The 56483-nt window shown below is 59.3% G+C and carries 47 protein-coding genes; 32 read left to right on the plus strand and 15 right to left on the minus strand.

Going from position 1 to position 56483, the window contains the following annotated elements; all coding sequences use genetic code 11:
* Positions 1-268: 268 nt before the first annotated feature.
* The 3 genes from ABWP92_RS01870 to ABWP92_RS01880 all read right to left on the minus strand — a co-directional run bounded on the left by ABWP92_RS01870 (position 269) and on the right by ABWP92_RS01880 (position 3250).
* A complete protein-coding gene (locus ABWP92_RS01870) occupies positions 269-559 on the minus strand; it encodes a co-chaperone GroES (protein ID WP_353233640.1) in 291 nt (96 codons plus the stop codon).
* A gap of 295 nt (positions 560-854) precedes the next feature.
* Positions 855-1745: an NAD(P)-dependent oxidoreductase gene (locus ABWP92_RS01875; RefSeq protein WP_353233641.1), complete on the minus strand. Its 891-nt coding sequence runs from the start codon at positions 1743-1745 to the stop codon at positions 855-857.
* A 38-nt stretch (positions 1746-1783) separates the two neighbouring features.
* Positions 1784-3250: an aldehyde dehydrogenase gene (locus tag ABWP92_RS01880; RefSeq protein ID WP_353233642.1), complete on the minus strand. Its 1467-nt coding sequence runs from the start codon at positions 3248-3250 to the stop codon at positions 1784-1786.
* Between the two features lie 133 nt (positions 3251-3383).
* On the opposite strand from ABWP92_RS01880, the gene ABWP92_RS01885 reads away from it, so the two are divergent.
* From ABWP92_RS01885 to ABWP92_RS01960, 16 genes are all read left to right on the plus strand, one after another.
* Positions 3384-4121, plus strand: a complete 738-nt coding sequence (locus tag ABWP92_RS01885) for an IclR family transcriptional regulator (RefSeq protein WP_353233643.1) — start codon at positions 3384-3386, stop codon at positions 4119-4121.
* Between the two features lie 112 nt (positions 4122-4233).
* Positions 4234-5478 carry an exonuclease subunit SbcD gene (sbcD, locus tag ABWP92_RS01890; RefSeq protein ID WP_353233644.1) on the plus strand — a complete coding sequence of 415 codons (1245 nt, stop codon included), beginning with the start codon at positions 4234-4236 and terminating at the stop codon, positions 5476-5478.
* Positions 5475-8981, plus strand: coding sequence for an AAA family ATPase (locus ABWP92_RS01895; RefSeq protein ID WP_353233645.1), 3507 nt, complete (start codon positions 5475-5477; stop codon positions 8979-8981). Before sbcD ends, ABWP92_RS01895 begins: the two co-directional genes overlap by 4 nt.
* 386 nt (positions 8982-9367) lie before the next feature.
* On the plus strand, positions 9368-9748 hold the full coding sequence (locus ABWP92_RS01900) for a DUF2304 domain-containing protein (protein ID WP_353233646.1): 381 nt from the start codon (positions 9368-9370) through the stop codon (positions 9746-9748).
* On the plus strand, positions 9741-11210 hold the full coding sequence (locus ABWP92_RS01905; RefSeq protein ID WP_353233647.1) for a mannose-1-phosphate guanylyltransferase/mannose-6-phosphate isomerase: 1470 nt from the start codon (positions 9741-9743) through the stop codon (positions 11208-11210). The genes ABWP92_RS01900 and ABWP92_RS01905 overlap by 8 nt, the downstream gene beginning before the upstream one ends.
* Before the next feature lie 6 nt (positions 11211-11216).
* Positions 11217-12020 carry an ABC transporter permease gene (locus ABWP92_RS01910; RefSeq protein ID WP_353233648.1) on the plus strand — a complete coding sequence of 268 codons (804 nt, stop codon included), beginning with the start codon at positions 11217-11219 and terminating at the stop codon, positions 12018-12020.
* A complete protein-coding gene (locus ABWP92_RS01915; RefSeq protein ID WP_353233649.1) occupies positions 12020-13234 on the plus strand; it encodes an ABC transporter ATP-binding protein in 1215 nt (404 codons plus the stop codon). Before ABWP92_RS01910 ends, ABWP92_RS01915 begins: the two co-directional genes overlap by 1 nt.
* Complete coding sequence (locus ABWP92_RS01920; RefSeq protein WP_353233650.1) at positions 13231-14844, plus strand: methyltransferase domain-containing protein; 1614 nt, start codon at positions 13231-13233, stop codon at positions 14842-14844. The genes ABWP92_RS01915 and ABWP92_RS01920 overlap by 4 nt, the downstream gene beginning before the upstream one ends.
* On the plus strand, positions 14841-17075 hold the full coding sequence (locus ABWP92_RS01925; RefSeq protein ID WP_353233651.1) for a glycosyltransferase family 4 protein: 2235 nt from the start codon (positions 14841-14843) through the stop codon (positions 17073-17075). The genes ABWP92_RS01920 and ABWP92_RS01925 overlap by 4 nt, the downstream gene beginning before the upstream one ends.
* 35 nt (positions 17076-17110) lie before the next feature.
* Complete coding sequence (locus ABWP92_RS01930; protein ID WP_353233652.1) at positions 17111-18346, plus strand: putative hexosyltransferase; 1236 nt, start codon at positions 17111-17113, stop codon at positions 18344-18346.
* Positions 18343-18849 (plus strand): hypothetical protein, encoded by a 507-nt coding sequence (locus ABWP92_RS01935; protein WP_353233653.1) that lies wholly within the window; start codon positions 18343-18345, stop codon positions 18847-18849. Before ABWP92_RS01930 ends, ABWP92_RS01935 begins: the two co-directional genes overlap by 4 nt.
* 80 nt (positions 18850-18929) lie before the next feature.
* Positions 18930-19856 carry a glycosyltransferase family 2 protein gene (locus ABWP92_RS01940; protein WP_353233654.1) on the plus strand — a complete coding sequence of 309 codons (927 nt, stop codon included), beginning with the start codon at positions 18930-18932 and terminating at the stop codon, positions 19854-19856.
* Complete coding sequence (locus ABWP92_RS01945) at positions 19846-20523, plus strand: GNAT family N-acetyltransferase (RefSeq protein ID WP_353233655.1); 678 nt, start codon at positions 19846-19848, stop codon at positions 20521-20523. The genes ABWP92_RS01940 and ABWP92_RS01945 overlap by 11 nt, the downstream gene beginning before the upstream one ends.
* A 40-nt stretch (positions 20524-20563) precedes the next feature.
* Positions 20564-20980 carry a GtrA family protein gene (locus ABWP92_RS01950; RefSeq protein ID WP_353233686.1) on the plus strand — a complete coding sequence of 139 codons (417 nt, stop codon included), beginning with the start codon at positions 20564-20566 and terminating at the stop codon, positions 20978-20980.
* On the plus strand, positions 20961-22097 hold the full coding sequence (rffA, locus tag ABWP92_RS01955) for a dTDP-4-amino-4,6-dideoxygalactose transaminase (RefSeq protein ID WP_353233656.1): 1137 nt from the start codon (positions 20961-20963) through the stop codon (positions 22095-22097). The genes ABWP92_RS01950 and rffA overlap by 20 nt, the downstream gene beginning before the upstream one ends.
* A gap of 83 nt (positions 22098-22180) precedes the next feature.
* Entirely contained in the window at positions 22181-23362 is a 1182-nt protein-coding gene (locus ABWP92_RS01960) for a glycosyltransferase family 4 protein (RefSeq protein WP_353233657.1), read from the plus strand.
* Here ABWP92_RS01960 and ABWP92_RS01965 read toward each other — a convergent pair.
* From ABWP92_RS01965 to metK, 8 genes are all read right to left on the minus strand, one after another.
* Positions 23355-25196: a glycosyltransferase gene (locus ABWP92_RS01965; protein WP_353233658.1), complete on the minus strand. Its 1842-nt coding sequence runs from the start codon at positions 25194-25196 to the stop codon at positions 23355-23357. The two genes, ABWP92_RS01960 and ABWP92_RS01965, sit on opposite strands and share 8 nt — an antisense overlap.
* 26 nt (positions 25197-25222) lie before the next feature.
* Positions 25223-27232, minus strand: a complete 2010-nt coding sequence (locus ABWP92_RS01970) for a tetratricopeptide repeat protein (RefSeq protein WP_353233659.1) — start codon at positions 27230-27232, stop codon at positions 25223-25225.
* Positions 27233-27472: 240 nt separating this feature from the next.
* Positions 27473-28522, minus strand: coding sequence for a bifunctional nicotinamide-nucleotide adenylyltransferase/Nudix hydroxylase (locus ABWP92_RS01975; RefSeq protein ID WP_353233660.1), 1050 nt, complete (start codon positions 28520-28522; stop codon positions 27473-27475).
* A 69-nt stretch (positions 28523-28591) separates the two neighbouring features.
* Positions 28592-30292, minus strand: a complete 1701-nt coding sequence (locus ABWP92_RS01980) for an NAD+ synthase (RefSeq protein ID WP_353233661.1) — start codon at positions 30290-30292, stop codon at positions 28592-28594.
* 3 nt (positions 30293-30295) lie between these two features.
* The gene (gene pncB, locus ABWP92_RS01985) at positions 30296-31519 is read right to left on the minus strand and encodes a nicotinate phosphoribosyltransferase (RefSeq protein WP_353233662.1); all 1224 of its coding nucleotides are present in this window, start codon (positions 31517-31519) and stop codon (positions 30296-30298) included.
* A gap of 64 nt (positions 31520-31583) precedes the next feature.
* Positions 31584-32453: a cysteine hydrolase family protein gene (locus ABWP92_RS01990; protein ID WP_353233663.1), complete on the minus strand. Its 870-nt coding sequence runs from the start codon at positions 32451-32453 to the stop codon at positions 31584-31586.
* A gap of 82 nt (positions 32454-32535) precedes the next feature.
* Positions 32536-32709, minus strand: a complete 174-nt coding sequence (locus ABWP92_RS01995) for a DUF1328 domain-containing protein (protein WP_353233664.1) — start codon at positions 32707-32709, stop codon at positions 32536-32538.
* Between the two features lie 231 nt (positions 32710-32940).
* Positions 32941-34125, minus strand: coding sequence for a methionine adenosyltransferase (metK, locus tag ABWP92_RS02000; RefSeq protein WP_353233665.1), 1185 nt, complete (start codon positions 34123-34125; stop codon positions 32941-32943).
* Between the two features lie 129 nt (positions 34126-34254).
* Here metK and ABWP92_RS02005 point away from each other — a divergent pair, with 129 nt between their 5' ends.
* Positions 34255-35124: a lysophospholipid acyltransferase family protein gene (locus tag ABWP92_RS02005; protein ID WP_353233666.1), complete on the plus strand. Its 870-nt coding sequence runs from the start codon at positions 34255-34257 to the stop codon at positions 35122-35124.
* Positions 35121-36002 carry a lysophospholipid acyltransferase family protein gene (locus tag ABWP92_RS02010; RefSeq protein WP_353233667.1) on the plus strand — a complete coding sequence of 294 codons (882 nt, stop codon included), beginning with the start codon at positions 35121-35123 and terminating at the stop codon, positions 36000-36002. Before ABWP92_RS02005 ends, ABWP92_RS02010 begins: the two co-directional genes overlap by 4 nt.
* A 22-nt stretch (positions 36003-36024) precedes the next feature.
* Here ABWP92_RS02010 and yihA read toward each other — a convergent pair whose 3' ends face one another.
* Positions 36025-36777 (minus strand): ribosome biogenesis GTP-binding protein YihA/YsxC, encoded by a 753-nt coding sequence (gene yihA / locus ABWP92_RS02015; protein ID WP_502907432.1) that lies wholly within the window; start codon positions 36775-36777, stop codon positions 36025-36027.
* 84 nt (positions 36778-36861) lie between these two features.
* Here yihA and ABWP92_RS02020 point away from each other — a divergent pair, with 84 nt between their 5' ends.
* The 5 genes from ABWP92_RS02020 (at position 36862) to msrQ (ending at position 42958) form a co-directional block, all read left to right on the plus strand.
* Positions 36862-37491, plus strand: a complete 630-nt coding sequence (locus ABWP92_RS02020; protein ID WP_353233669.1) for a c-type cytochrome — start codon at positions 36862-36864, stop codon at positions 37489-37491.
* Between the two features lie 131 nt (positions 37492-37622).
* Positions 37623-39773 (plus strand): cytochrome c biogenesis protein ResB, encoded by a 2151-nt coding sequence (locus ABWP92_RS02025; protein ID WP_353233670.1) that lies wholly within the window; start codon positions 37623-37625, stop codon positions 39771-39773.
* Positions 39770-41107, plus strand: coding sequence for a c-type cytochrome biogenesis protein CcsB (gene ccsB, locus ABWP92_RS02030; RefSeq protein WP_353233671.1), 1338 nt, complete (start codon positions 39770-39772; stop codon positions 41105-41107). Before ABWP92_RS02025 ends, ccsB begins: the two co-directional genes overlap by 4 nt.
* A gap of 81 nt (positions 41108-41188) precedes the next feature.
* The gene (gene msrP / locus ABWP92_RS02035) at positions 41189-42208 is read left to right on the plus strand and encodes a protein-methionine-sulfoxide reductase catalytic subunit MsrP (RefSeq protein ID WP_353233672.1); all 1020 of its coding nucleotides are present in this window, start codon (positions 41189-41191) and stop codon (positions 42206-42208) included.
* 108 nt (positions 42209-42316) lie between these two features.
* Positions 42317-42958 carry a protein-methionine-sulfoxide reductase heme-binding subunit MsrQ gene (gene msrQ, locus ABWP92_RS02040; RefSeq protein WP_353233673.1) on the plus strand — a complete coding sequence of 214 codons (642 nt, stop codon included), beginning with the start codon at positions 42317-42319 and terminating at the stop codon, positions 42956-42958.
* 43 nt (positions 42959-43001) lie between these two features.
* Here msrQ and ABWP92_RS02045 read toward each other — a convergent pair whose 3' ends face one another.
* Both ABWP92_RS02045 and lptM read right to left on the minus strand, forming a co-directional pair.
* Positions 43002-43817 carry an oxygen-binding di-iron domain-containing protein gene (locus ABWP92_RS02045; protein WP_353233674.1) on the minus strand — a complete coding sequence of 272 codons (816 nt, stop codon included), beginning with the start codon at positions 43815-43817 and terminating at the stop codon, positions 43002-43004.
* Positions 43818-43967: 150 nt separating this feature from the next.
* Positions 43968-44198 carry an LPS translocon maturation chaperone LptM gene (lptM, locus tag ABWP92_RS02050; RefSeq protein WP_353233675.1) on the minus strand — a complete coding sequence of 77 codons (231 nt, stop codon included), beginning with the start codon at positions 44196-44198 and terminating at the stop codon, positions 43968-43970.
* Positions 44199-44210: 12 nt separating this feature from the next.
* Here lptM and cyaY point away from each other — a divergent pair, with 12 nt between their 5' ends.
* Complete coding sequence (gene cyaY / locus ABWP92_RS02055; RefSeq protein WP_353233676.1) at positions 44211-44540, plus strand: iron donor protein CyaY; 330 nt, start codon at positions 44211-44213, stop codon at positions 44538-44540.
* Positions 44541-44569: 29 nt separating this feature from the next.
* On the opposite strand, the gene ABWP92_RS02060 is transcribed toward cyaY, so the two are convergent.
* On the minus strand, positions 44570-46954 hold the full coding sequence (locus ABWP92_RS02060; RefSeq protein ID WP_353233677.1) for a penicillin-binding protein 1A: 2385 nt from the start codon (positions 46952-46954) through the stop codon (positions 44570-44572).
* A gap of 242 nt (positions 46955-47196) precedes the next feature.
* Between ABWP92_RS02060 and ABWP92_RS02065 the strand changes: the two genes are divergently transcribed.
* From ABWP92_RS02065 to ABWP92_RS02100, 8 genes are all read left to right on the plus strand, one after another.
* The gene (locus tag ABWP92_RS02065) at positions 47197-48276 is read left to right on the plus strand and encodes a pilus assembly protein PilM (RefSeq protein WP_353233678.1); all 1080 of its coding nucleotides are present in this window, start codon (positions 47197-47199) and stop codon (positions 48274-48276) included.
* Positions 48273-48926: a PilN domain-containing protein gene (locus tag ABWP92_RS02070; protein ID WP_353233679.1), complete on the plus strand. Its 654-nt coding sequence runs from the start codon at positions 48273-48275 to the stop codon at positions 48924-48926. Before ABWP92_RS02065 ends, ABWP92_RS02070 begins: the two co-directional genes overlap by 4 nt.
* Entirely contained in the window at positions 48919-49605 is a 687-nt protein-coding gene (locus ABWP92_RS02075) for a type IV pilus inner membrane component PilO (RefSeq protein WP_353233680.1), read from the plus strand. The genes ABWP92_RS02070 and ABWP92_RS02075 overlap by 8 nt, the downstream gene beginning before the upstream one ends.
* Positions 49602-50156 (plus strand): pilus assembly protein PilP, encoded by a 555-nt coding sequence (locus ABWP92_RS02080; RefSeq protein ID WP_353233681.1) that lies wholly within the window; start codon positions 49602-49604, stop codon positions 50154-50156. Before ABWP92_RS02075 ends, ABWP92_RS02080 begins: the two co-directional genes overlap by 4 nt.
* Positions 50153-52306 carry a type IV pilus secretin PilQ gene (locus ABWP92_RS02085; RefSeq protein ID WP_353233682.1) on the plus strand — a complete coding sequence of 718 codons (2154 nt, stop codon included), beginning with the start codon at positions 50153-50155 and terminating at the stop codon, positions 52304-52306. Before ABWP92_RS02080 ends, ABWP92_RS02085 begins: the two co-directional genes overlap by 4 nt.
* Positions 52307-52323: 17 nt before the next feature.
* The gene (locus tag ABWP92_RS02090; RefSeq protein WP_353233683.1) at positions 52324-53871 is read left to right on the plus strand and encodes an Ig domain-containing protein; all 1548 of its coding nucleotides are present in this window, start codon (positions 52324-52326) and stop codon (positions 53869-53871) included.
* A 194-nt stretch (positions 53872-54065) separates the two neighbouring features.
* On the plus strand, positions 54066-55163 hold the full coding sequence (aroB, locus tag ABWP92_RS02095) for a 3-dehydroquinate synthase (RefSeq protein WP_353233684.1): 1098 nt from the start codon (positions 54066-54068) through the stop codon (positions 55161-55163).
* A 78-nt stretch (positions 55164-55241) separates the two neighbouring features.
* Entirely contained in the window at positions 55242-56420 is a 1179-nt protein-coding gene (locus ABWP92_RS02100) for a deoxyguanosinetriphosphate triphosphohydrolase (RefSeq protein WP_353233685.1), read from the plus strand.
* The last annotated feature ends 63 nt before the right edge of the window (positions 56421-56483 follow it).

The following is a 56483-nucleotide window of genomic DNA, read 5'->3' on the forward strand; positions in this document are numbered from 1 at the left end:
CGGTGGGGGCGCCGAACGAACGCTCGAGCACCACGTTGCGGCCCTTGGGGCCCAGAGTTACCTTGACGGCGTTGGCGAGAATGTTCACGCCTTCAACCATGCGGGCGCGCGCTTCGCCGCCGAAAACTACGTCTTTTGCTGCCATTTGAGGCTCCTGAAAGAAATTCTTGAAATTGAGATCAAAAAGGGGATGACCCTTGCTGGAAAAAGAAAGCGTGGCGGGCGGCGGCCTGTCCGGGATCGGCGCAATGGCGGCCGCGCGGCGGCTTTATTTCTCGACAACAGCGAACAGGTCGTCTTCCTTCATCACCAGCAGTTCGTCGCCAGCCACCTTGACGGATTGGCCGGAGTACTTGCCGAACAGAACGCGGTCGCCGACCTTCACGTTCAGGGCGATCAGGGCGCCCTTGTCGTCACGCTTGCCGGGGCCGACGGCCACGACTTCGCCCTGGTCAGGCTTCTCGGCGGCGCTGTCGGGGATCACGATGCCCGAAGCTGTCTTGGTTTCGTTCTCGAGGCGCTTGACGATCACGCGATCGTGCAGGGGACGCAGATTCATACCTACTCCTGATATTTCAACTGGATTGAGAGAAGAAGCCGGCCTGGATGACCCGGACCGGCATTGCAACTGTGTGCCTTTGGTGTTTGTTAGCACTCAAGGGCATCGAGTGCTAATAATAAGGCATTTCTTTGGCATTTCAAGAGGTCTGTACATCTTGAAAGGTGATTGGATGCTCTCCGCCGGAAGGCTGCATGCTGGCCGCTGCGGTGGAAAACAAAAACGAGGGAACCCTCCACGGATTCCCTCGCTGTCAAGAAAGAAGAAAGGCTTCGGCAAACGCCGCCAAAGGGCGTCACGCCTTCCCGTGGGTCATCAGGGTGCTGATGACGGGGTGGTAGTTCTCGCCCTTGCCCGCCGCGATCGCCTCGTTGAACCAGCCGTCCACCACCTTGGCGCCGCGTGCGTCGACGCCGGTCTGCTGCGCGAGCTGCAGTGCGTAGTGAAGGTCTTTCTGGGCGTAGCGCACGGAGAATGCGCGCTCGGGGAATGCGCCCGGCAGCACGGCCTTCATTCCGTGGTTGCGCAGCGCAAAGCTGTCGGCCGAGCCCATCGACAGGGTGTTGAAGAGGACGTCGGGGTCCACCCCGGCGCGCTCGCCGATGGCCTTGGCTTCGCTGACGGCGACCACGGTCTCGAACAGCACCATGTTGTTGAGGATCTTGAGCACCTGGCCGCAGCCGACGGGGCCGCACAGGGCGATGTCGGATGCGAAGGTGGCGATCAGCGGCTCCACGCGGCTGAAGAGTTCCGGGCTGGCGCCGACCATCACGGCGAGCGTGCCCGCTTCGGCGGCGGCGCGGGTGCGCGCGACCGGCGCGTCCACCAGATGGGCCTGGCGCGCCGCGAACTCGGCGGCGAGCGCGCGGGTGGTATCGACCGCCGAGGTGCTGAGGTCGACCACGATCTGGCCGGCGCTGGCGTGCTCGAGCAGTCCGCCGGCATCGCGTGCCAGCTTGGCGACCACTTCACCGGAAGGCAGCGACAGGAAAATGACGTCGCACTGCTGCATGACCTGGGCGGGCGAGGCGGCGATCGTGGCCCCTTCGCTTGCCAGGCGCTCGAGCGGCCCGGCGTTCAGGTCGAAGGCCAGCACCGGCACGCCGGCCTTGCGGGTGAGGTTGCGGCACATGGGCTCGCCCATCACTCCCAGGCCGATGAAACCGATTTTTTGAATTTTGCGCATTGTGGATTGCCTTTGGAATATCGTGGATGCGGACGGCCTCAGGCGAGGGCGCCCATGCCGAAATAAATGCCCTTGGGCTGCTGGTACAGGCGCATGCCGTTGATGCCTTTTTCACGGCCGATGCCACTGTCCTTGAAGCCGCCGAACGGGGTGGCGATGGAAAGCTGCTTGTAGGTATTGATCCAGACCGTGCCTGCCTCCAGCGCACGGGCGACGCGCCAGGCGCGCTGGTAGTCGCGTGTCCAGACGCCGGATGCCAGTCCGAAGGCGGTGTCGTTGGCCTGGGCGATCAGGTCGTCCTCGTCGTCGAAGGGGATCAGGCACAGCACCGGGCCGAAGATTTCCTGCCGGGCGATGGCCGCCTGGTTGTCGATGCCGGCGACCACGGTCGGCAGGTAGTACGCGCCAGCGGCCAGGCGGGCGGCGTCGGGGCGCTGTCCGCCCACCAGGATGTCCGCGCCCGCCCGGCGGGCGGAATCGACCATGCCGGCGACCTTGTCCCGATGCGCGAACGTTGCCAGCGGGCCCATTTCCGCGCCCGGCGCATCGGGCAGATCCACCTTCAGCGCGCGGGCGGTGGCCACCAGCTTTGCGGCCACTTCGTCATATACGCCGCGCTGCACGAAGGCGCGCGAACCAGCTACGCAGGACTGGCCGCTGCCTTCGAAAATACCGCCCGCGAGCGCCGCCACGGCAGCATCCAGCGGGGCATCGTTGAAGACGATGTGCGGAGACTTGCCGCCCAACTCGAGCGCCACGGGCATCAGCTTGCGCGCGGCGGTTTCGGCAATGCGGCGACCGCTTTCCGTGCCTCCGGTGAAAGATACCATGCGCACCTTGGGGTGCTCCACCAGGGCAGCTCCCACCTGCGCCCCCGTACCCGCGAGGACATTGAGGATGCCGTCGGGCAGTCCGGCCTCGGTGGCGATCTCCGCCAGCAGCAACGCGGCGGACGGCGTGATCTCCGAGGGCTTGAGCACCACGGCATTGCCGGCGGCCAGGGCCGGGGCGACCTTCTGCGCCTCCATGGTCATGGGGGAGTTCCAGGGCGTGATGGCGGCGACCACGCCATACGGCTCATAGACCGACATCGACAGATAGTCCCCGCGCGAGGGCGTGACCTCGGAGCCGGTGGTCTCGCACACCGCCGCGTAGTAGCGGAACGTGGCGGCGGCGCTTTTCACCTGGGACTGGCATTCGCGCCAGACCTTGCCGTTCTCCAGCATCTGCAACTGCGCCAGCGCTTCGCTGCGGCGCTCCATGCCGTCGGCGATGCGCGACAGGATGGCGGCGCGCTGCGGCGGGAGCATCTGGCGCCAGGCTTTGCCGCGCGCCGCATCGTCGGCATTGCGCACGGCCGCGTCGGCAAGAGCCGCGCCCGCGGCAGCCACTTCGTAGTTGACGGCGCCGGTGGCCGGATTGATCGATACCAGTGGGGCGACGGCAGCCTCGCCGTCAACGGCCTGGCCGCCGATCCAGAGTTTCTTGGGAGTATGGGTGGTCATATTTACGGATGGGTTGTAGTTCTGTCAAACAGAATCTAAGTTCTGATTTTTAACATTCTAGGGTGTGGATTGGTTTGAAGTTCCTAGGGTTTTCATTAGCATCGCTGAAATTCTGTCTGTCAGAATGGAGCCAATGACAGCCCTCGATGCAAGCAAAAAAACTCTCTCCGCCGGCCACGCAGCCAACATGAGCGGCGTGGCGGCGGTGGAACGCGCCCTGGCCATCGCGGAGGCCCTGGTAAACGCGCGCCGTCCCTTGAATCTGACCGAACTGGCCGAGAGCACGGATCTTTACAAAAGCACCATCCTGCGCCTGCTGGTGAGCCTGGAGAGCTGCGGGCTGGTGGTGCGGCGCTCGGACCAGCGCTTTACCCTGGGGCCGTTCGCCATCCGCCTGGGGAAGGCCTACGACGCCTGCACGCCGCTGGAGGCGCTGCTGCAGCCTTTGATGGAGCAACTGGTGCGCGAGGGCATGGAAAGCCCTTCGTTTCACGTGCCCAACGACGCCAATACCCGGCTGTGCCTGCTGCGGGTCGACTCCCTGCATTCGACCCTGGACCGGGTGCGCGTGGGAGACCGGCTGCCGCTGCGCGCCGGAGCGCCGGGCAAGGTGCTCATGGGCGCCGCGCCCGATCCCCACGTTCGCGACATCAGCCCCTTGCTGCAGGTGTCCTTCGGCGAGCGGGACCCCAATTGCGCAGCCATCGCCGGCCCGGTGTATGGCCCCGGCCAGGTGCTCCTGGGGGCGCTGTCGTTCTCGGGGCCGCTGGACAGGTTCAACGCCGCATCGGTGAAGGTGATGGGGCCGCCGCTGCTGGCCGCCTGCCGGCAGGCGACGGCGCAGTTGGGAGGCCAGTGGCCCGAGGATTGAACGGCGCCGCCGGCGACCACATCCGGCCACCTCCGACAGTCGGGGGGCATCGACAGACAAGACTCTTCGGGAACAGGCAGCATGCCGCCCTGGCGGCGCGGCCTCATGAGCAATGCGAATCCTTCACACATCCGACTGGCATCTGGGCCAGAACTTCATGGGCAAGAGCCGGCAGGCCGAACATGCCGCGCTCATCGCATGGCTGCTGCGGCAGGTCGACGAGCATGGCGTGGACGCCGTGCTGATCGCGGGGGACATCTTCGACACCGGCGCGCCGCCCAGCCATGCGCGCGAGCTCTACAGCGAACTGATCGTGCGCCTGCATGCGGCGGGCGTGCAGCTTCTGCTCCTGGGCGGCAACCACGATTCCGTCGCCACGCTGCGCGAGAGCAGCGCGCTGGTGGAGCTGCTTCGCGCGTCGGTCGTGCCGTCGGCGGATGCGCCCGCTGAGCAGGCGCGGGTGCTGAACCTGCGCGGCTCGGGGCGCGCGGGCTGCATTGTCTGCGCGGTGCCCTTCATCCGGGCGCGGGATGTGCTCAAGACCGAATTCGGCCAAAGCGCCGAGGACCGGCAGCAGCAGCTTCTCACCGCGATCGAGCAGTTCTACGCGGCCACCTACGCGGCGGCCTGCGCGCTGCGTGAGCGCCTGATGGAGGAAGGCGGCGAGCGGCTTCCCATCATTGCGACCGGCCATCTGACGACCGTGGGCGCGAGCAGTTCGGAATCGGTTCGGGAAATCTACGTGGGGACGCTGGATGCGTTTCCCACGACCGCATTCCCGCCGGTGGACTATCTCGCGCTCGGGCACATCCACAAGCCGCAGAAGGTCGGCGGCAGGGAGCACATCCGCTACAGCGGCTCGCCGATCGCGCTGAGCTTTGACGAATGCATGCAGCAAAAGCAGATGCTGCTGGTCGATCTGGACGCCTCGGGGCTCACGTCCGTCAAGAGTCTCGAGGTGCCGGTGTTCCAGCGGATGCAGTCCGTGCGCGGCGATCTTGAAACGCTCGCCGGGGCGCTCGCGCGCATGGCCCAGGAAACCCCGCAAGGCAGCACCACCTGGCTGGAGATCACCGTCTCCTCGGACGACTACCTGCCCGATCTCCCCGCGCGCCTGCAGGCCATGGCGCAGGGGCTTCCACTGGAACTGCTGCGCATACGGCGCGAGCGCGCATCGGCCGCCGCGCAATTGTTCGACGTGGGCGGCGCGACGCTGGAGGAGCTCGATCCGCAAGAGGTTTTCACGCGGCGCCTCGAGGCCGAGCCCGACATGACGCCGCAGCTCAGGGAGCAGCTTGCCATGCGCTACGGGCAGGTGATCGCGGGCATGCGGGATGAAGAAGGCGGGCAGGCATGAAGATCCGCAGGCTGCACCTGAAGAACCTCAACTCGCTCAAGGGCGAATTCGACATCGACTTCACCCGGCCGCCATTTGCCGGGAACGGGCTGTTCGCCATCACCGGGCCGACGGGCGCGGGCAAATCCACCTTGCTCGACGCCATCTGCCTGGCGCTCTATCACGAGACTCCGCGCCTGAAATCCATTTCAGCGTCCAGCAACGAAATCATGACGCGCCACACCGCGGAATGCAGCGCCGAGCTGGAGTTCGAAGTGCGCGGCGAAATCTTTCGCGCATCGTGGAGCCAGCGCCGCGCGCGCGGCAAGGCTGATGGCGCGCTGCAGCCGCCCAAGGTCGAGCTGGCCAGGGGCGACGGCACGGTCATCACCACGCACGTCAATGACAAACTCAGGCGCGTCACCGACATCACGCGGCTGGATTTTCCGCGCTTCACGCGCTCCATGCTGCTGGCGCAAGGCGGTTTTGCCGCATTTCTCAATGCGTCGGCCAACGAGCGCGCCGAGCTGCTGGAGGAACTGACGGGCACCGAGATCTACGGCGAAATTTCCCGGCGCGTATATGAACGCGCCCAGGCCGAAGCCGCCGCCCTGGACAAGCTGCAATCGCGCGCGGACGGCATGGAGCTGCTCGCTGACGAACAACGCGAGGCGCTGGCCACGGAAATCGCCGAACTGGAGCGGCAGCAGGCGGCTGTCGCCGCGCAGGTACGGCAGCAACGCGAGCATCAGCAATGGCGCGCGAATGTCGAAGATACGCGCGGAGCCATGCATGCCGCCGTGGACAGAAGCGAACGCGCCGATGCCGCGCTGCGCGCGCTGGCCGAGGACATTCAGCGCCTGGAGCGCAGCGAGCCGGCGCAGGCCCTGCAGCCCGCGCATGCCGCGCTGAAGACGGCGCAACTCGCCCTGGCCGCGACGAGCGGGCAATCGGATCAGCGGCGGCGGGAACTGAAGCAGCGCGCGGAAGACGATGTGCGCGAGCATGTCGCGGCCCGGATGCTCGCCGCCCGGCTGGCCGCGCGGGCGCAGCGGCGCGCGGAGCTTCTCGCGCTCGAGCAGCATGAGGCGCGGGAATGGAGCGCCCGCCATGCGCACCATGCGGTTCTGGCCGAGCGCATCGGCGCTTGGCGCGAGCAATTCACGCACGTGCGCAAGCTGTGCGACGAGATTCGGGAACGGGAGCGCGCGGTGGCGGACATGGCCCGGCAGGAAATACAGGCGCGCGCCGAGCTCGATCGCCATGCCGGGGAACTGGCGAAGGCGCAAGGCGCGCTGGATCAGGGCCAGGCGAACCTGCTGGCATGTCAGGCCGCACAGGCCGGGGCGTTGGGCGAGCATACGCTGCCCGAACTGCGCCAGCAGTGGCAGGGCGCGGAGCAGCAGACGGCCATCATCGAGCGCCTGCGGAACATCGCGCAGCGCCGCCGCGACATCGCGTCCGAGCGCGAGGCCCTGGTGATCCAGTATCGCGGGCATTCCTCGCACATCGCGCAGCTCGAACCCCGCCTCCTGGAGCTGGACGCCACGCGCAGCCGCCTGGCGGGCCGGATCGAAGACAAGCAGCAACTGCTGGAGCAGGAGCGCGTGATCCGCAGCCTGTCCGAGCACCGCCAGCACCTGAAGCCCGGCGAAGCATGCCCGCTGTGCGGCGCGACCGAGCATCCGGCGATCGCCGGCTATCAGGCGCTGGATTCCTCGGCGACCCAGTCCGCCCTGCTTGCGCTCAAGCAGGAACTGGCGGATGCGGACCAGCAGCGGCAGGCCGCCTCCGCGCAACTGGCCGGTGTGCGCGAAAAAGCACAGCAATGCGTGGCGCGCGGCCAGCAGTTGAATGCCCAGGCGCAACAATGCCAGAACCAATGGGACGAGCAGCGCCCCTCGCTTTGCGATGCCGATGCCTTGGATGCAGAAGGCTGGCAACAGACGGATGCGCTGGACCGCGCCCAGGCCCGGGCCATCGCGCGGGCCGAGGCATCGCTGCATACCCTGCAATCGGCGGAACACGGCGAGCAACAACTGCAGCAGGCCAGGCAACGGCAGGCGGCGCTGGCCGACGCGCTCCATGCAGCCCGCGAAGGGCAGATCCGGGCCGAGCAGCGCGTGCAGTCGCTGCTCGACACCATGCGGGAGAGCGCGCAGCAACTCGCGCGCCTGAAGGCCAGCCTCGGCGAAGCGCAATCGCAGTTCATGTCCTCCGTTCGATCCGCGGGCTTCGCCGATCTGGCGGAGTTTCCCGAAGACGCGAGCCTGTGGCTGGATGAACGCGAGGCAGAGCGCGCTGCCTGGCAAGCCGCGCAGCAACGCCAACAGACGCTGGCGCAGGAGCTCGCGCTCCAGCAGTCGGTATGCGAGCAGGCAACGGCCCAGCTTGCGCAATGGACCGGTCGGCTGCAGGCGCTCGCGCCGGATACCGTCGACGGCCTGCCGCAAGATGCGCCGGCCGAAGTCGTGGATGAAGCCGTGGACGAAGACGATAGCGAAGATGGCATCGGAACAGATCTTGCCCAGGCGCTGGAGCAAACCAGCGCGCGCATCCAATCGCTTGCCGCGCAGCGCGCCCAATTGCAGGGCAGCATCGCGGAACTGGAGGCCGCGCTGGCGCAGCAGCAAGGCGCATGCGGGCAAGCCGACAGCCATTGGCGGGAGAGCCTGCGCTCAAGCCCCTTCAGTGATGAACAGGCCTATCTCGACGCGCTGCTTCCTTGCGATGAGCGCGAACGCCTGCAGCGCACCAGGCAAACCGCCGAGCAGGAGCAAAAAGTAGCCACGGAACTGCTGGCCGCACAAACAGCAAGGCTGGGCGCGCTCGAAGCCAAGCAGCTGACGGCATCTTCGGCCCAGGAGCTCGCGCAATCCATCGCCGCGCTGGAAGAGTCGGCAAGGCTTTTCAGCGAGCAACTGGGCAGCAGGCGGGCGCTGATCGAGCGCGACCGCCAGTTGCGCGAAAACCAGCGCGAGCTGACGGGCCAGATCCAGGCGCAGGAAAAAGAACTCGAAATCTGGCGCCGCCTGGACGGCCTCATCGGCTCAGCCAAGGGCGACAAATACCGCCGCTTCGCGCAGGGGCTCACGCTGGATCATCTGCTCGCCCTGGCCAATCGCCAGTTGGCGCGCCTGCACGGCCGATACCTGCTGCGGCGCAAGGGACTGGGCGAGCTGGAGCTGGAGATCGTCGACCAATGGCAGGCCGACGCGACCCGCGACACACGCACGCTCTCCGGCGGCGAGAGCTTCCTGGTCAGCCTCGCGCTCGCGCTGGCCCTGTCCGACCTGGTCAGCCACAAGACATCGATCGACTCGCTGTTCCTCGACGAAGGATTCGGCACCCTGGACGCCGAAACGCTCGACGTGGCCCTCAACGCCCTCGACACCCTCAACGCCTCGGGAAAGATGGTCGGCATCATCAGCCACGTGGAAGGATTGAAGGAACGGATACCGACGCAGATCCGGGTGGAGAAGGGGAGCGGAATGGGCTGCTCGCGGTTGAGTATTTCGTCCTGATGGCGTGATGTGATTTCGTGACAGCCTGTTCAGGCTTGCGTTGACGCGTGCTGCTTCATCGCTCTTTCATGGCGGTGGCACGCGCGGTTATGGAAGAGCGCATAGGCGTGTGATTAATATTCAATCGGTAAATATTCTTAAAAAATGTTATTTTCTGACTGATAGATATTTACTATTGCGCTTTTTTGATTCGGCTCAGTTAAGCCTTCGGCCTACAATAAACGATTTAGTTCAATCCGGAAGCGGGTTCAATAGGATACGTAGAAGAAGTTTCGCATTGACTACTTCTTGTGTGGCTGGCTCAAGTTCGGTGCGCAAGGGCGCTTGCGGTCATCGCGGGACTTCATCTGTAGCGCGATCCTCTTCCGCTGGAACCAAAGGCTGATATGGCGTCTTTGCAAACCACCACCATGCTTCTTGGCGTGGGGTTGGCGATTCTGATTTTGTACCTGATTCGCCGCGATCACCTTTACTTGATGCACGGCCTGTTCTGGGGTGCCGTGGCGATCGCGGCAGCCGTGCTCGGTTCCTGGCCCGGTTTGATCGACAAGCTCGCCCATGTCGTGGGAATCTTTTATCCACCGACGCTTGTGTTGCTTTTCGCTTGCATTGTCCTGTTCATCAAGGCACTTCATGCCGACATGATGAATACGCGCATTGAACGTGATGTGCGGCGCCTGAATCAACGTTTGGCCATGCTGGAATCCGATATGGAAAATCTTTCAGAGACCAAGGCTTCATTTCCCCAATCCCGTTTTCATGACTGATCATTTATTACCCGTCATTTTGTGCGGCGGCGCAGGGACGCGCCTTTGGCCGTTGTCGCGTGAAACTTTCCCAAAGCAATTTCATGCGCTGGCAGGAGAAGCAAGCATGCTTCAGGATACGGCCACGAGACTGAAGGATTTCAACTGCGATTTTCCGATAGCAGCGGCACCCATGCTCGTTTGTAATGTGGAACATCGTTTCCTGGCAGCAAGTCAGTTACAGGAAATCGGAATAGACCATGCACGGATCCTCCTGGAACCCATGGGGCGCAATACCGCGCCGGCACTGACCATTGCCGCTTTGCAAATTATTGCGGATGGAGCTGATCCCGTCATGCTTGTGATGCCTGCGGATCATGTGATTGCTGACCTGCACGCATTCCAGTCCGCCGTAAAGATAGCCCATACGGCAGCACTTGACGGCGATATCGTGACCTTCGGCATTGTCGCTGACAGACCCGAGACAGGGTACGGCTATATCCGGCACGGCGAGGAGAGCAGGGCTGGCGCATATGAGGTAAAGAGCTTTGTGGAAAAACCGGATGCCGAGCGCGCAAGCCAGTATCTCGCGGCGGGCAACTATCTCTGGAATAGCGGCCTCTTTGTTGTTCGCGCCAGTGTGTGGCTTGAGGCAATGAGGCATTTCAGAGCGGACATTCTCAGCGCCTGTGAGCAGGCAATGGCATGCGCCCAATGCGATATGGACTTTGTGCGTCCGGATACGCAAACGTTCGAGTCCAGCCCTTCTGACTCGATCGACTATGCCGTGATGGAAAAACTACCTCAGTCTCCAGCGTTGGGCATTCACGCCCGAGTGGTGCCTCTGAATGCAGGATGGTCAGACCTTGGTGCATGGGATGCCTTGTGGAGCGTGCGTGAGCGCGATGAAAAGGGCAATGCGCTCATCGGCAACACCGTTCAGCATGGGTGTCGCGATTCGTTGCTGCTCTCCAGTAGCCGCATGGTGGCTGGCGTAGGCCTCGAGCACATTGCCGTAATAGAGACCCCCGATGCGATTCTTGTTGCGGATATGCGCCGAACCCAGGAGGTCAAGCAGATCGTTGCCCATCTGCAGAAATATGGGCAAAGCCTGGCGCACTCGCATCGCAAAGTGCATCGCCCTTGGGGTTGGTATGACAGCCTCGACTACGGTGACAGGTTTCAGGTGAAGCGCATCGTTGTGAATCCCGGTGCAAGTCTGAGCCTGCAAATGCATCACCATAGGGCGGAACACTGGGTCGTGGTGCGTGGCACGGCCGAAGTCACCAATGGCGAGAATGTGACGCTGCTTGGTGAGAACGAATCGACGTTCATCCCGTTGGGGCATGTGCATCGGCTAAGGAATCCCGGAAAGATGCCGCTCGAAATCGTGGAAGTGCAATCAGGCAGCTACCTGGGTGAAGACGACATCGTCCGTTTCGAAGACACCTACGGCCGCTCCGTGGAACCCGCAGGGGCTTGACGACAGATGCCAGATTTAGCCATGTTTCGCGCCCTATGGGCCTACCGCGGATTTATCTGGAGCAGCGTAATGCGCGAGTTCCATGGCAAATACCGAGAATCATTGTTGGGGGCCTTCTGGTCGGTGGCCAACCCCCTGACCATGATCGTTATCTATACGGTTGTTTTTGGACAACTCATGCGATCCACGCTGCCCGGACACGAAAGCACCCCATTCGCGTTCAGTATCTATTTATGCGCTGGCATCAGCAGCTGGAATCTTTTTTCGGAAATGCTTGGCCGGTTGAACAGCGTGTTCATACAGAACGCCAATCTTATCAAGAAAGCCAACTTCCCGCGTATCTGTCTGCCGGCCATCGTTGTATTGTCCGCGATGATCAACTATGGAATCTTATTGGCGCTGTATCTGATATTTCTTGCGATTATTGGTCACTGGCCGGGGGTAGCGTTGCTGGCGCTGGTGCCGCTGTTGATACTGCAAATCCTCTTTACCCTGGGGCTGGGTGTTTTCCTGGGAACACTGAATGTCTTCTTTCGAGACATAGGGCAACTTACCAGTGTGGCATTGCAGTTCTGGTTCTGGCTGACACCCATCGTCTACACCATTCCCGCCGCCTCGTCAAAGGCACGAATACTTCTAGAGTTCAATCCTCTGCAGCCATTGATCGCGGCTTATCAACAGATATTCCTGGATAGAACAGTACCGGCAATGGGTCCGCTTTTACCATTAATACTTCTCACCATCATATTCTTGTTGCTTGGTGCGGGATTCTTTCTGGCTCGAGTGGGTGAAATGGTGGACGAATTGTGATGAGAGCATTGACTGTCGCCGGTATTAGCAAGGCTTACAAACGCTATCCAAGTAAATGGGCGAGAGCTTGGGAATGGGTGAGCCGTCGAGTCACCCACGAGAAAACCTGGGTTCTGCGTGATATCAGTTTCACTGTTGAGCCTGGAGAAGCAGTTGGGATCATCGGCGTCAACGGAGCTGGAAAAAGCACTCTACTCAAGATCATCACGGGAACTACCCAGCCTACCAGTGGCAAGGTGCTCAAACATGGCCGTATTGCTGCATTGCTGGAGTTGGGCATGGGCTTTCATCCTGCATTTACCGGGCGGCAGAACGTATTCATGGCAGGGCAATTGTTGGGGCTCAAGCAAGACGAAATAGCTGCTTGCATGCCTGCGATCGAAGCTTTCGCAGAGATAGGGGACTATATCGACCGCCCGGTGCGCATGTATTCCAGTGGCATGCAGGTGCGTTTGGCATTCAGTGTGGCGACTGCGGTACGGCCTGATCTGCTGATTGTTGATGAAGCATTATCCGTTGGTGACGCCTACTTTCGGCATAAAAGCTTCAGCAAGATTCGCGAGTTCAGGGAGCAGGGGACATCCTTGCTGATCGTTTCCCATGATCGTGCTTCAATTCAAAGCCTGTGCGATCGTGCAATTCTGCTTGAGCGCGGTTTTGCCATCAAGGATGGTAGTCCGGAAGAAGTGATGGATTATTACAACGCGCTGATTGCAGAGCGCAAGAACTCCACAGTGCGGGTCAAGCAACTCGAGAGCGGGCGAAAGCAAACAATTTCCGGCACGGGGGAGGCTCGCGTTTTGTCTGCGGAACTGCTTAACGGCACGGATGAGCCCGTTGAGTGCATCAATGTAGGCGAGTCAATTCGACTCAAGATCCAGATCGAATTACATGCTGATCTGCCGGAATTGGTATGTGGATACATGATCAAGGATCGGCTTGGGCAAACAGTATTTGGCACCAACACCCATTTGATGGAGATACCCATTACGGATGTAAAACAGGGTGAAATACTAACGATTGTATTTTCATTTGATGCAAATATAGGTGTCGGATCCTACTCCATCAGTACAGCTTTGCATGTAAGTGACAACCATATCGCCGCAAATTACGAATGGCGTGATCTTGCACTCATATTCAATGTTGTAAATATGAATCGCAGGCGATTCACTGGTGGAAACTGGCTTCCGCCTCAAATTGAATTTCAAAGATGACATCAAGAGGATTTTACCGGGCATTTGAGGAGAGATATAGAGGGTCGCGCGAGCTCATTCGTAAACGCCTCACAGCCTATCTTCCATTCATAACGCCGCTACGTGATCTTTATCCTGATGCTCAGGTTATTGATCTGGGGTGCGGACGTGGCGAGTGGATTGAATTGCTTCGTGACAATGGTTTTGACGCAAAAGGTGTCGATCTCGATCGTGAGATGCTGGCGGCCTGTGATGAGCGAGGTCTCTCGGTAGTTGAAGGCGACGCCATTGCATGCCTGCAATCCCTCCCTGATTCATCTCAGTGCATTGTGTCTGGCTTTCACATTGCAGAACACATTGCTTTTAACGATCTGGAAAACCTTGTCATCCATGCTCTTCGTGTCTTGAAGCCTGGCGGGGTTTTGATCATGGAAACTCCCAATCCGGAAAACCTGGTGGTTGGGACGAATAACTTCTACCTTGATCCGACGCACATACGACCCATTCCTCCACTGTTATTGTCATTCATCCCTGAATATCACGGGTTTGACAGAGTTTGCACGGTTCGTCTGCAAGAGCGCTCAGAACTCAGAGAAAAACACAATATCAGTCTGATGGATGTGTTGAACGGCGTGAGCCCTGATTTCGGCATCGTTGCACAGAAGACGGCATCAGAAGATATGCGTAAGCTATTTGATGCTGATTTTTCAAAGGCATATGGTATCAAACTTGCGGACTTGGCAAATCGATACGACAAGAGAACGGAGGAACGACTAGGAATGCTTGATAGCCGCCTATCCAAGATCGAAGAGTCAGGCAAAATGCTCATGATGGTTTCTGAGCTACAGGATGAGATATTTAAAAAAACAGAAGAGCTGGTAGAGAAAAAGCACAAGATAGACAAACTGGAGAAAAAAATACGTGAGGGCAACCATGCTCGCCAGGTGGCACTTACTCGTGAAAAGGAGATGGCAACCCGGCTCAGAGATGCCAACATACGCCTTCAGGCTATAGATAAAAGTATTTCCTGGCGAATCACTGCACCTCTCCGTTGGGGCGGGAATGTATTGCACCCCGCAAGTATCCGTGATGTGATGCGCTCTGCAATATTCTATGTATTGGCAAGACCCGCATTGGCAGAAAAAATTAATAATATTGTTATACGACTGCCCTGGCTTCACGAGAGATTGAAATCAATCGCTGTATCTGAGTATGTATCTAAATCCTCGAAAAATAATTCTTTTGATGATTTTGTTCGGGATAAATTGATATTCCAATTAAAACCAGTGAGCGAGTTTCATTCTGTTGAGCGGGAAAGATTGAAGATATATACCAACGTGATGGAGGAGGTCATTGGCTCCTCAGGGATGAAGGTAAATATTGATTTGCTGCATGCCATTCGTAGTGGAGAGTCGATCGATCAAAAAGCAAGTCTCACTGAAGCAGATAGAGTGAATGCTGAAATTTTGGTGAGGCATATCTACATCGGTTTGTTGAGGCGATACCCAAACAAAGGTAATGAGCGTGCTTATGCGGCGCAAATGATTGCCGGTAAAACAGTGAAGTCGGTGATTGACAGGGTGCGATCCTCCGATGAATACAAGCTCAAGAACATCCAGCCGCAGATATGATTTACATTAATATAACGAATAGTTTCAACACCAGAAAATGGACTGGTATTCAGCGCGTGGTGAGGGAGGTGAGCCGTCATCTTCGTGCGCTACGCGAGGATGTAGCGCTCGTTATATTTAATAGTAGTGGCATGCACGTGCTCAATTCTATTGAGTCAATAAATGATTACTTCAAAGGCGTGCAATCTGAAGCCACATGCTCATTGAGCATTGAGGAAATAAATCCGGGTGACTTCATGCTGGACATGGACTCCACATGGGGTGATTATATTGACTATGCACCAATCATTTCAAAATTAAAAAAAAGAGGACTGGTGTACGTTAAGCTGCATCATGATGCAGTGCCTCTGCTTTTCCCTCAATACTGTGATAAGAATACGATTCTTAATTTCACCAATGATTTCTATACCGGGTTGAGGTATGCGGATCATTGGATATGTACTACACAGATAGTTAGGGCCGATCTGCAGAGGATTTTCCAAAAGATGAATTATGGAGAACCGCCTACCAGCATTGTTCCTCTAGGATCTGATATTGACTGTGGCGGTGTGGACGAGGGCGAAGGCGGTAGGTTCGACTTCTTGCGCGATCGGAAAGTAGTGCTGGCGGTCGGCACTATAGAACCTCGTAAAAACTACGACTTGGTGCTTGACTCGTTCGAACTCTATCAACAACAGCCACACGCAGATGGGACAGCATGCCTGGTGATGGTGGGGAAATCCGGCTGGAATAATGAAAAGATTAGACAACGCATAGCAGCTCATCCACGCCTCAACAAAGACATATTCTGGATTTCTGATGCAACGGATTCCGATCTGAATAATTTGTATGGCAATGCCTGGGCTTGTCTGTGCCTTTCTCACTATGAAGGGTTTGGCCTGCCTGCAGTTGAGGCACTTTCTCGACATGTGCCGGTGATCTGCATTGAGGGAAGTGCGATGCAGGAGGTGACCAAAGGATTGGGTTACCCTGTTGAGAAAAATGCAGATGCTGTCGCCGAAGCGCTTCATACTTACCTAAGCCCGAAAGAACCATCTCATATCAACAATTACGAAGCAACCACATGGGCTCAAACCGCTGAAGGGGTCAACGCTGTCTTTGAAAAATTGGCATTTCGAGATATAGGGTTTGAAGATGAGCCAACCCAGGTTGTCTATATATCGATCAGGCCAGAGAAAATAAAAAGATCGCTGGAGTCTGTAGCTCTTAGAATGAAATTCATTGATGAGGCTGTCGTTCTCACCTCTGATTCAGCTTATGCTGAAATGGGAGAGGCATTGCAATCCGTCAATATCAAGACTACCCTGCTGAAGGAGTCTGAAATAGGGCTTGCGCATCTTCCCGATGATCATGTGGAACGAAACATGCTGCTGCGCAAGGTGCTTTATTCTCAAGAGCAGATACGCAGCAATTTCATCGCCTTTGATGATGACTACGTGGCAATTGCCGAAATAGGTCTTGATATTTTCATGGAGAATGGAAAACACAAGGCCTATTACTTTTGGGAAAATGGATTCGAATGGCAAGGCGCCTTCCCCAAGCCGACGAGCTTCGATAAAGGAGTATGGCGGACGGTCGCCTATCTTGATGAGTCAGGGTACGATGTAAAACTATATAGCTCACATCAGCCGCAAATTATTAATAAAGGGCTGGCGAAATATATATACGACAAAACTAGCGGACTTGGCCTGGATGAGTGGAGTAGTTATTTTAATATAGCCAAGCATTTGAAATATGATAGATTTTTGAGCCATGAATACATCACTGCCGGATGGTCTGGAGACCACAACTCTTGGGTAGGTGATTTGGTTCCTTCACGTTGCTTATTTTACAACGATCCCTCCCTTGATGGTTCAATAGAGTCGTTCGAATTACAAGCATATAACTGGGTAAATTCCGCTGAAACTGCCTTGAGCTTAAAGAAAAAACAGAAGAAAAATGTTTTAGCAATCTCTATACATTCGAATCAGATTGTTTCTGATTCGAATTCGATGATTTGCACCGAGATTGATCGTATAAAAATACCCATAAGAGTTTATTCTGTTCTTTATAGCCTGGAATGGGAATTCCTGGGTAGGAAATTTACATTTGATTTTGAAAAATTACCCTCATTTATTTTTATTCCTGCGGGCGATTTGCGTGAAAATGGCGTTAGGAAATTTAATCTGAAAGTATCTGCTAAAAATCTTCATTGTCAAAATATGACAGCTAATTTAGATATCAATCTATAAGAACTAAGGGTGTATATCTATTTTCAGGTGGTTGTATGACTGAGCTAATTGTGAATAACAGCAGAAAAAGATTTATTTCAACAGCTCTTGTTGTTGTCATTCTACCTGTACTTTATTTTTGTATTTTATGGGTTTTTGTCGGCTCTACTCCCCTGAGATGGGATGCTGGGTGGTATAGGAATATTGCAGAGAACGGGTATAGATTTAATGGAGATATATGGACGCAAAATAGCGTGGCTTTCCTGCCTGGCGCATCCATGTTTCTTTGGCTAATAAGGATAGTATTTCAATTAAATTATGAACACGCTCAAATATTATCGTCGATAATTACATATGCTATCGGCTCAGTATGTTTTCTGATTTATCTTGAAGGCAAGATGAGAGTTGAAGCAGCCGGGATGACAATTATTTTTCTAACTTTTAGTCCTTTTGGCATCTATTTATTTAACGGGTACTCTGAATCATTGTTTTATTGTATTGTGGGTGCATTCATTGTATTTTTAGAGAAAAGGAAATTTATTATATGCTCCCTGTTGGTCGGATTTGGAATAATAACCAGACCTCATGGGATTATATTGCTTCCTATATTGTGGGCTTGGTGGGCATATCCGTTGATTAGTAGAGGGAGTAGGGCGCTTAATATATGTAGAAGCTTGCTCAGCTCTATGTTTCATGGATTGCCATTGATGCTGTTGGCGTTGATGATTCCGATGGCATTGACGGTTTATTACTATGTGTTTTTTGGTGATTCATTGATTTATGCCAATGCGCTTACTGCATGGCATGGCAGTAAGAGTAGCTTGCCGTTTTTCTTTGAGAGGCTTTTTGATTGGGGTTCTGCACCAATTTCAAAGACCCACTTGATAAAGCGAATGGATAATTATCTTAATTATTCGGTTGAGCCTGTGAAATTAGCCTGTACGCTTTTTTTGATTAATTGTATTACATTAATTATTTTTTCAAAGAAGCTTATTAAGAATAACTTGTCTATTCTTTTTTCTTTTCAGCTCGGCATAATATTTTTTTCCATATTGACAGGCTCATTTCCGAATTTTGGACGCCATACGATATTTTTATTTCCAATGGCGATTGTTGCAGCGCTATTGCTGAATGATTTGTATTCTTGGTGCATTGCGGGAAATTTTTCTAATAAAATTAATTCTGCGGGTGGTATTGCTGTCTTTGTTTTGATAGTGAGTGTATTTTTATTGTCTTTTTCGTTATTCGTGCAATATGGGCTTATGCAGTTGAATGGGATTTGGGTGTCATGAAGCCTGTTTTTTCTCTTTTGATAATATTAATTTGGGTATTTTTTGTTGCAGAAACGGGAAAAAAACCAATTGAATATTTCGAAGAAAAATCCACTGTATTGATGCCTAATGAAATTGTTGACTGGATGAATAAGGATCGAAAATTATACATGGCTGGCTTTTCTCGGGCGGAGCCAAATTTCCGCTGGAGCAAAGATGAGGAACAGCATATATGTTTCAAGCCAGTAGAAAATATCCATCAGAAAAATAATGTCAAAATTTCAATGAGTATTTTGATGCCTAATATATCGATTGGTAAGGACTTCTATGTGGGTGAAAAAGGGAAGCTAGAGCAAAGAGCTTGCTCGTCTGTTGCATGCTCTGTTGAATTTGATGTTCCTGTATCTGGGAGTGACGGACGAATTTTATGTGCTTATATAAATGCGCCTTCTATTCTTAAAGTAAATGGTGATTATAGAAATTTGGGTTATAAATTAATATCTTTTAAATACTCAATTGAATAATTAATGAATTAGTTTTGATAAGTGCTGAGCAATATTTAATGTCCTCGGTGTTATTTTAGGGTTATCATAATTTATTAATCATGCCTCATATATCGGTGGTTGTTCCTGTTTATAAAGCAGATGAGTGTTTGGATGAATTGTGCTCGAGGCTGAGTACTGTTTTGGAGAGAATCGCCGATGATTTCGAGGTCATATTAGTAGAGGATTGCGGTGGTGACAAATCTTGGGATCTAATTCTTGATATTTCAAGGAAAGATCCTCGTTTTAAAGGAATTCAATTCAGCAGGAATTTCGGTCAACACTATGGTATTACTGCGGGATTGGATCACTGTGATGGCGACTGGGTGGTCGTCATGGATTGTGACTTGCAAGATAGGCCTGAAGAGATTGAGCGTTTGTATCGCAAGGCTCAAGAAGGGTTTGATATCGTACTTGCCCGAAGGGGGGACCGGCAGGACCCTCTCTTGAAGAAGCTGACCTCTGAGATCTTTTATAAAATATTCAGTTATTTGGCTGACATGGAGTACGATGGCCAGACAGGGAATTTTAGAATTATTTCTAGAAAAGTTGTAAATAGCTTTAAAGCCATGAGAGAACAACTAAGGTTCTTTGGAGGGCTGGTCACATGGATGGGTTTCAAAACAGCAAGTATCGATGTTCAACATGATGAACGCTTTGCTGGGACTACAAGCTACACTTTTGCAAAGTTATGGCGGTTGGCTTGGCACACCATTATTGCTTATTCCGATAAACCTCTTCGATTGGCTATTCGGTTTGGATTCACTCTGAGTGGACTTGCTTTCTTGTATGGCGGGTACGTAGTGGTCCGGGCATTGATGTATGGATCACCAATTATGGGCTGGAGTAGCGTTATCGCATCAATGTATTTTCTCGGAGGGATTATTATTGGAATCCTCGGGATAATTGGTGTTTATTTGGGTAAGGCATTTGATGAGGCCAAGAAGCGTCCTTTGTATATCATAGATAGGACAACCCATGAAAAATGAATTTCATGAGTTCATTTTCACTCCATGGGATTCTGCCGTATTTGGCGTGCCTACTTTCGAGATCGGAGAGTTATCTCATGATCTTTTGCTACGAGCATCGAAAGAGACAGGACACTACACAATAAAGGTTGACCCACTCACGCCCAAGGAATTGCTGCATGAGTTTGGATTTTACTATTGCGATACTCTGATAGAGCCGGTTTGTGAAATTCAGAGTTTTGTCTCTTATCCTAATGATCATGTTGAGATCAGGTCGAACGTGGCATTGGAGGATTTGTTGTCCATCTGTGATGGTGCATTTCAGCATGGGAGATTTCATCGAGATTTCAATTTGAAATCGTCGTGTGCCGATGCTCGATATAATAATTGGCTTTGCCAGCTACATAAATCAGGCAAGGTTTATGGCTTGTTTTACGAGCATGAGCTTTCTGGGTTTATCGCGGTTGAAAATGGGAAATTATTGCTTCATGCGGTATCCATTAATCAAAGAGGACGCGGGTTGGCTAAGTATTTATGGAGTCCAGTTTGTGAGATGCTCTTCAATCAGGGAATCAACAGGATAACCAGCTCTGTATCCACTACCAATCTGGCGGTTGTTAATCTGTATTCCCGAATTGGATTTACCTTTCGACACCCTCTAGATGTCTATCACCGGATGACGAGATAGTTTTGATATACCCCTCATAAGAATTTGAGATTTGGATTGGATGAATGGTGTGACCCGGCAGTTTTTTAAATATGTATTGGTTGGGTTGTTGTCCAATTTGGTATGCTACGCCATATATTTGATTCTAACTATGTTTGGGATGGGGCATAAATTTTCCATGACAATGGTTTATATGCTTGGGGTTTCTCAGACCTTTGTTGTGAATAAAAGATGGACATTTAACTATAAGGGTCGGGGCGACTGGATTTTTTACAGATATTGTTTTGCCTACGGTGCCGGCTATGTACTGAATCTTTTAGGACTCACTTTTTTTGTGGATATGGGCGGATTTCGGCATGATGTTGTTCAGGCGTGCATGATTTTTGTGGTGGCCATTTTTCTTTTCTTGTTGCAGAAATTTTGGATATTTCGCAATAAAAATACGAACATGGAAGTAAATGATGAGAATTCCTTTTAATAAGCCGTACATGGTTGGTAAAGAACTGTGGTATATCGCTCAAGCACATGCCAATGGCCATTTGGCTGGCGATGGAAGATTTACTCGTCAATGCTCCCAATGGCTGGAACATAACTCTGGAACAGAGAAAGCATTGCTGACGCACTCCTGTACGGCAGCACTGGAAATGGCCGCAATGCTGGCTGATTTGAAGAGTGGTGATGAAGTTATAATGCCTTCTTATACCTTTGTCTCAACAGCAAATGCTTTTGTCCTCAGGGGAGCGGTGCCTGTTTTTGTTGATATTCGGGCAGATACATTGAATATCGATGAGAAGCTAATTGAGGATGCAATAACTCCGCGTACTCGCGCCATCGTTCCTGTTCATTATGCAGGAGTGGCCTGCGAGATGGACACAATAATGGATATTGCGCGCAGGCATAATCTCGTTGTTATAGAGGATGCTGCCCAAGGCATCATGTCAACCTATAAGGGGAGGCCGTTGGGATCCATTGGTCATATGGGTTGTCTCAGCTTCCATGAGACAAAAAATATCATTTCCGGAGAGGGTGGTGCGCTGCTTATCAATGACGCTGAGTATGTACAACGGGCTGAAGTAATCAGGGAAAAGGGAACGAACCGTAGTCAGTTTTTTCGAGGGCAGGTTGATAAGTACACATGGTGTGATCTTGGGTCCAGTTTTCTCCCCGGTGAATTGATCGCGGCTTTTTTATGGGCACAAATGGAAGATGCTCACAATATTACAGCGCAGCGTATGGCATTGTGGAATCAATATCATCATGCGTTTGCTGCCCTGGAGCAGGATCAATTGATTCGGCGTCCTGTTATTCCTGATCATTGCCGGCATAACGCTCATATGTATTATTTGCTATTGCCGGATTTGAAGGGGCGCACTTCTTTTATTGAGTCTTTAAAAGGTCGTGGAATATCCTCTGTATTTCATTATGTTCCACTCCATTCTGCTCCCGCGGGCAGGGCGTTTGGTCGTGCGCATGGTGATATGGCTGTGACAAATGATCACTCTGAAAGACTTGTGCGCTTACCTCTCTGGATTGGACTGGAGGGGGAGATTGAGAATGTGATTTCATCCGTTGGGGATACCCTTGCCCTCTGTTGATTAATATTGAAATTGTTGATGAGTATGCTTGGGGTGGATATGAGTTTTTCCCCTCGCTTGGTTAGGGATGGAATAACTTCGAAATGCTTGATTTGATCCTCTTGGTGGATTCGCTGCATCCGCCCTTGACCGGAATCGGACGCTATACCTACGAGTTGACTCGTCGGTTACAAGGTTGCGATGAAATCACGCTTATGCGTTATTTCTCTATGGGCAGGTGGATACAGGACCCGTTGTCGGAGTTGACAGTCAAATTGCGTAATTCTGCGAATACGAGAGGAGCTAATGATACGGTTTCTTTTCGTAGCCGGATGGCAAGAAATCGGATGATTGTCAGAGCATATAGTACGATCAGTCCTGCTTTGTTTGGGTGGCAATTGCGAGGGAATAGAAAATCAATTCTGCACTCCCCGAATTTTTCATTGCCTCCATTTAGTGGGAAAAGCGTGAGTACTGTACATGACTTGTCGCATATTATTTACCCTCAGTTCCATCCAGCAGCGCGAGTGGATTTCTTAAATATTAGTTTGGGGCCAAGCCTGGCTCGGGCTGATCACGTCATCACTGTTTCAGAAACGGTTCGGCACGAGATGATTGAGCGTGGATTGATGCCTCCAGATCGGGTGAGCGCAATCCATCTGGCAGCAGATTCGGTTTATCAGCCGCATTCAGACGATATGTTGCAGCCTGCAATGGAGGCGCTGGGGTTGACGGCGGGGGGATATTGCCTGTTTGTGGGCACCGTTGAGCCACGCAAGAATGTGGAGCGTCTGATCAGGGCCTATGGGCATCTGCCTGCGGAGTTGCGCCGAAGATGGCCGTTGGTCGTGGCGGGCGGCAAGGGGTGGAATTCCGATGCCACTCATGCGCTCATGGCGCGCGGGCAAGAGGAAGGGTGGTTGCGTTATCTGTCATTTGTGGATCAGCAATGGCTTCCTGCCTTGTATGCGGGCGCCCGGCTGATGGCGTACCCATCGTTGTATGAAGGCTTTGGGCTGCCTATCGTTGAGGCCATGGCGAGCGGTACGCCTGTGTTGACTTCCAGCGTGTCATGCATGCCTGAGGTGGCTGGCGGAGCCGCGAGGCTGGTCAACCCCCTGGATCTGGATGAAATGGCCTATGCGCTGCAGGATTGTCTTGCCAATGAAATATGGCGGACGGAGGCCCGTGCGCGAGGGCTTGCGCGTGCTGCTGCGCTTTCTTGGGATCGTTGCGCCGAGCAGACTGTGGATGTCTATAAGCGCGTGCAGGACAGTGCTATTTGATGCGCCTGTAGGCAAGGCCCATCAGTGATGACGTGACCATGTATCGGAATGCCTGCGCCCAGGACCGGAAAATGCCTGAGCGGTCGATCTTTAGGGTGTGCATTTCCAACTCGACTTCACTGATCGGAAGATTGTTGCGCCGGGCGAGCATGAGGGTGCCGACGTCCTGGTAGTCAAGCAGCATGGCCTCGGTGGATATGGCTATGTCGATCGCTTTACCCCGATAGACCCGGAAGCTTGAGACGAAGTCGCGCAGCGGCAGCCCGGTGAGCAGCCGATACCATTTCCATGCAAGGCGGCGTGCCATGCTGTGTTTCGAAGAAAAGTAGCCTACGGTGATTCCCGCGCTAAGGGCTGGTGTGCCGCGTGCTAGCAATTTCGGCAGTTCCTCGACTTCATACCATGTGTCCATGTCGATGGTGACCACGGTCTGAAACCCATGGGCTTTGGCGTAGCGGAGTCCTGTCTGCAGCGTTCCCCACGATGTCATTGCAAGCAGCGGCCGCAGGAGACGGGCGCCAGCTTGTTCTGCTCGATTGGCAGTGCCATCGGTGCTGCGATTGTCAACCACAAGAACTTGCGCGCCTGGCAACAGAGCCAGTGCTCGGCGCACGACATGCGCGATTTGATCTTGCTGGTCGCGGGCGCTGATGACGAGCATTGTGTCCCTGCGGGGAGCGACTGGCACCGATTCGGGCGCAAGCGCACGATAGTGGCGTGCCACCATGCGTTCGCAAGGCGTTATGTTGAAGTACCGGTGCAAGGCACGCAGGCCTGCTTCGCCGTAGCGCGTGCGCAATTGAGGGCTGTGCTGCATGCGCGCAATGGCGCTGCGCCAGGCTGGTATGTCTTCGAACGGCACCAGTAAACCGTTTTTGGCCTTTGATACGACCCATGGCATTCCGGAGCCGGGCAAGTCCGTCACGATGCATGGTTTTGCATGCTGCATGGCTTCCAGGAGGACTATGCCGAAAGCTTCCGTGCGTTCGCGCGATGCCAGGCAGAAGACGTCGCAGCTTTGCAGCATGGCATGTTTTTGCTCCTCGCTGACGGGGCCGGTAAGCCGCACTTTGGGCCTTGCGCCTGTGGAACAGGTGGAATGGATCAGCTGCTGCAATGATTCATGCAGCTCGCCTTCGCCAGCAATCAACAGCTCCACATTCGACATGGCCGCCACTGCGTTGATCAATGTTTCGAAGCCTTTGTAGTATGTCAGGCGGCCAATCGAAAGCAGCCTCAGTTGTGTGCCTTCGCTCCATCCAAGCTGTGGGGGCGGCTCATGAAGTATTGGAGAGGCTGTCAGGTTGATGCCCAACGGGATGACTTGGCATTTGTTACGCCAATTCTGCAGGGCCCGGCTGGCCTCGAGATATTTGGGGGACGTGACGAACACTTCCTGAGAACGTTCCAGCAATGCCTGTTCGAACGGGCGATAAAGAGCGTAGGCCAGTGCGAGCGAAAGTCGGATGTTGGAGACGACCACGTCGGAGTGCCAGTGAATGACCCATGGAACACGCCGCGCGATAGGCAAGGTCAGCGCCCAGAGCGCCGAGTTGTTGGGCAGATGCAGGTGCAGGACGTCGGGGCGGATGCGTTCGATTGCTTTGCCCAGGGCCGCCCGGAAGCCTGCGGCCATCGGCGCATACACCAGGCTGAATTGCACGGGGATGCGTTCGATCCAGGGCGGGTCGCCGGGCTCGGGGTCGCCGTGGACCAGGGCATGGGCGTCGATTCCCTGTTGGCGTTGTTCGTGGATCAGGTCGGAGAGGAACACCTCCATGCCGCCGCGGTACGGAGGGTAGTACTTGCCGATGTGGAGTACGCGCAGTGCCATGCCGTGAGGTTCCGTCCGGCGCGTCGTCAGGGCTTGCCGGAGGGCATGCGGGCGATCTGCGCCTTGGCCATGGCGTAGCGCTGGGCGTTGGCGGGGTCGGCCTTTGCGGCCAGGTCGAGGTCTTTCAGGGCGCTGTCCTTGTCGTTCATGCCGAGCTCGGCCATCGCGCGCGCATAGTACGCGGGGCCGCTTGGCGCTTTGGCGATGAGGGTGTCCATTTGCGTCTTGGCCTGGGCCGCGTGGCCCTTGCCGGTCAGGGCCATCGCCAGGCCGACCATGGCGCGGGAGTTCTGCGGCGATGTCTTGAGAACGGCTTCGTAGTCGTTGACTGCGTCGTCGTATCTGCGGATGGCCATGCCCGTTTCAGCACGGCGCAGGTGCACTTGCTCGATGAGCTGTCTGGCTCCTTCGCCGTCGTTCACGTCGGAGCGGCCTGTCTTGAGCGCCTCTCCATAGGCGTCGAAGGCTTCCTTGGGGTGGCCAAGCGCCGCGTAGGCTTCGGCGCGCTGATACCACAGCGTCTGGCCCTTGTAGCCTTCGTCCTGCGCGGCCTTGAAGGAGCGGATGGCGTCGGCGTACTTCTTTTGCTGCAACTGGGCCACGCCGATGCTGAAGCGGGCGTTGCCGTTCAGGTCGTTGAGCGCTTCGGCGGTCATGAAATCGCGTTCGGCCTGCGCGAAACGGCCGCGCGACATGCGTTCGGTGCCGAGGTTCAGATAAGGCCGGTGGCGGCCTACGGCGTTGGCCGGGGCCTTCAGGTCCACCTTGCTGGCTGCGTCCTCCCAAATGGTTTCAGGCGACTCCATGGACATCACGCGTTCGATCGCCAGGCCGCCGAAGACGAGGGCCAGTACCATGCCGATGAGGTAGATGGTGCGGGGCCTGAAGCCGGTCAGCACGATGGCGATGAGGCCTGGTATGCCGACGGCCCAGAGGTAGCTGCGATAGAGCACCAGCGGGTCCTGCAGCCATACGGTGGCGAATTCGGTGAAGAACCACAGCAGCGGGAACAGCAGGCACAGGGCGGCAAGGCGCAGCACGCCGTCCTTGCGCAGCACGGCCCAGATGGATGCGGCCAGCAGGACGACATAGGCCAGTGCGCCAAGCAGGGGCAGGGCGGAGCCGTAGGAGAGGGGGAACGCCGGGCGCATGTCGACGGACATGGCGCCGACGTAGGGGATGATCCAGAGGGAGCCGTAGACGAAGAAGAGCGCTGCCTGATTCAGGATGCTCAGGCCGTAGATCTTGCCGCCCACGTCCGGGCTGATGGCCTGCAATTGCTTGAGATAGGCGGCCGACTGGCTGTCGATGAGATGGCCGACCAGATTGCCGTAGATGCTCAGGACCGCGCCCACGGCCAGGGCGAGCACCACGGCCGTGGCGGCTGAAACCAGGGCGATCTTTTTCAGCGAAGGGCGGCACACATAGACATAGAGCGGCGCGGCCATGGCGACCGTGAGCGCGGCCTGTTCCTTGGAGAGCGCCGCGGCGATGTAGCAGGCGGCGGCGCCGATGAACCAGGCGACACGCCCGCTTTCCAGGCCGCGAACGTAGGTGAAGCAGGCCAGCACGGCAAACAGCGTTGCCATCAGGATCGAGCGCTGGATCAGGTAGCCGACGGTGTAGACCGCGACGGGATTGAGCGCGAACACGATGAGCCCCACGCGCAGCGCGGCATCGCGCGACGACTGGAAGTGCTCCTGGTTCTCTATGTCGTGTGGGAACCGCGCAAGGGCCATCAGCCGCCTGAACAGCGCATACAGGGCTCCCACCGTCAGGATGTGCAGGACGATGTTGACGATGCGCTGTTTCCACCAGCCTTCGCCGAAGAGGTCCTGTATCCAGACGAAGCTGCCGTAGGACAGCATGCGCTGCTTGAACTGCAGCAGGCTGCCGTATTTCCCGAAGACGTTGCCTTCCTGGAGACGCAGATCGTCAAAAAAAAGCTGGTTGCTCAGGCCCGGGAGGTAAACGCACAAGATGGCTGCGACCAGCAGGATCGCGAACAGGACGGAAGTCTTGGATATTTTTGCCATTGGTGTGGGTGTGACAGGGCCTTGCATCGGTGAGCGATGAGTCTATCAAACCAGGGGAGGCAAATCGCATGAATGTATCTACATGTAAATCCGCATCGGAGCATGACACGACGAAGCCTGGATTTCAGGAAACCTTTTCTCTGAAAACGCCGGTGGTTGTTTTGAACACGTTCTTACAACAAATCGTGAGGACGCACAAAAACAGGCACGGTTAAAGAGCGTAGGCACCGGCGAACCCCATCACGGATCGACGGTCGTGATCCGCTCCTGCAGGAAATGGCAAAGGATCTGGAAATGGTCCTCGAAGAATCCTGCTTCGCTGGCTGCTATGTCCGCGATGGGCATCCACATGGCCTGTGCGGCATCGTCGTCGGCGCGCACGTCGGGCAGCGGGTCGTTCATGCCGAGGTCGAAATAGTGGGCGTGGGTGATGGTTCTGCCGCGCTGGCTGCGGTCGGGATGGTCGAAGACGTGGACCTCGCGCAATGCCTGCTCCAGGCGCTGCGCCGGAACGTCGCAATGGGTTTCCTCCGCCAGCTCGCGCAGGCACGATTGCCAGATGCTTTCGCGCTGCTCGATGAAGCCGCCGGGCAGGGCGAGCAGGCCGCGCCCGGGCGCATGGGCGCGGCGGATCAGCAGGACGTGATCTCGGCAGCGCAGCAGCGCATCCACGGTGACGAACACCGGCGCGTAGGGCGCGCTTGCCCAGGCCTCGCGATAGCCGCGCAGCATGCGCCATTCGTTTTGCAGCTCGGCGAATTCAGGCTGGCTGGCGAATCGTTCGAGCAACTGGCGGGTGGAGGGCGGGAGGACGTCGTGGAACGGGGACAGCGTGATCGGGATGGTCTGCGCCGTGGCGCCGAAATAGGCGTTGCGGATCATGGTGGCGTCGATTTCGCCCTGGCGCGGCAAGGGGATGAGTTCCCAGCCGGGAAAGGAGCCCAGGTAGCTGCTGCTGGAGTCCTTGAAGTGGCCGACCAGGCCGATCCGCGAGGCGGGTTGCGTCCGCTTGCCCACGGCTTTGCGCACTGCGCATACCCAACGGGCTTCGTCATAGTAGTCACGTACCGGCACGACGTCGATGCGCGCGCGGTCGCCTTCGTGCAGGCTGCCGAGCAGCATTTCGGCGCGCTCCTCCCAGGTGAAGGGGTTCTTGGGCGAGCGTGCCTGGAAGGCCGATCCGATGATGACGATGACGCGCCCGGCGGCCTGGAGCGCATGGGCAAGGAGCGCAAGATGCCCCGTGTGAACCGGCTCGAAGCGGCCGATGAGGATGGCGGTGTCGTACATGTGTCGGAACTGGTGCGGTGAGCCCCGCCCGCGCGGCGGGCGGCGGGGCAATGAAGAGTCTTGGAACGTTCAAATGTAGCGCGCGGCAATCGGCATCTGGCGGCCCGAGCCGAATGCCTTGGCGCGCACGCGGATGATGGGTGGCGCCTGGCGGCGCTTGTATTCGCTGCGCGCGACCATCAGGCGCACGCGCTGGATCAGTTCGCGCCCCTTCTTGCTGGTCTGCTGGCGCTGCATGAAATCGCGCGCGCGGTCATATTCGCTGGCCGACAGGCCATCGCCTTCGATGAGGATCTTGAGGATCTCGTCGAGCACCGGGTAGGGCGGCAGGCTGTCCGCGTCGCGCTGGCCGGGGGCGAGCTCGGCGGAGGGCTCCTTTTGGATGATTGCCTGCGGGATGATCTCGCGGCCCGCGCTTTCGTTGATGTGCTGCGAGAGCGCGAATACCTCGGTCTTGTACAGGTCGCCGATCAATCCGAGGCCGCCGTTGGTGTCTCCATAGAGCGTGCAGTAGCCCACGGAGAGCTCGGACTTGTTGCCCGTGGTGAGCAGCAGGTTTCCAAACGCGTTGGAGTATTCCATGAGGATGGTGCCGCGCACGCGCGCCTGCAGGTTCTCCAGCGCAAGGCCCTCGAGCGGCTGGCCGAACGCCTGCAGGAACTGCCGCTCGTACTGGCGCACCAGGTCCGCGATCGGGTGTGTGTGCAGTGGGATGCCGAGGTTGCCGCACAGCGCCCGGGAATCATCGACCGAGCCCGTGCTTGAAAAGTGCGATGGCATGGTCACCGCGGCGACGTTCTGCGCGCCCATGGCCTGCACCGCCAGCGCCAGAGTGAGCGCGCTGTCGATCCCGCCGGAGCTTCCCACCAGCACCTGGCGGAATCCGCAGCGCCGCGCATAGTCGCGCAGGCCGAGCACGATCTGCTCACGGTAGAACGCCATCGTGGGCAGCCCTTCGGTGGGCACCGAGGGCAGCGCCTCGTTGCCGTTCAGGGAGAAGTGGCCGTCGCTCAGTTGCAGCGTGCGCACGTCTTCCACGAAGCGCTGCGCCTCGAACACGACGCCGCGCTCGGGCTCCACGGCGAAGGATGCGCCGTCATAGACGATCTGGTCCTGTCCGCCGATCTGGTTCACATACAGGATCGTCAGGTTGTGGCGCCTTGCCGCATCGGCAAACACCTGGTGGCGCTGCTCGCGCTTGCCCACGTTGCTGGGGCTGGCGTTGATGCTCACCACCACTTCGGGCGCGGCGTCCGCCATGCGCATGAAGGGGTTGGCCGCGTAGTCGGCGCCCTTGTCGTTCCAGCCGTCCTCGCAGATCAGGAAGCCGACCTGCGTGCCCGCGATGCGCAGCACCCTGGCCACGTCCGCGCCGGGCTCGAAATGGCGGCGCTCGTCGAAGATGTTGTACGTGGGCAGCAGTTGCTTGTCGTACCGCAGGCGCACCTCGCCGTCTTGCACGACCAGCAGGCTGTTGTGCAGATGTTTGCCCGGGCCTTCGCTGCGCGTGGGGGCGCCGATCACCCAGTGCAGCCCGGGCAGCGTGGCGGAGGCGCGCTTGAGTGTGGCGATGCCTTCCTCGATACGGCCGATAAAGTGCCTGTCGTCCAGCATGTCGCCGGGGTAGTAGGCGCACAGCGCGAGCTCGGTGAACACGATCATGTCCGAGTTGTCCCGCGCTGCCTTGCGCGCCGCGGCGATCATCATTTCCACATTGCCCTCGATGTCGCCGACGGTGAGGTTCAATTGCGCGAACGTGATGCGTAGCATGGCTTAGTTCTCCAGGCCCCGGGTCTGGGGATCGGGCACGTTGAAGACCTGCCGCAGATAAGCAAGGAAGGTTTCGTCGTCGCACATGGTTTTTCCGGGGCTGTCCGAGAGTTTCGCCACGGGCTGGCCATTGGCGTGGACGATCTTCATGACGATGTTCAGCGGCTCGAGTCCCATGCCGTTGGTGAGCTGCGTGCCGATACCGAAGCCCAGTTGCACGCGATCACCGAAATGGTGATAGAGCGCGAGCGCGCTGTCCACATCCAGCCCGTCGGAGAACACGAAGCGCTTGGTGTTGGCATCGATGCGAAGCCGCTGATAGTGCGCGAGCGCCTTCTCGCCCCATGCGTAGGGATCGCCCGAGTCGTGCCGCAGGCCGTCGAACAGCTTGGCGAAGTAGAGATCGAAGTCCGCGAGGAACGCATCCATGCCGACGGTATCGGTGAGCGCGATGCCCAGGTCGCCTCGGTATTCCTGTACCCATTCCTCGAGCGCCAGTTTCTGGAAATCGCGCAGCCGCACTCCGAGTGCCTGGTAAGTCTGGAGATACTCGTGCGCCATGGTGCCGATCGGAACCAGGCCGAGGTCGCGCGCCAGCAGCACATTGCTCGTGCCCTTGAACCACTGCGGCGTCTGCTCGGCCAGGGACTGGACGACCTCGCGCTGCCACTGTGCGCTGAATCTGCGGCGCACGCCGAAATCGAACATCTCGAACGGATGGCGCCGCCCGGTCTCCCCGGCAAGCGCCTGGATATGCGCGATTTTCCGCGCGAGCTGCCTGCGCCCTTCGGCCAGCGCGGCCTGCTCGTCAAAGCGGCGGAAATAGAGCTCGTTGACGATGGCCAGCACGAAGATCTCGAACGCCATCACATGAACCTGCGGCCCGGCGGCGACGATGTGCAGTGTCTCGCCTTCGGCATATGCGCGGATGAACGAGCGCTGGAACTGGAAGATGCGCAGGAAGTCGATGAAGTCGCTCTTCATGAACCGCAGCGAGCCGATGTAGTCCAGCTCGTCCGGCTGGAAGCGCAGCGCGCACAGCGCATCCAGTTCCGCGTCGATTTCGCCGAGCAGTTCGGTCAGCGGATAGGCGGGTTTGTTGCGGCAGACGAACCGGTATTCCACCTGCACCTGGGGATGCCGGTGCAAGAGCGCCTGCCACATCGTGAACTTGTACAGGTCGGTGTCCAGCAGGCTGGTGATGATGGGCTTGCCCTGGTTTTGCATGGTGTCCTACTTGGCTCTATGCGCTTGCGCCTTGGCGGCGCCGATGCGGGATCGTCCGGTGGCGTCAGAGCGTCAACGTGGCCGATTGCGCCAACCGCACCCGCAGAGTGTGCATGGATTCGAGAAAGGCCGCATGCTCGCGCTCGAATCCGCCCACGGGGCTCATGCAGTCGGCCAGCAGCGTGATGCGTTCGGGCGTCCAGCCCGGCACAAGCCGTGGCAACAGTTCGATGATGTGTTCGGTGGTGGCGCGCACGCAATGGCTACTGGCCTCGCCCGCGATGACGAGGTGCTCGGCCTGTCCGAGCGCGCGCAGCAGGGATGTGTTGGCCTGTGTCTGCGCATCGGCAGGGTCGGGTACCTCCGCCTGGATGGCGCTGTAGTGTTCGGTCCAGGGATTCATTCCCTTGAATACGTTTCGCACCGCCTTGTGCCGCGCGAGCTGCCAGGCGCCGCAGGCGGCCAGCACGTCGGCATGCACGCCATGGCCCCAGCTGCCGATCTCGCAGTGCACGGGCCAGATCATCAACGTGTAGCGGCCCCGGGATTCCAGCGCATCCATGTAGCCCAGCACGCATTCGGCCGCGCTGGAGTCTCGCGGCGTGAATTCGCCGCTTCGCACCTGGGCCGCCGCGATCGGCGTGAAGGCAGGCACGTCCCCACCGTCGCCCCTGCGCCAGAAGCCTGGGTGCGCGACGTCGTGGCGCTGGTGCGAATCCAGCGTCACCGTGATTTCCGAGATGCGCGGCGCGTTGCGCTCGATGAAGCGCGCCAGCCTTTGCATGTCCGCATGCGCGCCTTGGACCGGCAGCGCGGGCGACGTGCTGCGGCCATTGCCTGGATGGGCGCCGTGCCAGCTCTCGGGCAGATCGCAGAAGTCGTTTTGCGGATCGATGATGAGCAGCTGGCTGCCGCCGCCGGAGTTCGTCGTCATGAATGGCCCTTCGGGTGCTCGATCGCCGCAGTGTAAACATGCGCGGCGAGCTTCCCCGGCAAGGGCGCTGGGGACCGCCTGCCTAGCTGATGGCTCCTATTCCCAGAATGGCCAGCACGATGAAGATCACAGCGATCACGAGGAAGATGAAGAACAGGATCTTGGCGATGCTGGCGGCGCCCGCGGCGACTCCTGTGAAGCCGAGCACGCCGGCGATCAGTGAAATGATGGCAAAGATGATGGCCCACTTGAGCATGAAAACCTCCGCAAACTGGGTGTGGATCTGAGTCCTCAGCTTAAGGTGGGGACTTCGTGCGCGGCGGTGGGCGCAAGTGGGCTCTGCGCGTAGGCGAAGATTGACAGATAGCGGGTGGATGATCCGTGCGGATGCCTGAAAAACAATGAAAGCCGGATTCGCGAGGGGGTTGTCGCGGATCCGGCTTGTGCGGGGTACGTGCCGCCTTGGGGGCTGCCTTTGCGGGAAGGCTTATTTCAGGCCGGCGGCCGAGCGCAGCAGCGCCACTCTGTCGGTGCGCTCCCAGGTGAACTCGGGCTCTTCGCGGCCGAAGTGGCCGTAGGCGGCGGTCTTTTCATAGATCGGGCGGCGCAGGTCCAGCATCTCGATGATGCCACGCGGACGCAGGTCGAAATGGGCTGCGACGAGCTTGGCGATTTCCGCATCGGGGATCACGCCCGTGCCTTCGGTGTACACGGTGATGTTCATCGGGCGCGCCACGCCGATCGCGTAGGCCACCTGCACCTGGCATTGGCGGGCCAGGCCCGAGGCCACCACGTTCTTGGCGACGTAGCGTGCGGCATAGGCAGCGGAGCGGTCGACCTTCGTCGGGTCCTTGCCGGAGAATGCGCCGCCGCCGTGCGGGCAGGCTCCGCCGTAGGTGTCGACGATGATCTTGCGGCCGGTCAGCCCGCAGTCGCCCTGCGGGCCGCCAACGACGAAGCGGCCTGTCGGGTTGATCAGGTATTTGGTGTCCAGCAGCCATTCCTTGGGCAGGACCGGCTTGATGATCTCTTCGATGATGGCTTCGGTGAAGCTGGCCTTCATCCTGGTGGCCGATTCCGACTGGTCGGGGCTGTGCTGGGTGGAGAGCACCACGGTGTCGATGCTGTGGGGCTTGCCGTCCACGTAGCGCATCGTGACCTGGCTCTTGGCATCCGGGCGCAGGAAGGGCAGGCGGCCGTCCTTGCGCAACTGCGCCTGGCGCTCGACGAGGCGGTGCGCGTAGTAGATCGGAGCGGGCATCAGTTCGGGCGTTTCATCGCATGCGTAGCCGAACATCAGGCCCTGGTCGCCGGCGCCGATGTTGAGCTCGTCGTCGCTGGCCCTGTCCACGCCCTGGGCGATGTCCTGGCTTTGCTTGTCGTAGGCCACGAGAACCGCGCAGCCTTTGTGGTCGATGCCGTATTCGGTGTCGTCATAGCCGATGCGCTTGATGGTATCGCGGGCCACCTGGATGTAGTCCACGTTGGCGCCCGTGGTGATTTCACCGGCCAATACCACCAGGCCGGTGTTGGTCAGTGTCTCGGCCGCCACGCGGCTGTGCGGGTCTTGCGCGAAAATAGCGTCCAGAATTGCATCGGAGATCTGATCGGCCACCTTGTCGGGATGGCCCTCGGATACGGATTCCGATGTGAAGAGAAAGTCGCTCGCCATTGAATAAACTCCTTGGATATCAGCTTTTGGGGCGTTGCCCAAGCAAAGGAGCTTTGGCGAACGCTTTAGCAGACTTGTTTTACGTCGCTCTGCAAGTTGCTCATTAACTCAGCGACAGCGCACATTCTAATGCTTTCCTTCTTTCGTCTGTTGTCCGCATTGCCTATAGGCCTACTGCACCTGCTCGGGGCGGTCATGGGCTGGGTGACCTTCGCCCTGTCGCCCACGTACCGCAGGCGCTTCATCGCCAATGCGCGGCAGGCGGGGTACGGCTTCGGGCAGGTTCACGCGGCCGTGGGGCATGCGGGCCGGATGGTGTTCGAGATGCCGCGCATCTGGCTGGGCAGGCTGCCGCCCTGCACGATGGTCAACGAGGAAGTGGCCCTGCGGGCCTATGCGGCGGGCAGGGGCATTCTGTTCCTGACGCCGCATATCGGGTGCTTCGAGCTGTCGGTGCAGGATGCGGCGCGCAAGTGGGCGGCGACGCACGGCGAGATCACGGTGCTGTATCGCCCGGCGCGCCAGGCATGGCTGGCGCAGATACTCGAGACCGCGCGCAATCGCCCGGGCGTTCGCGCCGTTCCCACCACGCTTGCGGGCGTGCGCCAGATGATCAAGTCGCTGCGCAAGGGGCATGCCGTGGGCTTGCTGCCCGACCAGGTGCCGCCGCAGGGGCTGGGCGTATGGTCGCCGTTTTTCGGGCGTGACGCCTACACCATGACGCTTGCGGCCCGTCTTGCCTTGCAGACGGGCGCGGCCATCATCGTCGCGCGCTGCGAGCGCCGCTCGTGGGGCCGTGGCTACAACCTTTTTTTGGAAGAGCTGGAGGCGCCCTTGTCGCCAACGTTGGAAGTCGCAGTGCAGGAAATCAACGCCGCCATGGAGCGGACCATTCGCCAATGCCCGGAGCAGTACCTGTGGGGTTATGGCCGTTACAAGCAGCCGCGTGTCGATCCGCTGGTGTCCGCCGCGACGGCTTCGCAGCAGGAGCAGGCATGAACTGGAGCAAGCTGGGCGTGGGCCTGATGCATGTGCTTGCGAAGCTGCCGCTGCCCGTGCTGCGCGGCCTTGGAAAGTTTGTCGGGCGTGTGCTGTTCGCGCTGGCAGGACAACGGCGCAGGATCGCGCTGCGCAATCTGGAGCTTTGCTTTCCCGATATGCCCGAGCCCGAGCGCCGGGCGCTCGCCCGGCAGAGCTTCGAGGCGTTCTGCCAGACCTTTCTGGACCGCAGCTGGCTGTGGTTCGGCTCGGAAGAACTGGTGCGCAGCCGAGTCAGGCTCGAAGGCGCGATCCACGAGCTTGACGGGGATACTCCCACCATCGTCTTCGCGCCGCATTTCTACAGCATGGACGCGGGCGGCCTGGCGCTGCCGCTGAATACCTCGCGCGAGTTCACGTCGATCTTCGCGACCAATCCCGATCCGGTGCTGGACGAATGGTTCATGCAGGGGCGCCAGCGTTTCGGGAATGTGCGCATGCTCAATCGCGCGGATGGCGTCAAGCCCATCATCTCCTGCCTGCGAAAGGGAGGGCTGCTGTATCTGCTGCCCGACATGGACTATGGCCGCAACGATTCGGTCTTCGTGCCATTTTTCGCGGTGCGCAACACCGCCACCATTCCGTCGCTCTCGCGCTTTGCGCGCCTGGGCAAGGCCAAGGTGGTCGCGCTCTACAACGAGATGACGCCCGATGGCTACGTCGCGCATCTCACTGCGGCCTGGGAGAATTTCCCGACCGAGGATCATGTGGCCGACACAGCGCGCATGAACCGCGAACTGCAAGAGGCCATCATGAAGATGCCGTCGCAGTACTACTGGGTCCACAAGCGGTTCAAGACGCGCCCCGAGGGCGAGGCGTCGTTCTACGCAAGGAAGTAAATGGTGTGGGCCGGGGGCTGGATCAGCCTTGCTGGGGCGGTTCACCGGCCTGCGGCAGATCCTGCGCCTGCGCCTGCGCGGCATCGGCGTGCGCCGCCTGGTCAACGGGCGGATGCGCCCACTGCCAGAGCAGCTGCGCCACGTCCTCCACGCCTTGCTTCTTGAGCGCCGAGAACAGGCGCACCTCGCCGCCGCCCGCGTTCAGCCGGGTGATGGACAGCGCCTTGGCCTGTTCGCTGCGGGTGAGCTTGTCGGCCTTGGTCAGGATCACCAGGAACTTCAGGCCTTGTTCGACCCTGGGACGCACGGCTTCGAGCAGGGCCTCGTCCAGTTCGGTCAGGCCCAGGCGCGGATCGCACAGCAGCACGATGGCCGTCAGGCTGGGACGGCTGACCAGGTAGTTGAGCATCACGCGCTGCCAGCGCAGCTTGTCCGAGCGCGATACCGCCGCGTAGCCATAGCCCGGAAGGTCGGCCAGGACCGCGTCGGTCACGCCCTGTTTGCCGAGCGCGAACAGATTGATGTGCTGCGTGCGGCCCGGCTTCTTCGAGGCGAATGCAAGCTGCTTTTGCTGTGTGAGCGTATTGATGCAGGTGGATTTGCCCGCGTTGGAGCGGCCGACGAAAGCGATTTCTGGAACGGACACTTCGGGGAGTTGATCCAGTTGGGCCGCGGTAGTGAGAAAACGCGCCGTATGCATCCACCCCATTGCCGTCTTTGCGTCCGGTGCTATGTTCGAAGAATTTGTCATAGGCACTTGCTGATTTATTGACATATGTCGGGTTTCCAAGGGATGGCACGAAAAGCCCCCCATTGTAGAATGGTGAGGTTTTGCACTCATAAGAAAAGAACCCTCGATATGAAGTTGCTTGCCTCTTTGCTGATGGCTATTTCGGTTGTGGCTACAGCCGTTCCCGCACTTGCTGCCGATGAGTCGGCGTCGAAAACGCCCAAGCCCGATCTCGCCAAGGGCGAGGCCAGTTTCGCCCTGTGCGTTGCCTGCCATGCGGCGGATGGCAACTCCACGATCGCCGCCAATCCGGTTCTCGCGCAGCAGCACCCCGAATATCTGGTCAAGCAGTTGCAGGAGTTCAAGTCCGGCAAGCGCGACGACCCGGTCATGAAGGGCATGGCTGGCACGCTGTCCGATGACGACATGCGCAACGTCTCCTGGTGGCTCGCAACCCAGAAGGCCAAGCCGGGGTTCTCCAAGGACAAGGAACTGGTGTCGCTGGGCGAGAAGATCTACCGCGGCGGCATTCAGGACCGGAGCATCGCCGCCTGCGCGGGCTGCCACAGCCCGAACGGTGCCGGCATTCCGTCGCAATATCCGCGTATCAGCGGCCAGCATGCGGATTACACGGTCAAGCAATTGATGGATTTCCGCGACGGCAAGCGCGGCAATAATCTGATCATGACACAGGAGGCCGCCAAATTGAACGACCGCGAAATCAAGGCGGTATCTGATTACATCGCCGGCCTTCGTTAAAGTAGTTCAAGGTCGTTTCGGGTTCCGTGGGAGATATTGACGGAACCATCCGCCAATAATCACACCCAAATACGGGCGGGCACATCTTGTGGAGATGGCCCGCCCTTTGTTCTTCATCAGCTCCCTATTCCATGTCCGACGCCGCTCCTGAAATCCCCGCGTCACGAGGCTCCCCGAGAGGCCGCTCGCTGACAGAACTGCTGGCGTCGATGCGATTCGCCATTTCACTGCTGACGGTGATCTGCATCGCCTCGGTGATCGGCACCGTGCTCAAGCAGCATGAGCCGGCGGTCAATTACGTGAACCAGTTCGGCCCGTTCTGGGCGGACCTGTTCCTGGCGCTCAAGCTCAACGCCGTCTATAGCGCCTGGTGGTTCCTGCTGATCCTGGCGTTCCTGGTGGTCAGCACCTCCCTGTGCATTGCCCGGCATGCGCCCAAGTATCTCGCCGACATCCGCTCCTATAAGGAAAACATCCGCGAGAAAAGCCTGCGCTCCTTCCATCACAAGGCGAGCGCGCAGCTCGCCGGATCGCCGCAGGACGAGGCCCAGCGCCTGGGGAAGATGCTGGTCTCCGGCGGCTGGAAGGTCAGGCTGCAGCAGCGCGACACGGCGGCGGGGCCTGGCACGGGATGGATGCTGGCCGCCAAGGCGGGCGCTGCCAACAAGCTGGGCTACATCGCTGCGCACAGCGCGATCGTGCTGATTTGCCTGGGCGGGCTGTTCGATGGCGATCTGATCGTGCGCGCCCAGATGCTGCTGGGCGGCAAGACACCCTACACAGGCGGCGGCCTGATCTCCGACGTGCCGCAAAGGCATCGCCTGTCCGAGCGCAACCCGACGTTTCGAGGCAACCTGCTGGTGGCCGAGGGAACGCAGTCGAGCACCGCGATCCTGAGCCAGTCCGACGGAGTCCTCCTGCAGGAGCTGCCGTTCGCCATCGAGCTCAAGAAATTCATCGTGGACTACTACTCCACCGGTATGCCCAAGCTGTTCGCCAGCGAGATCGTCATCCATGACAAGCAGACCGGAGAGAAGAAGGAAACGCGCGTGGAGGTGAATCATCCCGCGAGCTACAAGGGCGTGGAGATCTACCAGTCGAGCTTCGACGACGGCGGCTCCAAGGTGCAGTTGCAGGCGCGTTCGTTCCATACCGGGATCAAGCCGTTCATGGTCGAGGGTGAAATCGGCGGTTCGCTGAAATTGCCGGCCGAGGACATCGGCGGCTCGCCGGCGACGCTCGAGTTCGCCGCGCTGCGCGTGTTGAATGTGGAAAACCTCAGCGGCGGCGAGGGCTCGGAGGTGGACGTGCGCAAGGTCGACCTCAGGCATTCGATCGAATCGCGGCTGGGCGCGGGCAACAAGAGCACCACCAAACGCGACCTGCGCAATGTGGGGCCGAGCATCATCTACAAGTTGCGGGATGCCTCCGGCCAGGCGCGGGAATTCGTCAACTACATGCTGCCGGTGGACACCGGCGACGGCCTGCCGGTCTATCTGCTGGGTGTTCGCCAGACGCCGGCCGAGCCGTTCCGCTACCTGCGCATTCCCGTGGATACCGAAGGAAGCATGGACGGCTTCCTGCGTCTGCGCGCGGCGCTGGACGATCCGGCCGTTCGCGAGGCGGCGGTGAAGCGCTATACCAGGATGGCGCTGGATGACAAGCGGCCGGAGCTGGCGGCCCAATTGCAGCAGTCGGCCCTGCGCGCGCTGACGCTCTTTGCGGAGGGCAGCACCCGGGAAGGGCAAAAGCTGGTGGGCCTGCAGGCGATATCGGATTTCATCGAAGCCAACGTGCCCGAGGCGGAGCGCAATCGCGCGGGGGAAGTGCTGGTGCGCATTCTCAACGGCGTGCTGTTCGAGCTGGCGCAGATCTCGCGCGAGAACGCCGGTCTGGCCGCGATGCCGCCCGATGCCGCGACGCAGGCCTTCATGACTCAGTCGGTCCTGTCGCTCAGCGACGTGCAGCTGTATCCTGCGCCGGTATTCTTCGAATTGAAGAATTTCGAGCAGGTGCAGGCCAGCGTGTTCCAGGTGGCGCGCGCTCCCGGCAAGAATATCGTGTATCTGGGCTGCCTGTTCCTGATCATCGGTGTGTTCGCCATGCTCTATGTGCGCGAGCGCCGTATCTGGATCTGGTTCACGCCAGCCGGGAACCAGGGATCGGATGCCCTGATGGCCTTGTCCACGAATCGTAAAACGATGGATGGAGACAGGGAATTCGAGAAACTGAGCGGAAAATTGTTGGGAACGACAAACAGCTCCGGAGGTAATGCAGCATGAATACCGCGACTACGGCCACCACCGTCACTCTCGACGAAGGATATTTCTCGCGCCGCAACTGGTTTGACTGGGTGTTCGCGTTGCTCGTGCTCGCCGGCGGGGTGATGGCGCTTCAGCGCTATGGCCACGCGATGGATGTGTACGAGAAAGGCATCCTGATCGGAGCAGTGCCATGCGCCATCTGGCTGGGCTGGTTCTGGCGTCCACTGGCCTCTTTGATGCTGGTGGTCGCGGTCGTCGCGCTGGGCGCCATCGGCCTCTACCAGAATGACGGAACGGGTGACCTGGCGCGGGCTGACCATGTCTTCCTGCTCAAGTATTTCATCTCCAGCCAGTCCGCCATTCTCTGGATGAGCATGCTGTTTTTCATCAGCACGGTGTTCTACTGGATCGGCATGTTCATCAGGGGCGAGAGCGAGACCATGATGAAGCTCGGCTCGCGCGTGGCATGGGTAGCCGTCGCGATGGCGCTGATCGGCACCATGGTCCGCTGGTACGAGAGCTACCAGATCGGCCCCGATATCGGGCATATCCCAGTCAGCAACCTGTATGAAGTGTTCGTCATGTTTTGCTGGATGACGGCCTTGTTCTACCTTTATTTCGAAGGCCAGTACAAGACGCGCGCGTTGGGCGGTTTCGTGATGCTGGTGGTGAGCGCGGCAGTGGGCTTTCTGCTCTGGTACACGGTGGTGCGCGACGCGCAGCAGATCCAGCCGCTGGTGCCGGCCCTCAAGAGCTGGTGGATGAAACTGCATGTGCCGGCCAACTTCATCGGGTACGGCACGTTCGCGCTGTCGGCCATGGTGGCATTTGCCTACCTCATCAAGCAGCAGGCCGGCGAGACCCGCTGGTACAGGCTCGCGCCGCTGTGGCTGCTGGGCGTGGCGCTGTGCTTCGAGCCGCTCGCCTTCCGCCAGACGCAGCAGACGGGCAGTTCCTACTGGATGATCTATTTCGGCATTTCCGCATTGATCGTCGCGTCCATCCTGCTGGCGCGCAAGACCATCGCGGAGCGTTTGCCGGCGCTCGAGGTGCTGGACGACGTGATGTACAAGGCGATTGCCGTCGGTTTTGCGTTCTTCACCATCGCCACCGTGCTGGGCGCGCTGTGGGCGGCCGAAGCCTGGGGCGGTTACTGGAGCTGGGACCCGAAGGAGACCTGGGCGCTGATCGTCTGGCTGAACTATGCAGCCTGGCTGCACATGCGCCTGATGAAAGGCCTGCGCGGCACGATGTCCGCCTGGTGGGCCCTGGCGGGCCTGGCCGTGACCACGTTCGCTTTCCTGGGCGTGAACATGTTCCTGAGCGGGTTGCACAGCTACGGTGAACTTTGAGCCGGGCGGCTGACTCCATGGAGTATTCCACGTCTTTTCGCGTGGGATGAATGCACAGATCGATGCATGGAGGCAAATGTCATGTTGATTCAGCTCCGGGACAATGGTTGCAGCGGCCTAGGCCCATCGGACATCACGCCGCGCGAGGTATATGAACAGCGCCGCCGTTTCATGCAGGCCATGGTGGCGGGCGGCGCGGCGGCTTCCGGCGTATTGAGCCTGCTGCCGGCGGATACGCTTGCTGCCTCTTCCTCGGATGTTCAGGGCCACGGGCCATCGGGCAGGCTGGCTGTCTTGCCCGCCGTGCGTTCGCAGGTGCCTGGCGCCGCGACGATGGAAAAGCCCACGGCCTACAAGGACGCCACCACATACAACAATTTCTACGAGTTCGGCACCGACAAGGCCGATCCCGCGCGCAACGCCGGCACGCTCCGCACCAGGCCGTGGAAGGTGGAAGTGGCGGGACTGGTTGGCAAGCCCAGGACATTCGACATCGAAGAACTGCTCAGGCTCAGCGCGCAGGAGGAACGTATCTACCGGCTGCGCTGCGTGGAGGGCTGGTCCATGGTGATTCCCTGGATTGGCTATTCGCTCTCGGAGCTGATCAGGCGCGTGGAGCCAGCGCCATCGGCGAAGTACGTGGAATTCGTCACCCTGGCGGACAAGGTCACCATGCCTTTCGTGGGCTCGCGCGTGCTGGACTGGCCCTACACCGAGGGGTTGCGCCTGGACGAGGCCATGCATCCGCTCACGCTGCTGACGTTCGGCATGTACGGCGAGGTGCTTCCCAAGCAGAACGGAGCGCCGGTACGGATCGTCGTGCCCTGGAAGTATGGTTTCAAGAGCGCCAAAAGCATCGTGAAGATCGTGCTCACCGACAAGGAGCCCGGCACGGCCTGGAACAAGGCCGCGAAGAACGAGTACGGTTTTTACTCCAACGTGAACCCGGATGTGGACCATCCGCGCTGGAGCCAGGCCACGGAGCGGCGGATCGGCGAGGACGGGCTCTTCGCGAGAAAGCGCAAGACCCTGATGTTCAACGGCTACGAAGCGCAGGTGGGCCAGCTCTATGCGGGAATGGACCTCAAGAAGTATTACTGAGGCTGAGCCGCCGCCGCAGCCGGCCAGCGCGTCGATCGCGGCGGAGCCTCGCGGGCGTCGGCGTTGGGGCGCTACCGGCTGATGCGCAAACCGATGCGGAAATCCCCGATGCCTCTCGCCGCGGGCCGCCATGGGCTGGATCTGCTGCTTCGCCACGCGGCCGCCAAGCCGCTGGTGTTCGCGCTGTGCCTGTTGCCCGTCGCATGGCTGCTCTACGCGGCCTTCAATGATTTGCTGGGCGCCAATCCAGCCGAAGCGCTGGTGCGCTCAACCGGTGACTGGACTCTTCGCATGCTGTGCGTGGTGCTGGCCGTCACGCCATTGCGCCAATGGCTTGCCGTGCCGCAGCTTGCGAGGTTTCGGCGCATGCTGGGGCTTTTCGTCTATTTCTATGCGAGCCTGCACCTGTTCTCGTATGCCTGGTTCGACATGGGTTTCGAGTGGCCCGAGCTGCTGCGCGACATTGCCAAGCGGCCCTTCATCCTGGTGGGTTTCATGGCGTTCGCATTGCTCACGGCGCTGGCGGCGACTTCTCCGAAATCGGCAGTGCGGCGCATGGGCGGCCGGCGCTGGCAGATGCTGCACCGGTCGATCTACGCCATCGCCGCGCTTGCGTTGCTGCATTTCTTCTGGATGCGAGCGGGCAAGCACAACTTTGCCGAGGTCATCGTGTACGCGCTGATCATCGCGGCGCTGCTGCTGGCGCGCCTGCTCTGGCGGTTCAGGAGCTCCACGCCGAAAACCGCCTGATCCGGCCTCCTGCCGGCGGGACAGGTGAGGCGATGTGCCTGGTTCAGGCGATGTATTGCCGCGCGATCGGGTCGATCCTGCCGCTGGGCAACTGGTAGTTGCGCTCGTCGAACAGGTCGATGCCGCAGGACAGCCCGTCAAGCCAGTTGTAGAAATCCTGGATGGCCTGCTGGCCCATGATCGGTGCGCCGTGCTGCGGAACGATCATGGCGACGTCGAGCTGGCGCGCCATGCGGGTCCAAAGCCGCAGGATCTTGTTGGACACCATGTAGCGCTTGTGGAAGCCCTCCATGCGCGCGATGTGCGGCAGCAGATCCGTGACGGGGCTGCGCGCTTCGGTGCCCGACATCATGGATACGCCCAGGTCGCCGCTGAACAGGATTTTGCTGATGGGGTCGTAGAAATGGAAATTGCCTTCCGCATGCATGAAGTGAGCGGGAAGGATGTGCAGCTGGGATTGTCCAAGCGGCAGATGGGCGCCCTGATCGGGTACGCCGATCACGCGGTTCTCGGTCTTGCCGACCTTGGTGAAGTGGGGCGCGAAACGCTCCCAGATGCGGGAGATGACCAGTTGCGCCCTGGTGCTGGTCATCCACCGGTCCAGTGAGGCGATGATGTCCGGATCGGCGTGGGATGCGATGAGGTAGGAGAGCTTGTTGGGCGCGAAGTACTTCGTCATGCCCATGAACAGCTCATTGAAGGCGAGATTCCCGCCTGGATCGATGATCGCTCCGGTGTCTCCGTCCACGATCAGGAACTGGTTCGCCTGGACGGCGGCCCCGTCTTCTTCGATGAGGTCCGAGAACATCAGGCAGATATGGCGCTTGTCTCGATAAAGTTCTACGGGTTCCAGTGACATGAAGGCGGCCTTGAGTCGAAAGCCGGAATCTATGCCGAATGCAACAGAATTATATTGATGTTAATCAATATAACTTTTGACTGATGAAGATGCGTCTGCAATATTGCCGACGAATGTGCATGGAATGTCAACTTTTGAGCGCAGATGCCATTATTTGTCTGCCGACGCAGGGACTGCGGGAGAGGGCGCGGCGGGCGCGGGTGCCTGGGTGTCGGGTGATGAGTCCCGGGTGGGGTTCAGCGTTTCGGGCAGCGTCGCGCGGTGGGTGGCGGCTGGTTCGGTGGGCAGGTACAGTGGCCCGCGCTGCCCGCAGGCTGTGGCGACCACCGCAATCCCGCCAAGGACAATCGTCCTGACTAGAATTTGGCAAGATTTCAACATATTCGAATTGTAATGACTGACCTTGAATTCATGGATCGCGCGGAAAAAGTCCTCCTGGCCATCGAGGAGCGCTGCGACGATATCAACGAAAACACGGACGCCGATCTGGACAGCCAGCGTTCCGGCGGGCTGGTGACCATCACTTTCCGCAACCGCAGTCAGATCGTCGTCAATCTGCAGAAGCCGCTGCATGAGATCTGGATGGCCGCGCAAAGCGGGGGCTATCACTACAAGTTCGACGGCCAGGTGTGGCGCGACACCAAGGGCGGCGGCGAATTCTTCGAGGAACTGAGCCGCGATGCCAGCGCGCAGGCGGGGCAGGCGCTGGTTTTCAAGGGCTGAAAACCGGACGCTGCGTGCCGCTCTGAGCATCAGTTCCTGAAGAGGTCCAGGATCTTGCTGCGTTCTTCCGCGGGCGGGGGCGCTGTAGGCGCGACGCCGGACGCCGCGCCGCCAGCATCCAGGCCGATGCTGGTCACGCCGCCGCTGCGGGCGTATTCCTCGTACATCCAGTCGCCGCTCACATTCACCAAGCCGGGCGGCACCGTGGGTTCGGAGACCGGCACGCCCTTGAGCGCGCGCTCCATGTAGGTGATCCAGACCGGCAGGCTCAGGCCGCCGCCCGTTTCGCGGCTGCCCAGATTGCGCGGCGTGTCGTAGCCGATCCACGCGACCGCCACGTTGGTGGGCTGAAAGCCGGCGAACCAGGCGTCGAATGCATCGTTGGTCGTACCTGTCTTGCCGTAGATGTCGGGGCGCTTGAGCGTGGCCTGCGCGCGGGCGGCGGTGCCGGAGCGGGCGACTTCCTGAAGCAGGCTGTCCATGATGTACGCGTTGCGTGCGTCGATGGCGCGTTCGGAGTCGGCGAGCGACGGCGGCTGCACCTCGGAGATCACGTGGCCGCGGTGGTCGGTGACGCGGGCGATGAGGTAGGGGTTGACACGATAGCCGCCATTGGCGAAGACGGAGTAGCCGGTCATCATCTGCATCGGGGTTACCGAGCCCGCGCCCAGCGCCATGGTCAGATAGGGGGGCTGCTTGTCGGCGTCGAAGCCAAAGCGGGTGACCCAGCTCTGCGCGAACTTGGGCCCGACGGCCTGCAGGATGCGGATGGACACCAGGTTCTTGGAGCGGGCCAGGCCGGCGCGCATGGTCATCGGTCCGTCATAGCGTCCGTCGTAGTTCTTGGGCTCCCAGGGCTGTCCGCCGGTCACGCCCGCGCTGAAGAAGAGCGGGGCATCGTTGATGACGGTGGCCGGAGAGAAGCCTTTTTCCAGTGCGGCCGAATAGACGAAGGGCTTGAAGCTCGAGCCCGGCTGCCGCCATGCCTGGGTGACGTGGTTGAATTTGTTCTTGTCGAAGTCGAAGCCGCCGACCAGCGCCTTGATGGCTCCGGTGCGCGGATCGGACGCCACGAAGGCCCCTTCCACCTCGGGCAATTGCGTGATTTCCCACGATTGCTTGGGGGTCTGCACGATACGCACGATGGCGCCGCGCCGCAGCTTGATGTTGGGCGGCGCCTTGTCGCTGAGGCCGGACTGGACCGGCTTGAGGCCGTCGCCGGTGATGGTGATGGGCTCGCCGTTGGCGCGCGCCACGATCACTTTCCTGGGGGACGCCTCCAGCACCACGGCGGCCAGTACGTTGCCGTTGTCCGGGTGGTTGGCCAGCGCGTCGTCGATCGCGTCCTCGGCCTCGCCCGCTTCCGTTGGCAGCTCGACGAAGCGTTCCGGCCCGCGGTAGTGCTGGCGGCGCTCATAGTCCATGATGCCTTTGCGCAGCGCCAGGTAGGCAGCTTCCTGGTCGCCCGCATTGAGCGTGGTGTAGACGTTCAGGCCGCGCGTGTAGGCCTCGTTGCCGTATTGCGCGAAGATGATCTGGCGCACCATCTCGGCCACGTATTCCGCGTGGACGCGGGTGTCATCGTTTCCGGAACGCAGCTTCAGGTCTTCGCTCTTGGCCTGCGCCGCCTGCTCGGCCGTGATGAAGCCGTTTTCCTGCATGCGCTCGATGATGTAGAGCTGGCGCACACGCGCGCGCTTGGGGTTGCTGATCGGGTTGTACGCGGACGGGGCCTTGGGCAGCCCTGCGAGCATGGCGGCTTCCGCGATGGTGATGGATTTGAGCGGCTTGCCGAAATAGGTTTCGGCCGCGGCGGAAAACCCGTAGGCGCGATTTCCCAGATAGATCTGGTTCATGTAGATCTCGAGGATCTGATTCTTGGTCAGCAGGTGCTCGAGCTTGAATGTCAGCAGGATCTCGTAGATCTTCCGGGTGAAGGTTTTCTCCGAGGAAAGATAGACATTGCGCGCGACCTGCATGGTGATGGTCGATGCGCCCTGGCTCTTGACCTTGCCGAGGTTGGCAAGGGCGGCACGCGCCATGCCCTTGTAGTCCACGCCGCTGTGCTCGAAGAATCTGGAGTCCTCGATGGCCAGGACGGCGTTCTTCATGACATCCGGGATTTCATTGATGGGTGTCAGATTCCGGCGTTCTTCCCCGAATTCACCCAGCAATGCACCCTCCTGGGAATAAACCCTTAACGGAAGTTTTGGGCGATAGTCAGCCAGTTGGGAGATGTCCGGCAAGTTGGGATAGGCCATGGCCAACCCAATTGCCAGCACGATCGCTCCCGCCAACGCACCGGCTGCGGCAATCCCCACGATCCACGCGACGATGCGCAGGATCCATGAAAGCGCTGAGCGGTGGGGCTTGGGAGTATTTTTGGCGGGCGAAGGAGTTTCGGTTCGAGACATAGGCATCCACAGGATAGCCCGACATTATAAAAACTGCCATTTTGAGCAGCGTTACATCGTGTGCTGGAGAAAATTCCGGTGATGTTTATCCGGTTTGTGTCAGAGGTAACCGTCTGCTTTTGACAACGGGTAGATCACTATCACTGTCTAAAACTCTTTGCCAGCCAATTCCTTGCTGATAGCATTCCTATGAGATGTTAAGTTTTGTTGCGATATATGGGTAGGTTCTATGGGAGGCGGTCTTGATAGCAATGGGGTCTATTTTTGGTCGGCAGTCTGCCCCTTTGCTTGGGATAGACATTAGCTCGTCCAGTGTCAAGCTCGTGGAGTTGGGTCGTGACAAAGGGGGGAAGCTGGTTCTGGAGCGCTGCGCCATCGAGCAGATCGAGCGCGGCTGGATTACAGACGGAAACATTGAGAAATTCGACGAGGTGGCCGAGGCCATTCGCCGTCTCGTCAAGAAAAGCGGCACCAAGACCAAGCATGTCGCCCTGGCGCTGCCATCCTCGGCGGTCATCACCAAGCGGATCACTCTGCCTGGCGGCTTGAGCGAGCAGGAGATGGAGGTCCAGGTCGAGTCCGAGGCCAACCAGTACATTCCGTTTTCGCTCGATGAGGTGAGCCTGGACTTCTGCGTGATCGGGCCGAACAAATCCACGCCCGAGGACGTCGATGTGCTGATCGCCGCATCGCGCAAGGAAAAAGTCCAGGACCGCCAGGGGCTGGCGGAGGCCGCTGGCCTGAAGGCGGTGGTCGTGGACATCGAATCCAATGCTTCCCGCATGGCTGCGAGCCGGCTCGTCGAATCGTTGCCCAACAAGGGCAGGGACGCCGTCGTGGCGCTGTTCGAAATCGGCGCGATGACCACGAGCATGCAGGTGCTCCGCAACGACGAGGTGCTGTACGACCGTGACCAGGCATTCGGCGGCGCGCAGCTCACCCAGCTCATCGTCCGCCAGTATGGTTTCTCCCAGGAGGAGGCGGAATCCAAGAAGCGCAGCGGCGACCTGCCCGATGACTATCTGCCGGCGGTTCAGCGTCCTTTCGTGGACAGCCTGGCGCAGGAGGTCTCGCGCGCGCTGCAGTTCTTTTTCTCCAGCACGCCCTACAACCGCGTCGATCACATCATGCTTGCCGGCGGTTCCGCCCCGCTGGCGGGCCTGACGGAGGCAGTGACCAGAAGCACCGGCTTCGCGTGTTCCACCGTCAATCCTTTCGACGGCATGGAAATCGCCGGCTCGGTGCGCCTGAAGAAAATGGTGCGAGAGGCGCCGACCTATCTGACTTCATGCGGATTGGCGATGCGGAGGTTTCTGCAGTGATATTGATCAATCTGCTTCCCCATCGGGAAGCTGCGAAGAAGCGCCGGAAAGAAGCGTTTCAGGTCACCATGGTGTTGGCCGCCCTGCTTGGCGCGGCCATTGCAGGGAGTGTCTATTGGTGGTTCCAGAACCAGATCGAGGGCCAGCAGGCCCGCAACGCGTTCCTGCAGCGCGAGATCAAGGTGCTGGACGACCAGATCAAGGAAATCGCAACCATCGAAAGCGAGATCACGGCCTTGCGCGCGCGCCAGAAGGCCGTGGAAGACTTGCAGGCCGACCGCAATCTGCCCGTGTATCTGTTGACGGAGCTGGTGGCGCAGATGCCCGACGGCGTCTACATCACCAGCGTCAAGCAGACCAATCAACTGGTCGAGATGCAGGGCATGGCGCAGTCCAACGAGCGCGTCTCCGAGCTGCTGCGCAATCTCTCGAGCAATACCCCGTGGTTCACCAAGCCGGAGCTTCTGGAAATCGTGGCTGCGAACGCGACCATCGCGCCCAAGGATGTGCGCCGGGTCGCCTCGTTCAAGATCCGCTTTCGCCTGATGCGCGCATCAGACCTCAAGAAAGAGGCGGAGGACGCTGAGAAGGCGAGCAAGGCGGCCAAGGTGGAAAAGGCCAAGCAGCCGAAGGGGAAAGCGAATGGCTAGTAAACGCACCCCGAAGCTGGATTTCTCGCAGGTCCAGGACAAGCTGCAACGGCAGTTTTCCAATCTCGACCCCAAGGACCCGTCACTGTGGCCCATCCTGCCCAAGATTCTCTTGTGCCTGGTGATTGCCGCCGCAGTGGTGGGCATCGGCTGGTACATGTGGTTGCAGGATGCCGAGGACCAACTCCAGGCGGAGCAGGCCAGGGAACTGACGCTGCGCGATGACTACACCAAGAAGCTGACCAAGGCGATCAGCCTTGAGCAGTTGAAGAAGCAGCGCGAGCAGGTCCAGCAGTACGTGACGCAGCTCGAGAAGCAATTGCCGAGCAAGGCGGAGATGTCCGCGCTGCTGTCGGACATCAATCAGGCGGGATTGGGCCGCAGCCTGCAGTTCGAGACGTTCCGGCCGGGGCAGGTCGTGCTGAAGGACTATTACGCGGAGCTGCCCATCACCGTGCGCGTGACCGGCAAGTATCCGGACATGGGCGCGTTCGCCGCGGACATCGCCAACCTCTCGCGCATCGTGACGCTCAACAACCTGGCGATCAACCCGGTGAGCAAGGACGGCAGCGGGGTGCTGGCCATGGATGCGATCGCCAAGACGTTCCGCTATCTTGACCAGGATGAGATAGCCGAACAGAAGAAGGCCGCCGACGCTGCAAGGAAGAAGAAAAGATGAAGCAGCAAGCATCGTTGATATGGCTGGCATTGTGCGCGGCGCTGTTGTCCGGCTGCGCTTCGGATGACGAAAACGAGCTGCGCGGATGGATGGCGCAGCAGCGCACGACCATCAAGCCCAAGGTCACTCCGATCGAAGAGCCCAAGCAATTCGTGCCGGCCGACTATGCGGCCGACAGCACCGAGGACCCTTTTGCGTCGCTGCGCCTGACGCAGGCGCTCAAGCGCGACTCGAACAACGCCTCGGCCAATTCCGCGCTCATCACGCCGGAGCTGGCCAGGCGCAAGGAGCCGCTGGAGGCCTATCCGCTGGATGCCATCCGGATGGTGGGCAGCATGAACAAGAGCGGCGTGCCGATTGCGCTGGTCAAGGTCGACAAGCTGCTGTACCAGGTGCGCGTCGGCAATCACCTCGGTCCGAACTACGGCCTGGTGACCAGGATTTCCGAAACCAACGTTCATTTGAGAGAAATTGTCCAGGACCCGACCGGAGACTGGATTGAACGGCCGGCAACGCTCGATCTGCAGGAAGGCCCAGAGGGAAAGAAATGATCCGCAAGAAAAATAATCTCCGAGAGAAACTTTGGACCGCAGGCATTGCATTGTTTGCCTTGATGGGATCAACGCTTGCGCAGGCGGGCGGTGTCATCCGGTCCGTCTCCGGGTTCACGCAAAGCGGCTCGGAAGTCGTCCGCATCGATCTCTCCGAGCCGTTGGCGGAGATTCCGGCGGGATTTGTCGTCCAGACTCCCGCGCGAATCGCCCTGGATTTCGCGGGCGTCTCCAACGGCACGGGCAAGAACCTCATCGAGATCAACCAAGGCAATGTCAAGTCGGCCAATATCGCCCAGGGCGCGGAGCGCTCGCGGCTGGTGATCAACCTGAAGAAGGCGACGACTTATTCAACCGAGATCCAGGGCAACAGCCTGCTGGTGACCCTGGGGGCGGTGGGCGGCAACGCCTCGGTGCCCGCGCCGGTCGTCACCAAGTTTGCTGAAGACCAGAATCGTGACAACCTGCCGCTCAAGGACATCGACTTCCGCCGCGGGAGCGATGGCGCGGGGCGCGTCGTCGTGGGTCTGAGCAACAACCAGGTCGGCGTGGACATCAAGCAGCAGAACAAGTCGCTGATCGTCGAATTCATGCGCTCGTCGCTGCCCGAAGGCCTGCGCCGCCGGCTCGACGTGTCCGACTTCGGCACGCCGGTCCAGCTGATCAGCAGCAGCCAGGATGGCGAGCGCGTGCGGATGGTGATCGACTCCGTGGGCGACTGGACCCACAGCGCCTACCAAAGCGACAACCAGTTCGTGGTGGAGGTGCGCCAGAAGAAGGTGGATCTCAACAAGCTCTCGCAAGGCCCGGGCTACACGGGTGAGAAGCTGTCGCTGAATTTCCAGAACATCGAAGTGCGTTCGCTGCTCCAGGTGATTGCCGATTTCACCAACTTCAATATTGTGACGTCGGACACTGTCACCGGCGCGCTCACCCTGCGCCTGAAGGACGTTCCATGGGATCAGGCGCTGCAGATCATCATGGATGCCAAGGGCCTGGGCATGCGCAAGTCGGGTACCGTGCTCTGGATCGCCCCCAAGGATGAAATCGACGAGCGCACCAAGAGGGATTTCGAGGCCGCGCTGGCGATCCAGAAGCTGGAGCCGCTGAGGACGCAATCGTTCCAGCTGAACTATGCCAAGGCAGCGGACATGCTGACCCAGCTCACCAAGAACACCAGCGGCGGCTCCAGCGGCGGAGGGACGAACACCCGTTTCCTGACCTCGCGCGGCCATGCCATCGCGGAGCCTCGCACCAATCAGTTGTTCGTGACGGATACGCCCAGCAAGCTGGAGGAAGTCAGGCAGTTGCTGCTGAGCCTGGATGTGCCGGTCCGCCAGGTGCTCATCGAAGCGCGCATCGTCGAAGCGCGGGATACTTTCGGCCGATCCCTGGGCGTGCGCCTGGGCGGCGGCGACCTGCGCGCGGCCAATGGCGGCGACGGCGGCTACGGCATCGGCGGCGGGAACCGTCTGGCGCTGGGTTCGACCATGAACAATGCGAACGCCGCAGCCGGATTGACGGGATCGAGCTATGACTCCTCGAACTCCAGCAATTTCGTGAACCTGCCGGCCTCGCTGTCGAACGTCCAGGGCGTGGGCAGCTTCGCGCTCTCCATTTTCAACTCGGCCGCCAACCGCTTCCTGACGCTTGAGCTGTCGGCCATGGAGGCGGATGGCCAGGGCAAGATCGTCTCGAGCCCGCGCCTGATCACGGCGGACCAGACCAAGGCGCTGATCGAGCAAGGCACCGAGTATCCCTATACCGTGACGGCGCCCAATGGCGCGACGACCATTTCGTTCAAGAAAGCCGTCCTGAAGCTGGAGGTCACGCCTCAGATCACTCCCGAGGGAAACATCATTCTCGATCTGGATGTCAACAAGGACAGCCGCGGCGAGACCACGACCCAGGGTGTGGCCATCGACACGAAGCACGTGACGACGCAGGTGCTGGTTGAAAACGGCGGCACGGTGGTCATCGGCGGTATTTTCACCATGGAAGAAACGAGCCAGGAAAACAAGATCCCGTTCTTGGGCGACGTGCCGGTATTGGGCAATCTGTTCAAGAACCGTACACGTGAATCGACCAAGAACGAAGTGCTTGTGTTCATTACTCCCAAGGTGATCTCTGACCGCGGGCCAGTCCGTTAATTTGTAAGGTAGGAAAGATGAAGAAAATCTTGAAATTGTCGTCGCTGCTGGTCGCAGCGGCGTTGGCCGCGTGTGGCGGTGGTGGTGGCAGCGGGGGGACTTCTGCGCAGCAGTACAGCATTACGCTGCGAGCCGACAAGACCCAGTTGCCGATCAATATCGACCCCGCCAACAATGTCGCGGGCATCGGTGCCTATGCGCCCTATACCACCACGTTGTATGTGAACGCGGAAACCGGCGGCCAGCCTATTCCGGGCGGGGATGACATCTTCGGCTGCAACATGGTTGCGGGTCTGGATTCCGGCGCCCTCTATTACCTGGACGGCGAAACCGAAGGCGCGTTCCGCAGCATCACGCTGGGTTCGAACACCGGCGGAAATTCATTCCATTTCCATGCATCGAACACGGCCGGAACGGCACGCATCGAATGCTCGGTGACCGATCCGCGCGACCAGAAGATTTACAAGGCAAGCGTCGACATCACCGTCGGAGCCGCGACAGGCAAGCCGGCCTGGGTGATCGGGCAGGCGCAGGCGGGCACGAATCTGGGTACGAGCACCAATCTGGTGAACCTGCCCAACAGTGTTGCCGTGCAGGCGACGATCTATGACGACGCCAACCAGGCGATCCCCAACCCGACAGCGGCCAACCTGCAAGTCAGCGTGCTGCCCCTGAGCAGCTCCAGCACTGACGCCAGCATCGGCGCACAAGTGGTTTCCGGCTCGCAGAAGGGCAGCTCCGTGCAGGTGCAAAGCGTGGGCGGCACGGCGCAGTTCTCGCTGCAAAGCGGCCGCTATGAAGGCCCGATCCTGCTGCAGCTCGTGGCCGACCGTTCGGACAACAATGTCGCCAACGGCATCCAGGAGGCAATCACTTCGTATGTTGTCGTGAGCGCCTATGCGAATCTGGTTTCGTCCGATCCGCTTGCGCTGGTGACGGACAGCCCCGCGGCGGCCGTCAACGGAATGCCCTACAGCTACGTGCTGGAGGCTTCGGGCGGCAATGCGCCGTACACATGGGCAATCACCGGCCTGCCGACGGGACTGAAGCTCAACAGCAGCACGGGCCTGATTTCCGGCACGCCTGCGGTGAAGACGCCGGGCAGCTTCCAGGTGGTCATCAAGGTGACGGACAGCGCTGGCGCGTCGGTTCAGAAGAACACGACTTTCACGGTCAGCGGCGATGCCGTGGTGGATGCCCTGAACATCAATCTCAGCGGCTGCTCCGGCGACATCAACAATGTCTGCCTGATCCCCAATGCGACCATGGGCTCGATGTACCAGTACGCGTTCTCCGCTACCGGTGGCGACAGTTCGGTCCCGGTCGTCTGGACCTTCTCCGGACTGCCTGCATGGCTGTCGGGCAGCTCGAGCGGAAGCTATGGCTTTGTCAGCGGAACTCCGACGAGCACCACCACGGTTGATGCGGACAGCGGCACGGAAACCACCACGGGCGCCGCCTGCGGAGCCGTCGGCTTCCTGGTGACCGCGACGAGCGGCAGTGTCACTGCGACCAAGCGCGTCTCCTTTACGCTGAGCGCTGGATCCACCCAGAAGTGCCCATGAGGCAACGGCTGCGTACTGATTGAACGGCTGGTATTCCAGCCGGGCCAGCCAGCTGAAAAGCCCCGGAAATTTTCCGGGGCTTTTTTTACTTGGCAACGCTCCTGCGGCGCTTCCGTTCGATGCGGGTGGATGGCGATGTGCCATACACTCCCATCATGGAAGCAAGTCCACCCATCCCAGAAGCCTCTCATCCCATGGTCCCCGTTTCCGTCGAGATTCCGTTGCAGGAGCGCAGCTATTTCATCGATATTGGCAGCCAGCTCCTGGATGCCCTGGGCGCTCACCCCGCCTTGCCAAAAGGCACATCGGCATTGATCGTCAGCAATGAGACTGTGGCGCCGCTGTATGCGGACCGGTTATTGGCGGCGCTGAAGCACAAGTACGGCATCGTCCACATCGTGGTTCTCCCCGACGGCGAGGAGCACAAGAATTGGCAGACGCTGCAGAAGATCTTTGACGTGCTGCTCGAGAACGGGGCCGATCGCAAGACCGTGCTGTTTGCCCTGGGCGGGGGCGTGATCGGCGACATGACCGGTTTTGCCGCCGCGAGCTATATGCGCGGCGTGCCGTTCGTGCAGGTGCCCACGACCCTGCTCGCGCAGGTGGACTCTTCCGTCGGCGGCAAGACGGCGATCAACCATCCGCTGGGCAAGAACATGATCGGCGCCTTCTACCAGCCGCAACTGGTGGTGTGCGATCTGGACACACTGGATACCTTGCCGCAGCGCGAGCTTGCCGCGGGCATCGGGGAAATCATCAAGTACGGCCCGATCTACGACATGGAGTTCTTCTCCTGGCTCGAGACGAACATGGACGCGCTGCTCAGGCGAGATCGCGCGGCGCTGGCCCACGCGGTCAAGCGCAGCTGCGAGATCAAGGCCTGGGTGGTGGGGCAGGACGAGCGCGAGGCCGGCCTGCGCGCGATCCTCAATTTCGGCCACACCTTCGGCCATGCGATCGAAGCGGGCATGGGCTACGGCACCTGGCTGCATGGCGAGGGCGTGGCTGCCGGCATGGTGATGGCGGGCGAGTTGTCCAGGCGGCTCGGCATGGTGGATGCCGCCTTCGTCGAACGCCTGCGCGCGCTGATCGTGCGAGCTGGCCTGCCGGTGCGCGGCCCGCGCATTGACGAGGCGGACAATGCCGGCCGCTATCTGCAGCTCATGCGCGTCGACAAAAAGTCCGAGGCCGGCGAGATCCGTTTCGTGCTGATCGACGGGCCCGGCAAGGCGGTCGTGAAGCCGGCGCCGGACGCCCTGGTGCGCGAGGTGATCGACGCCTGCTGCGCCTGAGGCCGCGAAGCGCGCGGGCTCAGGCCATCAAGCTGGCATTGAATGGATTCCAACGGCATCGAGAAGGAGCCAAGAGCGTTGCATCAACCCCATGTGTTTCTCGCTGCCCATGCCTGTCACCCGGCCCAGAGCAGGGGACGGCGGCATACGCAGGCTCCCGCGCCCACGCGATCGGAGTTTCAGCGCGATCGAGACCGGATCGTCCACTCCACCGCATTCCGCCGGCTTGTCTATAAAACGCAGGTCTTTCTGAATCATGAGGGCGACCTGTTCCGCACGCGCCTCACACACTCGCTGGAGGTGGCGCAACTGGGCCGTTCGATCGCCCGGTCGCTTCAACTGAACGAAGACCTGGTCGAAGCCGTCTGCCTTGCGCACGACCTGGGGCATACGCCTTTCGGGCATGCGGGGCAGGATGCGCTCAACGAGTGCATGAGGGATTACGGCGGTTTCGAGCACAACCTGCAGAGCCTGCGGGTGGTGGACACGCTGGAGGAGCGCTATCCGGATTACGACGGATTGAATCTCACCTTTGAAACGCGCGAGGGCATTCTCAAGCATTGCTCGCGCCGCAATGCGCAGTTGATGGAGCGGCGCGAGCCCGGCGATGTCGGTGAGCGCTTCCTGCGCGGCTGGCAGCCGAGCCTGGAGGCGCAGCTGTGCAATCTGGCCGACGAGATCGCCTACAACGCGCATGACATCGATGATGGCGTGCGCTCGGGCCTCATAGGCATGGAGCAGCTGTGCGACGTGCCCTTGTTCGAGCGCTACCGGCAGCAGGCGCTCAAGGAATTTCCGCATCTGCGCCCGCAACAGGAACAGCGGCGGCTGCTCAATGAAACCATACGCCGCATGCTCAGCGACCAGGTCTATGACGTGATCGCGGCCACCTCGCAGGCCATTGCCGAGCATGCGCCGCGCAGCGTGGAGGACGTGCGCAGGTCCCCGGCCATGGTGGCCTTTTCTTGCGGGATGAGCGCGCAGTCGCTCGAGCTCAAGCAGTTTCTCTTTCGCGAGCTGTACCGGCATGAGCGGGTCATGCATACCATGGCGCTTGCCCAGCAGGTGGTGCGCGAGTTGTTCCGGCTGTATTTCGAGGCTCCTGGCGAGATGCCGCCCGCCCAGGCCGCGCTGGCGATGGCTGGCGACGAGATGAAGCGCGCGCGCGTGGTGTCGGACTTCATCGCCGGCATGACCGACCGTTATGCCGCGCGGGAGCACGAACGCTTGACGGGCCGGCGCCTGCTCGGCGATTGACGGCTCGCGGGCCGCGGCATGGTCGAGAGACCACGGATGGCGGCGCGAAAAGGGCGCGGGCCT

Origin of the sequence: Diaphorobacter ruginosibacter, from assembly GCF_040396215.1 — a bacterium.
Lineage (GTDB): Bacteria > Pseudomonadota > Gammaproteobacteria > Burkholderiales > Burkholderiaceae_C > Diaphorobacter_A > Diaphorobacter_A ruginosibacter_A.

Excerpts from the sequence above, each read along its gene's own strand:
- ABWP92_RS01870 (WP_353233640.1), bottom strand. The coding sequence starts at position 559 with ATGAATCTGCGTCCCCTGCACGATCGCGTGATCGTCAAGCGCCTCGAG.
- ABWP92_RS01875 (WP_353233641.1), bottom strand. The coding sequence starts at position 1,745 with ATGCGCAAAATTCAAAAAATCGGTTTCATCGGCCTGGGAGTGATGGGC.
- ABWP92_RS01880 (WP_353233642.1), bottom strand. The coding sequence starts at position 3,250 with ATGACCACCCATACTCCCAAGAAACTCTGGATCGGCGGCCAGGCCGTT.
- ABWP92_RS01885 (WP_353233643.1), top strand. The coding sequence starts at position 3,384 with ATGACAGCCCTCGATGCAAGCAAAAAAACTCTCTCCGCCGGCCACGCA.
- sbcD (WP_353233644.1), top strand. The coding sequence starts at position 4,234 with ATGCGAATCCTTCACACATCCGACTGGCATCTGGGCCAGAACTTCATG.
- ABWP92_RS01895 (WP_353233645.1), top strand. The coding sequence starts at position 5,475 with ATGAAGATCCGCAGGCTGCACCTGAAGAACCTCAACTCGCTCAAGGGC.
- ABWP92_RS01900 (WP_353233646.1), top strand. The coding sequence starts at position 9,368 with ATGGCGTCTTTGCAAACCACCACCATGCTTCTTGGCGTGGGGTTGGCG.
- ABWP92_RS01905 (WP_353233647.1), top strand. The coding sequence starts at position 9,741 with ATGACTGATCATTTATTACCCGTCATTTTGTGCGGCGGCGCAGGGACG.
- ABWP92_RS01910 (WP_353233648.1), top strand. The coding sequence starts at position 11,217 with ATGCCAGATTTAGCCATGTTTCGCGCCCTATGGGCCTACCGCGGATTT.
- ABWP92_RS01915 (WP_353233649.1), top strand. The coding sequence starts at position 12,020 with ATGAGAGCATTGACTGTCGCCGGTATTAGCAAGGCTTACAAACGCTAT.
- ABWP92_RS01920 (WP_353233650.1), top strand. The coding sequence starts at position 13,231 with ATGACATCAAGAGGATTTTACCGGGCATTTGAGGAGAGATATAGAGGG.
- ABWP92_RS01925 (WP_353233651.1), top strand. The coding sequence starts at position 14,841 with ATGATTTACATTAATATAACGAATAGTTTCAACACCAGAAAATGGACT.
- ABWP92_RS01930 (WP_353233652.1), top strand. The coding sequence starts at position 17,111 with ATGACTGAGCTAATTGTGAATAACAGCAGAAAAAGATTTATTTCAACA.
- ABWP92_RS01935 (WP_353233653.1), top strand. The coding sequence starts at position 18,343 with ATGAAGCCTGTTTTTTCTCTTTTGATAATATTAATTTGGGTATTTTTT.
- ABWP92_RS01940 (WP_353233654.1), top strand. The coding sequence starts at position 18,930 with ATGCCTCATATATCGGTGGTTGTTCCTGTTTATAAAGCAGATGAGTGT.
- ABWP92_RS01945 (WP_353233655.1), top strand. The coding sequence starts at position 19,846 with ATGAAAAATGAATTTCATGAGTTCATTTTCACTCCATGGGATTCTGCC.
- ABWP92_RS01950 (WP_353233686.1), top strand. The coding sequence starts at position 20,564 with ATGAATGGTGTGACCCGGCAGTTTTTTAAATATGTATTGGTTGGGTTG.
- rffA (WP_353233656.1), top strand. The coding sequence starts at position 20,961 with ATGATGAGAATTCCTTTTAATAAGCCGTACATGGTTGGTAAAGAACTG.
- ABWP92_RS01960 (WP_353233657.1), top strand. The coding sequence starts at position 22,181 with ATGCTTGATTTGATCCTCTTGGTGGATTCGCTGCATCCGCCCTTGACC.
- ABWP92_RS01965 (WP_353233658.1), bottom strand. The coding sequence starts at position 25,196 with ATGGCACTGCGCGTACTCCACATCGGCAAGTACTACCCTCCGTACCGC.
- ABWP92_RS01970 (WP_353233659.1), bottom strand. The coding sequence starts at position 27,232 with ATGGCAAAAATATCCAAGACTTCCGTCCTGTTCGCGATCCTGCTGGTC.
- ABWP92_RS01975 (WP_353233660.1), bottom strand. The coding sequence starts at position 28,522 with ATGTACGACACCGCCATCCTCATCGGCCGCTTCGAGCCGGTTCACACG.
- ABWP92_RS01980 (WP_353233661.1), bottom strand. The coding sequence starts at position 30,292 with ATGCTACGCATCACGTTCGCGCAATTGAACCTCACCGTCGGCGACATC.
- pncB (WP_353233662.1), bottom strand. The coding sequence starts at position 31,519 with ATGCAAAACCAGGGCAAGCCCATCATCACCAGCCTGCTGGACACCGAC.
- ABWP92_RS01990 (WP_353233663.1), bottom strand. The coding sequence starts at position 32,453 with ATGACGACGAACTCCGGCGGCGGCAGCCAGCTGCTCATCATCGATCCG.
- ABWP92_RS01995 (WP_353233664.1), bottom strand. The coding sequence starts at position 32,709 with ATGCTCAAGTGGGCCATCATCTTTGCCATCATTTCACTGATCGCCGGC.
- metK (WP_353233665.1), bottom strand. The coding sequence starts at position 34,125 with ATGGCGAGCGACTTTCTCTTCACATCGGAATCCGTATCCGAGGGCCAT.
- ABWP92_RS02005 (WP_353233666.1), top strand. The coding sequence starts at position 34,255 with ATGCTTTCCTTCTTTCGTCTGTTGTCCGCATTGCCTATAGGCCTACTG.
- ABWP92_RS02010 (WP_353233667.1), top strand. The coding sequence starts at position 35,121 with ATGAACTGGAGCAAGCTGGGCGTGGGCCTGATGCATGTGCTTGCGAAG.
- yihA (WP_502907432.1), bottom strand. The coding sequence starts at position 36,777 with ATGTCAATAAATCAGCAAGTGCCTATGACAAATTCTTCGAACATAGCA.
- ABWP92_RS02020 (WP_353233669.1), top strand. The coding sequence starts at position 36,862 with ATGAAGTTGCTTGCCTCTTTGCTGATGGCTATTTCGGTTGTGGCTACA.
- ABWP92_RS02025 (WP_353233670.1), top strand. The coding sequence starts at position 37,623 with ATGTCCGACGCCGCTCCTGAAATCCCCGCGTCACGAGGCTCCCCGAGA.
- ccsB (WP_353233671.1), top strand. The coding sequence starts at position 39,770 with ATGAATACCGCGACTACGGCCACCACCGTCACTCTCGACGAAGGATAT.
- msrP (WP_353233672.1), top strand. The coding sequence starts at position 41,189 with ATGTTGATTCAGCTCCGGGACAATGGTTGCAGCGGCCTAGGCCCATCG.
- msrQ (WP_353233673.1), top strand. The coding sequence starts at position 42,317 with ATGCCTCTCGCCGCGGGCCGCCATGGGCTGGATCTGCTGCTTCGCCAC.
- ABWP92_RS02045 (WP_353233674.1), bottom strand. The coding sequence starts at position 43,817 with ATGTCACTGGAACCCGTAGAACTTTATCGAGACAAGCGCCATATCTGC.
- lptM (WP_353233675.1), bottom strand. The coding sequence starts at position 44,198 with ATGTTGAAATCTTGCCAAATTCTAGTCAGGACGATTGTCCTTGGCGGG.
- cyaY (WP_353233676.1), top strand. The coding sequence starts at position 44,211 with ATGACTGACCTTGAATTCATGGATCGCGCGGAAAAAGTCCTCCTGGCC.
- ABWP92_RS02060 (WP_353233677.1), bottom strand. The coding sequence starts at position 46,954 with ATGTCTCGAACCGAAACTCCTTCGCCCGCCAAAAATACTCCCAAGCCC.
- ABWP92_RS02075 (WP_353233680.1), top strand. The coding sequence starts at position 48,919 with ATGGCTAGTAAACGCACCCCGAAGCTGGATTTCTCGCAGGTCCAGGAC.
- ABWP92_RS02080 (WP_353233681.1), top strand. The coding sequence starts at position 49,602 with ATGAAGCAGCAAGCATCGTTGATATGGCTGGCATTGTGCGCGGCGCTG.
- ABWP92_RS02085 (WP_353233682.1), top strand. The coding sequence starts at position 50,153 with ATGATCCGCAAGAAAAATAATCTCCGAGAGAAACTTTGGACCGCAGGC.
- ABWP92_RS02090 (WP_353233683.1), top strand. The coding sequence starts at position 52,324 with ATGAAGAAAATCTTGAAATTGTCGTCGCTGCTGGTCGCAGCGGCGTTG.
- aroB (WP_353233684.1), top strand. The coding sequence starts at position 54,066 with ATGGTCCCCGTTTCCGTCGAGATTCCGTTGCAGGAGCGCAGCTATTTC.